44 protein-coding genes are annotated in these 40,758 nt (G+C 72.3%); 22 read left to right on the forward strand and 22 right to left on the reverse strand.

The genetic code is table 11. From position 1 onward, the window contains the following. Positions 1 to 118: 118 nt before the first annotated feature. The 6 genes from ACFVS8_RS19285 to xseA form a co-directional block, all read right to left on the reverse strand. Complete coding sequence (locus ACFVS8_RS19285; RefSeq protein ID WP_387066131.1) at positions 119 to 745, reverse strand: MSMEG_1061 family FMN-dependent PPOX-type flavoprotein; 627 nt, start codon at positions 743 to 745, stop codon at positions 119 to 121. Positions 746 to 909: 164 nt separating this feature from the next. After that, positions 910 to 2,325: a class II fumarate hydratase gene (locus ACFVS8_RS19290; protein WP_387066134.1), complete on the reverse strand. Its 1,416-nt coding sequence runs from the start codon at positions 2,323 to 2,325 to the stop codon at positions 910 to 912. 77 nt (positions 2,326 to 2,402) lie between these two features. Then, positions 2,403 to 3,056 carry a carbonic anhydrase gene (locus tag ACFVS8_RS19295; RefSeq protein ID WP_387066136.1) on the reverse strand — a complete coding sequence of 218 codons (654 nt, stop codon included), beginning with the start codon at positions 3,054 to 3,056 and terminating at the stop codon, positions 2,403 to 2,405. A gap of 90 nt (positions 3,057 to 3,146) precedes the next feature. Next, on the reverse strand, positions 3,147 to 3,788 hold the full coding sequence (locus tag ACFVS8_RS19300; protein WP_387066139.1) for a DUF4245 domain-containing protein: 642 nt from the start codon (positions 3,786 to 3,788) through the stop codon (positions 3,147 to 3,149). Then, entirely contained in the window at positions 3,788 to 4,051 is a 264-nt protein-coding gene (locus tag ACFVS8_RS19305) for an exodeoxyribonuclease VII small subunit (protein ID WP_387066141.1), read from the reverse strand. Before ACFVS8_RS19305 ends, ACFVS8_RS19300 begins: the two co-directional genes overlap by 1 nt. 1 nt (position 4,052) lies before the next feature. Then, the gene (gene xseA, locus ACFVS8_RS19310; protein ID WP_387066144.1) at positions 4,053 to 5,342 is read right to left on the reverse strand and encodes an exodeoxyribonuclease VII large subunit; all 1,290 of its coding nucleotides are present in this window, start codon (positions 5,340 to 5,342) and stop codon (positions 4,053 to 4,055) included. A 138-nt stretch (positions 5,343 to 5,480) separates the two neighbouring features. Between xseA and ACFVS8_RS19315 the strand changes: the two genes are divergently transcribed. Next, positions 5,481 to 6,515 carry a 4-hydroxy-3-methylbut-2-enyl diphosphate reductase gene (locus ACFVS8_RS19315; RefSeq protein ID WP_387066243.1) on the forward strand — a complete coding sequence of 345 codons (1,035 nt, stop codon included), beginning with the start codon at positions 5,481 to 5,483 and terminating at the stop codon, positions 6,513 to 6,515. Between the two features lie 142 nt (positions 6,516 to 6,657). On the opposite strand, the gene ACFVS8_RS19320 is transcribed toward ACFVS8_RS19315, so the two are convergent. Then, the gene (locus ACFVS8_RS19320) at positions 6,658 to 7,320 is read right to left on the reverse strand and encodes a DUF6264 family protein (RefSeq protein ID WP_387066146.1); all 663 of its coding nucleotides are present in this window, start codon (positions 7,318 to 7,320) and stop codon (positions 6,658 to 6,660) included. A 12-nt stretch (positions 7,321 to 7,332) separates the two neighbouring features. Next, entirely contained in the window at positions 7,333 to 8,364 is a 1,032-nt protein-coding gene (fbaA, locus tag ACFVS8_RS19325) for a class II fructose-bisphosphate aldolase (protein ID WP_387066148.1), read from the reverse strand. 126 nt (positions 8,365 to 8,490) lie between these two features. On the opposite strand from fbaA, the gene ACFVS8_RS19330 reads away from it, so the two are divergent. The 6 genes from ACFVS8_RS19330 (at position 8,491) to ACFVS8_RS19355 (ending at position 13,284) form a co-directional block, all read left to right on the forward strand. Beyond that, entirely contained in the window at positions 8,491 to 9,468 is a 978-nt protein-coding gene (locus ACFVS8_RS19330) for a fructose-bisphosphatase class II (protein WP_387066151.1), read from the forward strand. Positions 9,469 to 9,612: 144 nt separating this feature from the next. After that, complete coding sequence (glpX, locus tag ACFVS8_RS19335) at positions 9,613 to 10,614, forward strand: class II fructose-bisphosphatase (protein WP_387066154.1); 1,002 nt, start codon at positions 9,613 to 9,615, stop codon at positions 10,612 to 10,614. Positions 10,615 to 10,660: 46 nt separating this feature from the next. Continuing rightward, positions 10,661 to 12,040 (forward strand): MFS transporter, encoded by a 1,380-nt coding sequence (locus tag ACFVS8_RS19340; RefSeq protein ID WP_387066157.1) that lies wholly within the window; start codon positions 10,661 to 10,663, stop codon positions 12,038 to 12,040. A gap of 113 nt (positions 12,041 to 12,153) precedes the next feature. Beyond that, on the forward strand, positions 12,154 to 12,543 hold the full coding sequence (locus ACFVS8_RS19345) for a VOC family protein (protein ID WP_387066160.1): 390 nt from the start codon (positions 12,154 to 12,156) through the stop codon (positions 12,541 to 12,543). 83 nt (positions 12,544 to 12,626) lie between these two features. Further along, positions 12,627 to 12,938, forward strand: a complete 312-nt coding sequence (locus ACFVS8_RS19350; protein ID WP_387066162.1) for a hypothetical protein — start codon at positions 12,627 to 12,629, stop codon at positions 12,936 to 12,938. 10 nt (positions 12,939 to 12,948) lie between these two features. Next, a complete protein-coding gene (locus tag ACFVS8_RS19355) occupies positions 12,949 to 13,284 on the forward strand; it encodes a hypothetical protein (protein WP_387066165.1) in 336 nt (111 codons plus the stop codon). Here the strand turns inward: ACFVS8_RS19355 and rmuC are convergent, their stop codons facing one another. Next, positions 13,285 to 14,820 carry a DNA recombination protein RmuC gene (gene rmuC / locus ACFVS8_RS19360; RefSeq protein WP_387066168.1) on the reverse strand — a complete coding sequence of 512 codons (1,536 nt, stop codon included), beginning with the start codon at positions 14,818 to 14,820 and terminating at the stop codon, positions 13,285 to 13,287. 69 nt (positions 14,821 to 14,889) lie between these two features. Beyond that, positions 14,890 to 15,507 carry an exonuclease domain-containing protein gene (locus tag ACFVS8_RS19365; protein ID WP_387066170.1) on the reverse strand — a complete coding sequence of 206 codons (618 nt, stop codon included), beginning with the start codon at positions 15,505 to 15,507 and terminating at the stop codon, positions 14,890 to 14,892. A gap of 65 nt (positions 15,508 to 15,572) precedes the next feature. Here ACFVS8_RS19365 and ACFVS8_RS19370 point away from each other — a divergent pair, with 65 nt between their 5' ends. The 3 genes from ACFVS8_RS19370 (at position 15,573) to ychF (ending at position 18,099) form a co-directional block, all read left to right on the forward strand. Then, positions 15,573 to 16,304: a class I SAM-dependent methyltransferase gene (locus ACFVS8_RS19370; RefSeq protein WP_387066172.1), complete on the forward strand. Its 732-nt coding sequence runs from the start codon at positions 15,573 to 15,575 to the stop codon at positions 16,302 to 16,304. A gap of 31 nt (positions 16,305 to 16,335) precedes the next feature. Then, positions 16,336 to 16,947 (forward strand): dihydrofolate reductase family protein, encoded by a 612-nt coding sequence (locus tag ACFVS8_RS19375; RefSeq protein WP_387066174.1) that lies wholly within the window; start codon positions 16,336 to 16,338, stop codon positions 16,945 to 16,947. Between the two features lie 78 nt (positions 16,948 to 17,025). Beyond that, positions 17,026 to 18,099: a redox-regulated ATPase YchF gene (gene ychF / locus ACFVS8_RS19380; protein ID WP_387066177.1), complete on the forward strand. Its 1,074-nt coding sequence runs from the start codon at positions 17,026 to 17,028 to the stop codon at positions 18,097 to 18,099. Between the two features lie 294 nt (positions 18,100 to 18,393). Here the strand turns inward: ychF and ACFVS8_RS19385 are convergent, their stop codons facing one another. The 4 genes from ACFVS8_RS19385 to ACFVS8_RS19400 form a co-directional block, all read right to left on the reverse strand. After that, positions 18,394 to 19,008: a hypothetical protein gene (locus ACFVS8_RS19385; RefSeq protein ID WP_387066180.1), complete on the reverse strand. Its 615-nt coding sequence runs from the start codon at positions 19,006 to 19,008 to the stop codon at positions 18,394 to 18,396. Between the two features lie 155 nt (positions 19,009 to 19,163). Continuing rightward, entirely contained in the window at positions 19,164 to 19,562 is a 399-nt protein-coding gene (locus ACFVS8_RS19390) for a hypothetical protein (RefSeq protein WP_387066182.1), read from the reverse strand. Positions 19,563 to 19,801: 239 nt separating this feature from the next. Beyond that, positions 19,802 to 20,599, reverse strand: coding sequence for a patatin-like phospholipase family protein (locus tag ACFVS8_RS19395; RefSeq protein WP_387066184.1), 798 nt, complete (start codon positions 20,597 to 20,599; stop codon positions 19,802 to 19,804). Between the two features lie 110 nt (positions 20,600 to 20,709). Further along, entirely contained in the window at positions 20,710 to 21,060 is a 351-nt protein-coding gene (locus ACFVS8_RS19400; protein WP_387066186.1) for a LysR family transcriptional regulator, read from the reverse strand. Positions 21,061 to 21,180: 120 nt separating this feature from the next. Here ACFVS8_RS19400 and ACFVS8_RS19405 point away from each other — a divergent pair, with 120 nt between their 5' ends. Together ACFVS8_RS19405 and ACFVS8_RS19410 are read left to right on the forward strand one after the other, a co-directional pair. Then, complete coding sequence (locus ACFVS8_RS19405; RefSeq protein WP_387066188.1) at positions 21,181 to 21,780, forward strand: RNA polymerase sigma factor; 600 nt, start codon at positions 21,181 to 21,183, stop codon at positions 21,778 to 21,780. Between the two features lie 82 nt (positions 21,781 to 21,862). Then, positions 21,863 to 23,329 (forward strand): hypothetical protein, encoded by a 1,467-nt coding sequence (locus tag ACFVS8_RS19410; RefSeq protein ID WP_387066190.1) that lies wholly within the window; start codon positions 21,863 to 21,865, stop codon positions 23,327 to 23,329. A 7-nt stretch (positions 23,330 to 23,336) separates the two neighbouring features. Here the strand turns inward: ACFVS8_RS19410 and ACFVS8_RS19415 are convergent, their stop codons facing one another. Beyond that, the gene (locus ACFVS8_RS19415; protein ID WP_387066193.1) at positions 23,337 to 23,915 is read right to left on the reverse strand and encodes a 1-acyl-sn-glycerol-3-phosphate acyltransferase; all 579 of its coding nucleotides are present in this window, start codon (positions 23,913 to 23,915) and stop codon (positions 23,337 to 23,339) included. A gap of 56 nt (positions 23,916 to 23,971) precedes the next feature. Here ACFVS8_RS19415 and ACFVS8_RS19420 point away from each other — a divergent pair, with 56 nt between their 5' ends. The 4 genes from ACFVS8_RS19420 to ACFVS8_RS19435 all read left to right on the forward strand — a co-directional run bounded on the left by ACFVS8_RS19420 (position 23,972) and on the right by ACFVS8_RS19435 (position 27,483). Continuing rightward, positions 23,972 to 24,286 carry an NIPSNAP family protein gene (locus tag ACFVS8_RS19420; RefSeq protein WP_387066196.1) on the forward strand — a complete coding sequence of 105 codons (315 nt, stop codon included), beginning with the start codon at positions 23,972 to 23,974 and terminating at the stop codon, positions 24,284 to 24,286. Beyond that, positions 24,283 to 25,086 (forward strand): GNAT family N-acetyltransferase, encoded by an 804-nt coding sequence (locus ACFVS8_RS19425; RefSeq protein ID WP_387066199.1) that lies wholly within the window; start codon positions 24,283 to 24,285, stop codon positions 25,084 to 25,086. Before ACFVS8_RS19420 ends, ACFVS8_RS19425 begins: the two co-directional genes overlap by 4 nt. A 38-nt stretch (positions 25,087 to 25,124) precedes the next feature. Continuing rightward, a complete protein-coding gene (locus ACFVS8_RS19430; protein ID WP_387066202.1) occupies positions 25,125 to 26,831 on the forward strand; it encodes an ABC-F family ATP-binding cassette domain-containing protein in 1,707 nt (568 codons plus the stop codon). 109 nt (positions 26,832 to 26,940) lie between these two features. Then, entirely contained in the window at positions 26,941 to 27,483 is a 543-nt protein-coding gene (locus ACFVS8_RS19435; protein ID WP_387066205.1) for an RBBP9/YdeN family alpha/beta hydrolase, read from the forward strand. 27 nt (positions 27,484 to 27,510) lie between these two features. Here the strand turns inward: ACFVS8_RS19435 and ACFVS8_RS19440 are convergent, their stop codons facing one another. Further along, positions 27,511 to 27,963: a hypothetical protein gene (locus tag ACFVS8_RS19440; protein ID WP_387066208.1), complete on the reverse strand. Its 453-nt coding sequence runs from the start codon at positions 27,961 to 27,963 to the stop codon at positions 27,511 to 27,513. 550 nt (positions 27,964 to 28,513) lie between these two features. On the opposite strand from ACFVS8_RS19440, the gene ACFVS8_RS19445 reads away from it, so the two are divergent. Next, positions 28,514 to 28,927, forward strand: a complete 414-nt coding sequence (locus ACFVS8_RS19445; protein ID WP_387066211.1) for a PPOX class F420-dependent oxidoreductase — start codon at positions 28,514 to 28,516, stop codon at positions 28,925 to 28,927. 64 nt (positions 28,928 to 28,991) lie between these two features. Here ACFVS8_RS19445 and ACFVS8_RS19450 read toward each other — a convergent pair whose 3' ends face one another. Next, positions 28,992 to 29,744 (reverse strand): hypothetical protein, encoded by a 753-nt coding sequence (locus tag ACFVS8_RS19450; protein WP_387066213.1) that lies wholly within the window; start codon positions 29,742 to 29,744, stop codon positions 28,992 to 28,994. A gap of 111 nt (positions 29,745 to 29,855) precedes the next feature. Between ACFVS8_RS19450 and ACFVS8_RS19455 the strand changes: the two genes are divergently transcribed. Further along, positions 29,856 to 30,752, forward strand: a complete 897-nt coding sequence (locus ACFVS8_RS19455) for a DNA-formamidopyrimidine glycosylase family protein (RefSeq protein ID WP_387066216.1) — start codon at positions 29,856 to 29,858, stop codon at positions 30,750 to 30,752. Positions 30,753 to 30,864: 112 nt separating this feature from the next. On the opposite strand, the gene ACFVS8_RS19460 is transcribed toward ACFVS8_RS19455, so the two are convergent. Next, positions 30,865 to 31,086: a hypothetical protein gene (locus ACFVS8_RS19460; RefSeq protein ID WP_387066219.1), complete on the reverse strand. Its 222-nt coding sequence runs from the start codon at positions 31,084 to 31,086 to the stop codon at positions 30,865 to 30,867. A 152-nt stretch (positions 31,087 to 31,238) separates the two neighbouring features. After that, positions 31,239 to 31,604: a DUF4180 domain-containing protein gene (locus ACFVS8_RS19465; RefSeq protein WP_387066221.1), complete on the reverse strand. Its 366-nt coding sequence runs from the start codon at positions 31,602 to 31,604 to the stop codon at positions 31,239 to 31,241. A gap of 151 nt (positions 31,605 to 31,755) precedes the next feature. Between ACFVS8_RS19465 and ACFVS8_RS19470 the strand changes: the two genes are divergently transcribed. Together ACFVS8_RS19470 and ACFVS8_RS19475 are read left to right on the forward strand one after the other, a co-directional pair. Beyond that, a complete protein-coding gene (locus tag ACFVS8_RS19470; RefSeq protein ID WP_387066224.1) occupies positions 31,756 to 32,637 on the forward strand; it encodes an Fpg/Nei family DNA glycosylase in 882 nt (293 codons plus the stop codon). 109 nt (positions 32,638 to 32,746) lie between these two features. Then, positions 32,747 to 33,334, forward strand: a complete 588-nt coding sequence (locus ACFVS8_RS19475) for a GNAT family N-acetyltransferase (RefSeq protein WP_387066227.1) — start codon at positions 32,747 to 32,749, stop codon at positions 33,332 to 33,334. 113 nt (positions 33,335 to 33,447) lie between these two features. On the opposite strand, the gene ACFVS8_RS19480 is transcribed toward ACFVS8_RS19475, so the two are convergent. Beyond that, positions 33,448 to 34,659 (reverse strand): phosphotransferase, encoded by a 1,212-nt coding sequence (locus ACFVS8_RS19480; protein WP_387066230.1) that lies wholly within the window; start codon positions 34,657 to 34,659, stop codon positions 33,448 to 33,450. A 9-nt stretch (positions 34,660 to 34,668) separates the two neighbouring features. Then, entirely contained in the window at positions 34,669 to 36,750 is a 2,082-nt protein-coding gene (locus tag ACFVS8_RS19485) for an anthranilate synthase family protein (protein WP_387066232.1), read from the reverse strand. A 257-nt stretch (positions 36,751 to 37,007) separates the two neighbouring features. Here ACFVS8_RS19485 and ACFVS8_RS19490 point away from each other — a divergent pair, with 257 nt between their 5' ends. Continuing rightward, positions 37,008 to 37,856 carry a putative protein N(5)-glutamine methyltransferase gene (locus ACFVS8_RS19490; RefSeq protein WP_387066234.1) on the forward strand — a complete coding sequence of 283 codons (849 nt, stop codon included), beginning with the start codon at positions 37,008 to 37,010 and terminating at the stop codon, positions 37,854 to 37,856. 50 nt (positions 37,857 to 37,906) lie between these two features. Here the strand turns inward: ACFVS8_RS19490 and ACFVS8_RS19495 are convergent, their stop codons facing one another. Beyond that, positions 37,907 to 38,557, reverse strand: a complete 651-nt coding sequence (locus ACFVS8_RS19495; protein WP_387066237.1) for a phosphoribosyltransferase — start codon at positions 38,555 to 38,557, stop codon at positions 37,907 to 37,909. 216 nt (positions 38,558 to 38,773) lie between these two features. Here ACFVS8_RS19495 and ACFVS8_RS19500 point away from each other — a divergent pair, with 216 nt between their 5' ends. Further along, positions 38,774 to 40,609 carry a VWA domain-containing protein gene (locus ACFVS8_RS19500; protein ID WP_387066240.1) on the forward strand — a complete coding sequence of 612 codons (1,836 nt, stop codon included), beginning with the start codon at positions 38,774 to 38,776 and terminating at the stop codon, positions 40,607 to 40,609. Positions 40,610 to 40,758: the final 149 nt, after the last annotated feature.

A 40,758-nucleotide genomic window follows, 5' to 3' on the forward strand; every position in this document is an offset into this window, starting at 1 on the left:
CCCAACTTGCGGGGGGGGGTTGGTGGCTTTGTGGGTGGGTTTCTTCTCCCCATTGGGGAGGCTGCCTGCCGACGCAGGGTCCTCCCTTCGCGCGAATCTCCTCCGCTCGCGGTGGGTACTAGCCGTAGATCTTCTCGGCGTACGCCGGACCGTAGTACTCCTCGAGCGACTCGAGGCTCTCGGTCGGCCGTTCGAGCGCCTGCGCGATGACGGCGCGGCGCGGCGCGGCATCGGGCTGCCAGGTCTCGGGCACCCAGGCCTTCGAGCGCAGGAACGCCTTCGAGCAGTGGAAGAACACCTCCTCGACGGCGACCTCGACGACGATGCCCGGCACGTGCCCGCGCACCCGCATGCGCTCGGCGTAGGGAACGTCGCGCAGGAGTCGCGCGGTGCCGTTCACGCGGAGCGTGTCGCCCCGCCCCGGGATCACGAAGACGAGCCCGATGCGCGGGTTCTCGAGCAGGTTGTGGAATCCGTCGGCACGTCGGTTGCCCGGGCGTTCGGGGATCGCGATCGTGTGCTCGTCGAGGGCGAGCGCGAACCCGGCCGGATCGCCCTTGGGCGAGACGTCCTGGTGGCCTGCGGCATCCGCCGTCGCGACGAAGCAGAGCGGCGCGGCCTCGAGCCACCGCCGGTCGATGTCGTGCAGGGAGGTGCGGGACTTGTCGCGGACGGCCGGCAGGGGCAGGCCGACGAGCTCCTCGAGTTCGGCGACGGACGTGATGGGCGTGCCTCCGTGATCCATGCCTTCAACCTACGCTCGCGCCCGTGCGCCTGTCGCGGTCACCACCGCCCGAGTCCGGCCAGAATCCGCAAGGTTTCCGCCTGGCTCACCCGACGGGGGCTGCCGAGACGACGGATGCCCCGTGCCGACGTGCGGCACGGGGCATCCGGGGTGCGTGGTGAGGACTACTTCGCCTGAGGCGGGCGGGTCATCGAGAGCAGGTCGAGCGCCGTGTCGAGCTGCTCCTCGGTGAGGTCGCCGCGCTCGACGTAGCCGAGGTCGATGACGGCCTCGCGCACGGTGATGCCCTGCTTGACCGAGTGCTTCGCGATCTTCGCCGCGGCCTCGTAGCCGATGAGCTTGTTGAGCGGGGTGACGATCGACGGCGACATGCCGGCGAGGGCCGTGAGGCGCTCGAGGTTGGCCTCGAGGCCGTCGACGGTCTTGTCGGCGAGCACCCGCGAGGCGTTCGAGAGCAGGCGGATCGACTCGAGCAGCGCGGTGCCCATGACCGGGATCTGCACGTTCAGCTCGAACGAGCCCGAAGCTCCGGCCCAGGCGACGGTCGCGTCGTTGCCGATGACGCGCGCCGCGACCATGAGGACGGCCTCGGGGATGACGGGGTTGACCTTGCCGGGCATGATCGACGACCCGGGCTGCAGGTCGGGGATGTGCAGCTCGCCGAGACCCGTGTTGGGGCCGGAGCCCATCCAGCGGATGTCGTTGCAGATCTTCGTGAGGCTGACCGCGATGGTGCGGAGCGCCCCCGACGCGTCGACGAGGCCGTCGCGGTTGGCCTGGGCCTCGAAGTGGTCGGCTGCCTCCGTGATCGGCAGCTCGGTCTCGCGCTGCAGGATCTCGATGACCAGCTGCGGGAACCCGGCGGGCGTGTTGATGCCGGTGCCGACGGCGGTGCCGCCGAGCGGCACCTCGGCGACGCGGGGGAGCGCCGTGCGCACGCGCTCGATGCCGAGGCGGATCTGGCGGGCGTACCCGCCGAACTCCTGGCCCAGGGTGACCGGGGTGGCGTCCATGAGGTGGGTGCGGCCCGACTTCACGACCTCGGCCCAGGCCTCGGCCTTGGCCTCGAGCGCGACCGCGAGGTGGTCGAGCGCGGGGATGAGGTCGTCGATGAGGGCGGCCGTGACGGCGATGTGCACCGAGGTCGGGAACACATCGTTCGAGGACTGCGACGCGTTGACGTGGTCGTTCGGGTGCACCTCGGCGCCCAGCTTCGACGTCGCGACGGTCGCGAGGACCTCGTTCATGTTCATGTTCGACGAGGTGCCCGAGCCGGTCTGGTAGGTGTCGACCGGGAAGTGCTCGACGAATCCGTGGGTGCCGGCGATGACCTCGTCGGCGGCCGCGACGATCGCGTCGGCGATCGCACCGTCGAGCACGCCGAGCTGGGCGTTCGCCTGCGCGGCGGCCTTCTTGATGCGCGCGAGCGCGGCGACCTGCGCGGGCTCGAGCCCCTTGCCCGAGATCGGGAAGTTCTCGACGGCGCGCTGCGTCTGCGCGCGGTACAGGGCCGACGCGGGAACGCGCACCTCGCCCATGGTGTCGTGTTCGACGCGGTAGTCGGCGGTGTTGTCGACCAAGGTGGTTCCTTCCGGTTCGCGTGCCCGGTGGCCTTCGTGCATCGGGCTGTGACTGTGGGCGGATGCCGCGGCGAGCGTCAGATCTGACCGACGACGACGTCGGTGTCGACCTTTCCTTCGGCGAGGCGGTAGTTCGCGCCGACGATGGCCAGCGTACCCGCTGCGATCGCGTCGCTGATCATCTCGGACTCCTCGAGCAGGTGCGCGACGGTCGCGCGCAGGTGCTCGCGGCCGACGAACGCCGCGTCGACCGCCGCGGCGTCGATCGGCGCGTCGGGGTCGCCGCCCGCGACCTTGCGCACGGCGGGCACGATGCTCGAGATGAGCTCGGCGATGTGCGGCGGCAGGGGCTCGGCGTCGGCGGACTGCGACGTGATGGCCGCGCCGACGGCGCCGCAGGCGTCGTGCCCGAGCACGAGGATGAGCGGCACGTGCAGCACGCCGACCGCGTACTCGAGCGAGCCGACGACCGACGAGGAGATGACCTGGCCGGCATTGCGCACCACGAAGGCGTCGCCGAGCCCGACGTCGAAGATGATCTCGGCCGCGAGGCGGGAGTCGGCGCAGCCGAAGATCGCGACCAGCGGGCGCTGCCCTTCGGCGAGCGATGCGCGGCGCTCGACGTCTTGATGCGGGTGCTGCGGCTTGCCCGCGACGAAGCGCACGTTGCCGCGACGCAGCTCGCGCCACGTCTCGGCCGGCGTGGTGGGGCGGACGGGGGTTTCGGTCACTGCGGCTCCTCGGGGAATGGGGCGGTGCTCAACGGGTCGTGCGCGCGGCGGTGCGGGTGGGCGGAGCGCCTCCGGTGCGCGCGGAACGGGTCACTGCTGCGCCTGCACGGTGTCGGCGATCGCGGCGGCCATGGTCGCGAACTCGGCATCGGTGGCCGTGCCGACGAGCACGAAGACGGTGCTGCCCGACTCGGTCGTGAGGCCGTAGCGCGCATTGCCGACGTCGTCGCTGCTGTCGCGGTTGTCGTAGATCGTCCAGTCGACGCCGTCGAGCTGCACCGTGCCGGTCGCGAGCGTCTTCGCCAGCAGGTCGGCCGCCCAGGTCGCGTTCGCGTCGAGCCCCTGGTACAGGCCGATGTACTCGCCGCTCGGTGTGAGGTAGCCGGTGTACCAGGCCGTGATGCCGTCGGTGCTGCGGCGGAGCTCGGCCGCGTTCGCGCTCCACCCGTCGGGCAGGGCGGGAACGGCGAGCGGTTCGTCGCTGCCGGCCTGCGCCTGCGCGGCGATGCCGGCGACGTCGATGTCGGGGTGCATGGGGTCGTTGCTGCGGGGGACCGCGAGCACGATCACGATCACGAGGGCCACGCAGGCGACGAGCGCGTACACGAGGTTGCTCACGGTCTTGCGCTCGCGGTACTCGCGGGAGTTCTTCGCCTTGCGAGCGGCCGTCTCGTCGGGCGTCTCGGGGCGCCCGAGCTCGGCGACGATCGGACCGCGGCCGGGTTCGGCCATCAGAACGCGACCTCGTCGGATGCCGCGGCACGGCCGCTCGCGCCGGATGCGGCCGCGGTGCGCGCGGCGTCGAGCCTGGCCTTCGCGCCGACCAGCCATTCCTCGCAGCGGGCGGCGAGCGCCTCGCCCCGCTCCCACAGCGCGAGCGAGTGCTCGAGGGTCGCCGACCCCTGCTCGAGTTCGGAGACGACCTGCACGAGTTCGTCGCGCGCCTGCTCGTAGCTCAGCTCGGAGACATCCGTGGTGGGGGGCATGGCCGACATTCTATTCGGCGCCGCTGACAGCTTCGTCCGCCGGCACGGCGTCGACCGCCTCGTCGGGAGCGTGCGGGGTCGCCCCCGCGTCGAGCTGGCCGCGCGACTCCGCCGCGATGGTGCCCTCGGCGAGCGTGACGGTGAGCGCGGTCGCGGCGGGCGCACCGGCCGGGCCGCGCACGACGTGCCCGTCGGGCCCCTGCACGATGGCGTAGCCGCGGTCGAGCGTCGCCTGCGGCGAGAGCGCGCGCAGGTGCCCGCGAAGCTCGCCGATGCGCGAGGTCTGACGCTCGATGTGGCGATCGACGAGCTCCGACCCGCGGGCCACCCAGCGCGTGAGCTCCTCGGCGCGCCGGTCGACGATCCACGCGCCGTCGGCGAGCACCGGGCGCATGCGGAGGTGCTCGATGCGGTCGAGTTCGCGTGCGAGCAGCGACGAGAGCCGCATGCCGAGGCGGGCGCGCACCTGGTCGACCCTGGCGAGCTCTTCGCCCACGTCGGGGATGACGCGCTTCGCAGCATCCGTCGGGGTCGACGCCCTGAGGTCGGCGACCTCGTCGAGCAGCGGCCGGTCGGCCTCGTGCCCGATGGCGCTCACGATGGGGGTGGTCGCCGCCGCGGCCGCACGCACGACGCGCTCGTCGCTGAAGCCCAGCAGGTTCTGGAAGTCGCCGCCGCCGCGCGCCACGATGATGACCTCGACCTCGGGGTCCGCGTCGAGCTGCTCGATGGCCCGCACGACCTCGGCCGGGGTCCGGTCGCCCTGCACCGTCGCGTAGACGGTGCGGAACTCGACCGCCGGCCAGCGCAGCCTCGCGTTGCGGAGCACGTCTTTCTCGGCGTCGCTGTCGCGGCCCGTCACGAGGCCGACCACTCGGGGCAGGAACGGCAGCGGGCGCTTGCGGGAGGCCGCGAACAGGCCCTCGGCGGCGAGCGTGGCGCGCAGCCGCTCGAGGCGCTCGAGCAGATCGCCGAGGCCGACGTGCTTCATGTCGTACACCTGGAACGACAGCGAGCCGCCCTTGACCCACCACGTGGGCTTCACGAGGAGCACGGCGTGGTCGCCCTGCTTGAACTGCTCGGTGAGCTTGGCCTTCACCGACGACCACATCGTGAACGAGATCGTGGCGTCGGCCTCGAGGTCCTTCAGCTTGCCGTAGACGTTGCCGCCCGACCCGCCCCACTGCGTGATCTCGCCCTCGACCCAGACCATGCCGAGTCGCTCGATCCAGTCCTTGAGCTTGCCCGAGAGCGTGGAGACGGGCCACGGAGCCTCGCGGGTGGCCGTGGCATCCGTCATCGTGTGTCTCCTCGGGTCGGTGGTGCGGGGCGCCTGCAGGTCGTGCGGTCGCGTCGGTCGGTCGTGGTCGGCCGGTGCCCGGCCGGCCCCGCGTAGGATGGGACGGTGACGACCACCACCCCCAAGATCGGCCTCGGCATGCCCCGCGTGCCCGGCCTGCGCGGCCGGCTCAAGGATATCCCCGTCCCCGGACACAAGCGCGTGCTGCTCGCAGCCCCCCGCGGTTACTGCGCGGGCGTCGACCGGGCGGTGATCGCCGTCGAGAAGGCCCTCGAGCACTACGGGGCGCCCGTGTACGTGCGCAAGCAGATCGTGCACAACATCCACGTGGTCACCGAGCTCGAGGCCAAGGGCGCGATCTTCGTCGACGAGGTCGACGAGGTGCCCGAAGGCGCCCACATCGTCTTCAGCGCGCACGGCGTCTCGCCGGCCGTGGTGAACGCGGCGTCCGACCGCGGACTGCACGCGATCGACGCGACCTGCCCGCTGGTCACCAAGGTGCACCGCGAGGCCGTGCGGTTCGCGCGCGACGACTTCGAGATCCTGCTCATCGGCCACGAGGGCCACGAAGAGGTCGAGGGCACCGCGGGCGAGGCGCCCGACCACGTCACCATCGTGAACAGCCCCGACGACGTGCCGAACATCGACGTGCGCGACCCCGACAAGGTCGTGTGGCTCTCGCAGACCACGCTCTCGGTCGACGAGACCATGGAGACCGTGCGCCGCCTGCGCGAGCGGTTCCCGAACCTCGCCGACCCGCCTAGCGACGACATCTGCTACGCCACCCAGAACCGCCAGGTCGCGATCAAGAAGGTGGCGCAGGACGCCGATCTCGTGATCGTCGTCGGCTCGGCGAACTCCTCGAACAGCGTGCGCCTCGTCGAGGTCGCCCTCGAGTACGGCGCCAAGGCCGCCTACCGGGTCGACTACGCCAGCGAGGTGAAGCAGGAGTGGCTCGACGGCGTCGAGACGGTCGGCGTGACCAGCGGGGCATCCGTTCCCGAGGAGCTCGTGCACGAGCTGCTCGAGGCGCTGTCGGACGCCGGCTACGCCGATGTCGCCGAGGTCAAGACCGCCGAGGAAGACCTCATGTTCTCGCTCCCGAAGGAGCTGCGGCGCGACCTCGCGGGCAACCGCGACGAGCGGGCCCTCGGCGGGCGCACGCGCGCGTAGCGCCCGACGGGCGCGCGAGCGGCCGAACTCCGGATGCCGCGGCGACTCGCCGCGCGTCGGCGCGCCGGGCGCGGCATCCTGAATCTCCGGCACGGCACGGCACGGCCATCGCACGTGGCTCGCGCGCCTGCGCGGATCGCGCCTAGGCGCCCGCGGTGCTCAGCGACGTGAGGAAGTCGGGGTCGCTCGCGAACACGAGCATGCCGACGATGGTGACGACGATGAAGGCGACGACGCCCGCCACGAGCGGGATCCACCACGAGAGGCGGCCCGCGCGCAGGCGTGCGCGCGACCACAGGAGCGCGCCGATCCAGAGCGCGATCTGGAGCACGACGCCGGTCGCGAGGATCGTCGGCACGGCCGGGCCCGGCGTGAACGCGGTCGGCCCGTCGACGCCGAGCATCGCCGAGGAGAGCTTGGCCGACTCGAGCGCCGTCGCCGGCAGCTGCACGATGGCCATGATGTTGTAGATCGCGCCGAACACGCCGAAGACGAGCAGCGCGATGGTCCAGAGGCGGTCCTTCGGCACGGCACGAGGCGCAGCGCCGGGAGCCGCTGGGTCACCGGTACGTTCGGCCGCGGCATCCTGATGCCCGACCCATGCGCCCTGCCGGTCGGCGGCCGAAGCCTGGCCGCCGGCCGCGGCGTCGGGAGCCTCGACGGGCTCGACCGGGGGCTGCCAGGTCCACCCCTCGGGGGCGTACTCGCCGTACCGCGGACGAGGCCGCTCGTCGATCGGGGGAGTCGGCGCGGCTGAATCCTGCCCCGCGGCTCCGTTCGTGCGAGCGGCCTCGTCGTGCGTCATGCGGGTGCTGCCTTACGCCGAGATGGAGTTGCCGGCCGAGCCGAGCTGACGGGTCGACTCGACCACGCGAGCGGCCATGGCCGTCTCGGCGACCTTGCCCCAGGCGCGGGGGTCGTAGAGCTTCTTGTTGCCGACGCCGCCGTCGACCTTCAGCACGCCGTCGTAGTTCTTGAACATGTAGTCGGCGATGGCGCGCGTGTAGGCGTACTGCGTGTCGGTGTCGATGTTCATCTTCACGACGCCGTTCGCGACGGCCTCGGCGATCTCGGCGTCGGTCGAGCCGGAGCCGCCGTGGAAGACGAGGTCGAGCGGCTTCGGGCCGGTGCCGTACTTCGCGGCGAGGCCGTCCTGGATGTCCTTGAGGAGCGCCGGGCGGAGCTTGACGTTGCCGGGGGCGTACACGCCGTGCACGTTGCCGAAAGTGAGGGCGGCCATGTAGCGGCCCTGCTCGCCGAGGCCGAGCGCCTCGACCGTCGAGATCGCGTCGTCGAGGGTCGTGTAGAGCGCCTCGTTCGAGCCCTCGTGCTGGACGCCGTCTTCTTCGCCGCCGACGACGCCGATCTCGACCTCGAGGATCGCGTTGATCGCCTTCATGCGGGGGAGGATCTGCTGCGCGATCTCGAGGTTCTCGGCGAGCGGCACGGCCGAGCCGTCCCACATGTGCGACTGGAAGATCGGGTTGCCGCCGGCCTTGACGGCCTCTTCGGACGCGGCGAGCAGCGGGAAGACGAAGTCTTCCAGCGCGGGCTTCGGGCAGTGGTCGGTGTGCAGCGCGACGGTGACGGGGTAGCTCTTGGCGATCTCGTGCGCGGCCGCGGCGAAGGCGAGGGCGCCGGTGGCGCGGGCCTTGACGGTGTGGCCCGCGAAGTAGTCGGCGCCGCCGGTGGTGACCTGGATGATGCCGTCGGACCCGGCCTCGGTGAGGCCCTGCAGCACCGCGTTGAGGGTCTGCGTCGACGAGACGTTGAACGCCGGGAAGGCGAACGCCTTCGCCTTGGCGGTGTCGAGCATCTGTGCGTACTGCTCGGGGGTTGCGATGGGCATGGCGCTCCTTCGGAAGGCAACAGGATTCAGTGCGAGTCTACCGAGGTCGCGAGGAGTGCTCACGTGCGTCGGGTCGCGGCGCGATGTGCGACGAGCGGATGCCGCGTGCTGGGCCATGATGGGTCGGTGCCCCCGATCACCGAGCCCACGTTCGACGCCGCCCTGCGCGAGTCGCTGCGCTCGGCCGTGCGCGCCGCCGCCGACGCCGCCCGCCCGCTCGTCGGCTCGGGTGACGGAGTCGCCGTCGACGCCGCCGCGGTCGATGCGCTGCGCGTCTCGCTCGCCGCCGTGCCCGCCGACCTCCGCGTCGTGTCGGGTGAGGGCGAGAAGGACGACGCGCCGATGCTGCACCCGGGCGAGCGGTTCGGCACCGGGGAGGGGCCGGCCCTCGACCTCGTGGTCGACCCGGTCGACGGTACGCGCCTGGCGGCGTCCGGTCGGCCCGGAGCCATGGCGATCGTCGCCGTCACGCCGCGCGGCTCCTACGCCGACCTCGGACCGGCGTTCTACCTCGACAAGCTCGTGCACGCGCGGACCCCCGGCATGGCGGCCGGCCCGGGCCTCGGGCTCGACCTTCCGGTCGCCGAGAACCTGGCGCGCCTCGCCGCCGCGCTCGGCCGCCCCGTCTCGAGCCTTCGCGTGGCCGTGCAGGCCCGGCCGCGCAACGCGGCCGCGGCCGACGCCGTGCGCGCTGCCGGCGCGACCCTCCACGCGTTCGAGCACGGCGACATCGAGCGCGTCGCGCATGCGGCGGCTCCCGACGGCGAGCTCGACCTGCTGCTCGGCATCGGCGGCGCGCCCGAAGGCCTGCTCGAGGCCGCGATCGTGCGCGCGCACGGCGGCGTCATGCTGGCCCGCTTCGCACCGCAGTCGGCCGAGGAGGCCGAACGCCTCGCCGACTTCGCCGCAGGGCCCGACCCGGCGGCGGCCGAGCACGGCCTGTCGCTCGACGGCGGGCTCGCGCTCGAGCGCCTGTGCGCGGCATCCGCCCTGGTGGTCATCGCGCCCGTGACCGCGTGCGCGCTCGGCCCCGCCCGCGCCCCGCTCGTGCTCGTCGACGACGACATCGCCGACCTGGTGACTGCCTCCTTGCCTGTCGGTTAAGAACCGCGGTTCTTTCGGCGCACGTTCGTGCAGAAACCCTCGGAACCGGCGCTCTCGTGCCTAGGGTGGACGGTGAGCGCGCACAGAGCCACGGCCCGCGAGGGGTCGTTCGAGCCCGGTCGCACCGAACCCGGAGGACGCCCGATGATGACACCCGCCGACGACAGCCTCTACCTGCACCCCGACCGCAACATCGCGATCGAGCTCGTGCGGGCGACCGAGGCTGCGGCGATCCGCTCGTACCCCTGGATCGGCAAGGGCGACAAGCTCGGCGCCGACGGTGCGGCCGTCGATGCCATGCGCGCGTTCCTCAGCACCGTGAGCTTCGACGGCGTCGTCGTCATCGGCGAGGGCGAGAAGGACGCCGCGCCCATGCTCTTCAACGGCGAGCACGTCGGCACCGGTCACGGTCCGGCCTGCGACATCGCGGTCGACCCCATCGACGGCACCTCGCTCACGGCGGCGGGCCGGCACAACGCGCTCTCGGTCATCGCGGTCTCGGATCGCGGCACCATGCTCGACGCCTCCTCCGTGTTCTACATGGACAAGATCGTGACGGATGCCTCGGGCATCGGCGTCGTCGACATCCGCCGCCCCATCGGCGAGAACCTCCGAGCGCTCGCCGCCGCGAAGGGCAAGGACGTGAGCGAACTGCGCGTCGCCGTGCTGAACCGCGACCGCCACGAGCAGCTCATCGCCGACATCCGCGAGGCCGGCGCCGGCACTCGCCTCATGAGCGACGGCGACGTGGCCGGCGGCATCAACGCGGCCCGCTACGAGTCGCGCATCGACATGTGCGTCGGCATCGGCGGCAGCCCCGAGGGCATCACGACCGCGTGCGCGATCAAGGCGCTCGGCGGGTTCATGCAGGGCGTGCTCGCACCGAAGGACGACGCGGAGCGCGCACGCGGCGAGGCCGCCGGGCTCGACTGCGACCGGGTGTACGAGCTCGACGACCTCGTGCGGGGCGACAACACGTTCTTCGTCGCGACCGGCGTGACCGACGGCGAACTGCTCGAGGGCGTCCGCAAGAAGGGCCCGATCATCCGCACCGAGTCGATCGTGCTGCGCGGCCGTTCGGGCACGATCCGGCGCATCGTCGCCGACCACCTCGTGGAGAAGTGGCTGGACGACGTCGACCGGTGACCGTCTCGGCCTCGCCGATGACGGTGCGCCCCACGACAATGGGGGAGTGACCGCCGAGACGAACCTGCCCCGCGCCCTGCGCCCCTTCGGGGTCGCGCAGTACCGCCTGCTGGCGGTCGCCCTCGCGGCGTCGCTGCTCTCGGCGGGCGCCTGGCTCGTCGCGGCGGTCTGGCAGGTCGTCGAGCTCGGCGGCACGCCCGTCGACCTCTCGCTCGTCGCGGTCGGGTCGAGCCTCGGGCTGGTGCTGGCCGTGCTCATCGGGGGCGTCGCGGCCGACCGCATCCCGCAGCGCCGCATCCTCATCACGGTCGAGGTCGTGCGCGGCGCGGCGTTCGTCGTCGCGGCCGTGCTCGCGGCGACCGGGGTCATCGAGGTGTGGCACATCGCCCTCATCTCGTTCGTGCTCGGCGTCGCCGACGGGTTCTTCTATCCCGCGTACTCGGCATGGCTGCCCGCGCTGCTGCCCGCCGACCAGCTGCTGGCGGCGAACGGCATCGAGGGCGTGCTGCGCCCCGCGGTGATGCAGGCCGCCGGTCCGGCGCTCGCGAGCGCGTTCATCGCGATGCAGGGCCCGTGGCTCGCCTTCGCGACCGTCGCCGTCATGCAGGTCGTCGCGGCCGGCGTGCTCGGCGTCATGCGGTCGACCCCGGTGCGACGCGACGTCGACGAGGTCGTGCGGCATCCGCTGCGGCAGGTCTTCGTCGACCTGCGCGACGGGTTCGGGTACCTCGTGCGCACGAAGTGGCTGCTCGCCACGCTCGTGTTCTCGATCGTGCTGGTGTTCATCATCATGGGGCCCATCGAGGTGCTGCTGCCCTTCGCCGTGAAAGACCAGACCGGCGGCGGCGCGGGCGCCTTCGCACTCGCGCTGGCCGCCTTCGGCGTGGGCGGCGCGGTCGGCTCGTTGGCGGTCGCCTCGTTCCGGCTGCCCCGCCGCTACCTCACGCTGATGATCCTCGCGTGGGGTGTCGGATGCCTCCCGCTCGCGATCATCGGGTACACCTCGCAGCTCTGGGTGATGGTGATCGCCCTGTTCCTGGTCGGGCTCCTGTTCGACGGAGCGCAGGTGGTCTGGGGCACGCTCCTGCAGCGTCGCGTGCCGCCGTCGATGCTCGGCAGGGTCTCGAGCCTCGACTTCTTCGTGTCGCTCGCCCTCATGCCCGTGTCGATGGCCGTCGCGGGGCCGGTCGGCGAGGCCATCGGCATCGCGCCCGCCTTCCTCATCGCCGGCCTGGTGCCGCCGTTCATCGCCTTCGCGACCCTCGCGATCGCCCGGCTCGGCCGCGACGAGCTCGCCCATCCGCTCGATGCGGCGCCGCCGACGGACGCCGGCATCGTCACCGGCCACGAGGCCGCTGCCGGGTTCGCGGCGCCCGTCGACGAGCCCCACCCGCCGGCATCCGGTGGCGGGCCGTCGCGCGACTGACGACTCGGCCCCGCCGCACCCGCTGTCGGCGCGGTGCACTCGGGCTCGACCGCGCAAGCCCTCGACTGCGGGCGGCGCATGTGCGAGGGTGGGCGCGAACAGGGAGGGTTCTCATGGTGGAGATCAACGACGCGTTCCCCGGCTTCAGCGTCGACGACGTCGGTGCTGCGAAGGCGTTCTACGGCGACGTGCTCGGCTTCGACGTGCGCGAGGAGATGGGCGGCCTGCAGTTCTCGTTGCCGTCGGGCCAGGGCGTGTTCGTGTATCCGAAGGACGACCATCAGCCCGCCTCGTTCACCATCCTGAACTTCGAGGTGCCCGACATCGGTGCGGCTGTCGACATGCTGAACGCCCAGGGCGTCGTGACGAAGATCTACACCGACCCCCACTCGTACGGCACCGACGAGCGCGGCATCGCGTGGGGGTCCGCCTCGGGGCAGGGGCCGGACATCTGCTGGTTCCGCGATCCCGCGGGCAACGTGCTGAGCCTGATCCAGAGCTGAGCCGCAGGGGCCCGTACGCGGCCGGGCAGGATCTCAGGGCCAGCCCTCAACCGGACGGCGACGATCGGGCGTAGACCGGACCCATGTTGGGACAGAAGCTGAACTCGCCGTGGGCGTCGAGCGGAGGCGTGTACACCCACACGTGGACCTATCAGGTCACCCACCCGGGGCGCACGATCGTGGAGGTCGCGCTCACCTCGGTCAACAGCATCGATGACGACGACGGCACGTTCGCGCGGTTCGGCGTCTCGCAGATCGTGAGCGACTCGGGCGTCGAGGACTTCGGCGACGACGGGCCGCCCGTGGTCGCGCGGGACGGCGTCACGAGCGTCAGCGTGCGCATGTTCGTCGTCAACTCGTTCGCGCGCGGCCGGGTGTCGCGGAACTTCTGGTGAGGAGCCGGGGATGTTCGATGAGACCGCAAGCAGTGATGACACGGTCACACGTCAGCGCACGAGCGTGCTGTTCGACGCGGAGACCGGGCGGGCCGTGTACGGCCACACCTTCGTCGGCGAGGACGACGAGTGGTCGTCGCCAGACGGCGAGCGGGCACGTCGCCGAGTGCTGCTCGATGACGCGGGCGAGGAGGACGCTCGTCGGCTGCGGTTCGCGGATGCGGCGGACGACCTGCGTGCCGACGGCCCGGCGGAGCTGGAGGTCGTCGACGACGTCGTGCGCCTCCGACCGCTGCGCCTGAGGGTCCGCGGAGTCGATCCGGATCGGCTCCGCCGACGCGCGTGATCAGATCGAGCGGATCTCGGGGTCGATGTCTGCGCTGAACCCGGGACCGAGATCGAGCGCGCTGCCGCTCGATGCGGCCGAGTGCTGCGCCCGGTCGGCCTCGATCGCGGTCATGTCGAGCGCCACCGTGTCGACCTCGACCGGGTTCACCTCGACCGTGTCGGCCGGTTCGAGCGCCTGAGTGCGCGAGGCCGTCTCGTCTGAGACCGCGGCGGTGAACTCGTAGGCCGTGAGCTCGCGCGGGCTTTCTTCGATGCCCTCGAGCTGGGCGAGCACCTTCGTCTCGTCGAGCGCCTTGAGCTTTCGGGCGGTGGGCATGACGCGCGTCTCGAGCGAGCCGACGAACGCGTTGTAGTCCTTGACGGTGCGCTCGATCGTGCGGCCGAGCTTCTCGATCTGGCCGGCGGTGACCGACAGTCGGGAATAGAGCTCGCGGCTCAGGTCGAAGAGCGTCTTCGCCTCTTTGGTGAGCACGTCCTGCTGCCAGCTGAAGGCGACGGTCTTCAGCACCGACCAGAGGGTCACGGGCGACGCGAGGGCGACTCGCTTCGAGAACGCGTAGTCCATGAGCGCGGGGTCGGTCTCGAGCGCGCTCGAGACGAGCGACTCGCTCGGGATGAACGCGATGACCATCTCGGGGGAGGCGCCGAGGCCCGCCCAGTAGGTCTTGCCGCCGAGGGCGTTGATGTGCTCGCGCACGGCCTTGACGTGCTGCTTCATGAGCGCGTCGCGCCGTGCGGCCTCTGCTCCGGTCGCCGTCGCGGGGATCTGGCTCGCCTCGAGGTACGCGTTGAAGGGCACCTTCGCGTCGACGGCGATGTTCTTGCCGCCCGGGAGGTGGATGACCATGTCGGGCCGGCCGGCACCCGAGTCGGTGCTGATCGAGTGCTGCGTGTCGAAGTCGACGCGCTCGAGCAGTCCGGCCGCCTCGACGACGCTGCGCAGCTGGGTCTCGCCCCAGACTCCTCGCGTGCTGTTGGACCTGAGTGCGGACGCCAGGGTCTCCGCGGTCGAGCGGAGTCGCTCCTCGTTCTCGGCCGCGATGCGCAGCTGTTCGCTGAGCTCGCCGTGCTGGCGGTGGCGCTGGGTCTCGAGGTCGGACACCTTGGCCTGCATCTCGGAGATCGTCTGCTTGACGGGCGCGAGCGCCTGGAGCACCTTGCTGTCGGCCGCCTCGCGCGCCTCGCGCTGCTGCTGCTCGGCGCGCTGGCGCTCGACGATCTCGCGGTACTGCACGCGCGCCGACTCGATCTGCTCCCGCAGCCCGGCCGCGGTCGCCTCGACGGAGGCGAGCTCGGCGCGCAGGTTCGCCTGCACCTGCTGCTCCTCGGCGCGGATGCGCGCCTGCTCGGCCGAGCCGCCTGCCTGCAGCGCGGCGATCGCGGCCTGGTGACGCGCCTCGACCAGCGCGGGGTCTTCGACCGCCACGACGCCGGCCGCCGCATCGGTCGCACGCCTCGAGGTGAGGAACCACGTGGCGAGCGCGCCGAGCGCGATGCCGACGACGAGGCCGATGACGAGCAGCAGGATCTCCATGCCGCCCAGTTTGGCAGCGGCCGCCGACATCGTCCGCGATGCGGCCCGGCGAGGCCCGAGGAGGCGCCGCTACTGCAGCGCCATCGGCCCGTGCGACGCGGCCCGTGCGGCGGTCGCGGCCCGCCCGATCGCGCCGAACGGCACGCGCGTCACGTGCGCGAGCCGGTCGAGGTCGTCGACGTCGTGCCTCGCGGCGGCGTGCACCATGATCGCCGCGCACGCCTCGGCGTCGGCCAGCGCGTCGTGGTGGGAGAAGTCCTCGAAGCCCGCCGCCATCGCGGCGACCGGCAACCGGTAGGACTCGAGGTGGTAGGTCTTGCGCGCGACCTGCAGGCTGCAGAGCGAGCGGTGGTCGGGCACGTCGAGCCCGACGGCCTCGGTGGTCGCGGCGATGACGCGCATGTCGAATCCGGCGTTGTGCGCGACCAGCACGTCGGCGCCCGCGAAGTCGCGGAAGACCGGCAGCAGCTCGGCCCAGCCCGCGGCATCCGACACCATGTCGCGCGTGATGCCGTGCACGCGTACGTTCCACTCCGAGAACTCGTCGTGGGGGAACGGCGGGCGGATGTAGCGGTGCAGGCGGTCGACGACCGCGCCGCCGCGCACCTTCACCAATCCGATGGAGCAGGCCGAGGCGCTCGACGGGTTGGCGGTCTCGAAGTCGATCGCGGTGAAGTCCACTGGCACGAGGGCATCGTGCCATGGCCCGCCGACGGTTGACGGATGCCTCGCCGCGGGCGTGGAATGGGCGCATGACCGACGACCCTGCGCGCAGCTTCGGGCTCGCGGCAACCGTCTACCGGGCGTCCAGGCCCGGGTACCCTGCGGAGGCGGTCGCCTGGCTCGTGGGCGATGCCGTGCATGTGCTCGACCTCGGAGCCGGCACCGGCAAGCTCACCGAGGCGCTCGTCTCGCTCGACCGCGACGTGACCGCGGTCGATCCGGTCGAGGAGATGCTCGACGAACTGGAGCTCGCGGTGCCGGGCGTCCCGCGCATCCTCGGCACGGCCGAGGACATCCCGATCGACGACGACTCGGTCGACGCGGTCGTGGCCGGCCAGGCCTGGCACTGGTTCGAGCCGCACCGCGCGATCCCCGAGATCGCGCGCGTGCTCCGGCCGGGCGGCGTGCTCGGGCTCGTCTGGAACAGCCGCGACCTGAGCGCCGACTGGCTGCGCGAGGCCGGCGGGATCATGCACGATCGGCACGACGCGAGCGAGACGTTCGAGTCGTACGTGCGCGTCGGCCCGCCCTTCGGCCCGATCGAGGAGCACACGGTCGCGTGGGTCGAGCGCATGTCGCGCGAGCGGTTCCTCGACCTCGTGCGCTCGCGCTCGTACTACCTCATGGCCTCGCCCGACGAGCAGGCCGCGACGATCGCCGCACTCGAGCACCTGCTCGACACGCATCCGGATGTCGCCGGCGCCGCCGAGCTCGAGGTGCCGTACCTGACGCGCTGCTTCCGCGCGCGCCTGGCCGGCTGAGCACGTCGGCGGCCACCGCTACGGTGGCGCCATGGCCGCACTGACCGTCTGCAACTTCGCCACCGTCGACGGGCGCTACGAAGACGACGAGCACGACATCGCCTCGTTCTTCGAGCACCAGCACCCCGAATACCGCGGCGCCGACAGCTTCGACCACCACACGACCGGGCTGCTGCGCGAGGCCGGCACGCTCCTGCTGAGCGGTCGGCGGTCGGCGCTCGGCAACCTCGGCTACTGGGCGGGCGTGCGCCACGACCCCGATGCCACGGCGATCCGCCGGGATTTCGCCGAGCGATTCGAGTCGATCGACAAGGTGGTCGTCTCCGACACGATCGACGAGGCCGATCTCGCGCCGTACCCGAACTGCCGCATCGTGCGCGTGGCCGACTCCGTCGACGAGGTGCGCCGCCTCAAGTCGGGCGACGGCCCCGGCATCCTCGTGCTGCTCGGCCGGGTGCTCTGGAACCACCTCATGCGGGCCGGGCTCGTCGACGAGCTCCAGATCGTCACGTTCCCGCTCATCGGCGGCGGGGGAGTACCGCTGTTCGACTCGAGACCGCCGGTCGCGCTGAAGCTCGTCGGCACGCACGTGTGGGAGGAGTCGGGCAACGTGCTCATGCGGTGGCGCGTCGACCCCGACTGACGTGCAGCCGGCGCGGGGCGGCCGCCCGCGGCATCCGCCGTTCGTCCGTCGCGGAACCCCCAAGTACACTGGATGCCCGTGGCTCTCACTATCGGCATCGTCGGCCTGCCCAACGTCGGCAAGTCCACCCTCTTCAACGCCCTCACCAAGAACCAGGTGCTCGCGGCGAACTACCCGTTCGCGACGATCGAGCCCAACGTGGGCGTCGTGAACCTGCCCGACCAGCGCCTCGAGGTGCTCGCCGGCATCTTCGGCTCCGAGCGCATCCTCCCCGCCGCCGTGTCGTTCGTCGACATCGCGGGCATCGTGCGCGGCGCGAGCGAGGGCGAGGGCCTCGGCAACAAGTTCCTCGCGAACATCCGCGAGGCCGACGCCATCGCGCAGGTCGTGCGCGGGTTCGACGACGGCGACGTGGTGCACGTCGACGGCAAGGTCGACCCGAAGGCCGACATGGAGACCATCAACACCGAGCTGATCCTCGCCGACCTCGAGACGCTCGAGCGCGCCATCCCGCGCTACGAGAAGGAGATCAAGGGCAAGAAGCTCGACCCGTCGGTGCTCGAGGCCGCGAAGGCCGCGCAGGACGTGCTGCAGAAGGGCACGCCCCTGTCGGCGGCATCCGTCGACCTCACGCCCATCAAGGAGCTCGGCCTGCTCACGGCCAAGCCCTTCATCTACGTCTTCAACGTCGACGAGGCGGTGCTGACGGATGCCGCGGCCAAGGCGTCGCTCGCCGAGCTCGTCGCCCCGGCCGAGGCCGTGTTCCTCGACGCCAAGATCGAATCCGAGCTCATCGACCTCGACCCCGAAGACGCCGCCGAGCTGCTCGCGTCGACGGGCCAGGAGGAGTCGGGACTCGACCAGCTCGCCCGCATCGGCTTCGACACCCTCGGCCTGCAGACCTACCTCACCGCCGGCCCGAAGGAGTCGCGCGCGTGGACGATCCGCAAGGGCGACAAGGCCCCGCAGGCCGCCGGCGTGATCCACACCGACTTCGAGCGCGGCTTCATCAAGGCCGAGGTCATCTCGTTCGAGGACCTGGTCGAGACCGGCTCGGTCGCCGAGGCGCGCGCCAAGGGCAAGGCCCGCATGGAGGGCAAGGACTACGTCATGCAGGACGGCGACGTGGTGGAGTTCCGCTTCAATGTGTAGCCGACACGGACTCGTTGGGAGGGAGCGCCATGCGCGGTCAGCAGCGCGACGGCTGCGATCGTCGGCGTCGTGCGGCTCGTCGTCGGAATCGTCGACTGGTTCCTCATCGTCGGAGGTTCGGCCATGACCGTCGTCTCGGTGCCGCTGGCGCTGTACATCTGGGTCGATCGAGATCGTCCATGACGGGTGTACTCGCGCGTGCGCAACTCAGGACGAGCGGCCCACACGCCGAGCGCCGACGGAAGACACGCAGGGCGGGCTCCCGTTCGTCCTGAGTTGCCCACGCGGGCGCCGTCAGATTCCGGTGCCGTCCGTGCCCGTGCCCGTGCCCGTGCCGGCCGGGCCGGTGCGGTCGTCGCGACGGTGCTCGGCGCTGCGTGCTCCGGTGGCACCGGCGTGCGCTGCGGCATCCGGTGCCTCGACGTCGGATGCCTCGGTGCGGGCGGTGTCTGCATCGTGCTCGTCGAGCAAGGCCGTCGTGCGACGATCGGCCGCGACCGGAGCATCGCGACGGTCGGTCGGCGTCGAAACGTCGGGATCGAGGTCGGCCGCGTGCCGGGCGTGCTGGTCGGCCTGCTCACGCAGGTCCGCTGCGCGGTCTGCTCGCTCGGCGCCCTCGCGCTCGAGGCGATCGGCCTCGAGCCGTGCCCGCTCCGCGGTGGCCTCCGCCTGCGCGGCGCTCGACTGGGCGGCCAGGCGGTCGGCTTCGGCCTGCGAGGCGGCGGCCGCCTGCTCGCGCGCATCGCGTTCTGTCGACTCGGCCTTGGCTCGCAGCTCGGCCGAACGACGACGGTCGGCTTCGATCTTGTGCTGTGCCCGCCGTCGCGACGAGGCCATGACCGCGATGATCACGATGACGGCGACCACGACGACCGCGACGATGATCCAGATCCAGATGCTCGTGTCCATGATGAGACCAGCCTTTCTCGGGTTGGGCCAAGTCAACTGGCAGTGCTGGGCCCGGCCAAGGGGGTTGTGGCGCTCCCGGATCTCTGACATGCAGGGGTCTCGGGTGCGGCGCCCATGGGCCTCGCGGCACCGAGCACGTCGCTCGACCGGCCGCCTCAGGTCTGCAGGTCGCCGAGCTTCGCGAGCGGCACGATGCCGCTTGCGGCGGCTGCGAGGCGCTCGTCGAACGTGATGAGCGCGTCGGCCTGCAGCGAGGCGACGGCGAGGTACTCCGCGAGCGGGGTGTCGTGCCAGTCGAGGCGGGCGGCGAGCTTCCAGGCGACGGAGCGGGAGACGCGGTCGCCGAGCAGCCGGATCTTGAGCTCGGCGAGGCGTTCGAGCTGGTCGCGTCCGCTCCGTTCGTCGAGCCGACCCTCGCGCACGTCGCGGTAGAGCAGCGACAGCACGTGGGATCGCAGCACCGACGGCGCCACGAGCTGGTGGGCCGGGCTCACCTCGATGCCATCGCGGATGATCAGCAGCGCGGCATCCGCGTCGATCGCGTATCGCGTCATGCGCCCATGGTGGCACCCTGCGGCTGGCGGCGGGAGGCGCAACTCCGGAATCGACGCGGTGCATGCCGCGTGTCGTGGCGCGACACACCGGTGGAGGACGCCGCGATCCGGAGTTCCGCCGATGGCCGGGCGGGCAGGTGGGCCGGGGGCCAGGTGGGCCGGGCGCCAGGTGGGAAGGCGGTCAGGTGGGCCGGGCGCCAGGTGGGCCGGGGGTCAGGTGGGGAGGGGGCGGCCCGGCGTCAGCCGAGCGCGGCCGCGGGCGCGGCGGACGACAGTGCGTCGAGCGCGGCGGCGTCGAGCGCTTCGGCCGCGGCACGCCGCCCCTCGGCGATGAGGCGAGGGACGTCGACCATGCTCCACTGCGCCATGCGCTCCATCTCGGGCTGGATCAGCACGACCGAGGGGTCGTCGACGAGGTCGGCGGTGCGGTTGACGGTGCGCATCATGCGCACGTTCTCGAACTTCGCGTGCAGGCGCACCACGATGACGCGCGTCGCGCCGAGTTCGCGGGCCGCGTCGACCGGCACGTTGTCGATCATGCCGCCGTCGGCGAACCACGAGCCGTCGCGCTTGACGGGAGGGAGGATTCCGGGAACGGCGACGGTCGATCGCAGTGCAACGCTGAGCGGCCCGCGGTCGATGGTCACGGCGCGTCGGGCGCGCAGGTCGGTTGCGACGGCGCCGAAGCCGCGGGGGAGTTCCTCGATGAGGGGGTCGAAGCCGAGCACGCGGTGGATGCCGTCGCCGATGGCGTTCGTGTCGAGGAGGCCGAGGCGTGGGGCGAACGACCAGCGGGCGATGTCGCGCCAGCGGAACGCATGGGCGGCGCGCTCGATCTGCTCGGCGTCGAACCCGGCCGCGTAGGCCGCCGCGACGATCGCTCCGGAGCTCGTGCCCACGGCGAGACCCGGGCGGATGCCGCGTGCCTCGAGTTCGAGCAGCACGCCGACGTGCGCGGCTCCGAACGCGGCGCCGCCGCTCAGCGAGAGTCCGAGGCTGCGGTCGTCGTTCGAGGTGGCCGCGCCGGGGGTCTGCATGCCCGAACGGTATCGCGCGCGGATTCGGTCTCTCTGGGGGAGCGCGGAGAGAACGCTGGGAGCAGGCGGGCGGTCGTCGGTGCGGTCCGACCGGACGGCGGATGCCGCGGCTAGCGACCCTGGCGCTTCTTGTACGGCTTGGGCTGGCCCTTCACGATGGGCGCGCGGCCCTTGCCCTTCGATGCCTTGGCCTTGCCGCCCGCGGGTGCGGTCGCCTTCGGCGCCGCTGTCGGGGCCTCGGCGATGCGTCGCTGCGCCTCGTCGAGCAGCAGCGCGCCGGCCTCGGTCAGGCCCCACCCCGATTTCGCCCTGGTGAAGATCGGCTGGCCGACCTCCTCTTCGAGCGCGTCGATGCTCGAGTAGAGCGCGGCGAGCGGGATGCCCGTCGCGTCGGCCGCGCGCGGGACGTGCAGGTCGGCGTCGACGATGGCGACGAAGCGCTGCAGGTGCGCGAGCTTCACGTGGGGCCTTTCGATCGAAGGGGTGCCGCGTCACGCGCCCCCGCTCCCACCAGACTATGCGGAACCGCGGGTCATCGGCGTGCCGTGCAAGATCCGAGGGCCTCGCGACACAATCTGTTCGTGACGACCGCCAGCACCGATGCCGACGCCGCCGAGACGACCCGGGAGGCCGTGATGCCCGATGCCGCGCAGCCTGCGCCGCCGGTGCCGCCCGACCCTGCTGGGCGCGGCGAAGATCTCGACTGGTTCACCGGCGTCGCGCGCGAGCATTCCACGGCGCTCGTGAAGTACTTCGCCCGCCGCGGCCCCCGGCAGGACGCCGAAGACCTGGCTGCCGAGGTGTTCGCGACCGCCTGGCGTCGCCGTGACGACGTGCCGCGCGAGGCCGTGCTGCCGTGGCTCTACCGCACGGCGGGGTTCACGCTCGCGAACCACCGCCGCAAGCACGTCGACCTGCCCGTCGACGAGGTGCCGGAGGCCGGTTCCGTGCGCGTCGCCGACGACCCCGAGCTGAGCCTGCTCTTCGATGCCGAGCTGCGGGGCGCGCTCGAGAGCGTGGGTGAGCGCGATCGCCGCATCCTGCTCCTCCATGCGTGGGAGGGTCTCGACGGCGAAGAGCTCGCCACGGTGCTCGGCATCTCGCGATCCGGTGCGGATGCCGCGCTGTCGCGAGCCCGCAAGCGGCTGCGGGAGGCGTGGGGCGAGCGCCTGTCGTTCTGAGTGAAATGCAAGGTTCGGTCCGCGGCCGACACATGCATGAGTGAACCGGCGCACGCCGCCGCAACGCCCAGGAGTGATCCGCATGAACGACGACCGAGACCGCGAGTCCGAGCTCGACCCCGAGGCGCGGCTGCACGCCGCCGACCCGGCCGCAGGGGTCGAACCCCGAGCCGGCTTCGTCGACGAGGTGGTCGCAGCCGCGGCATCCGGTCTGCGAACGGAGACGACGGAGACGCCGGAGACGGCGGCGGCCATCGAGGCGGCGGATGCCGGTGCGCCCGCGCCCGTGGCCGACCTCGACGCCGTGCGCGCGAAGCGCCGCGGGCGCTGGGTGCTGCCCGCGGCGGTCGCGGCGTCGCTCGTCGTGTTCGGCGGTGCGGGGTATGCGCTCGGCGCGGCGGGGGACACGACGAACCTCGCGGGCAGCGCTGCTCCGCCGATCTCGCTGCAGGGAGCCCAGGGCGCCGCGGACGGCTCGTCCGCGGGCGGTGCGACCCCCGAGCTGAACGCGGCCGCGACGGACGCAATGGGTGCTGCCGGGTCGGCGAAGATGTCGGCCGATTCGATGATGTACCCCTACGGATCCGGTCGGAACGTGTTCAGCGCCTCGGGTCTTTCGACCGAGGCCGGCAGCGCCGCCGGGTACGGCTACGACCCGCGGTCGGCGTCGAACGTCGAGACGGTCTCGGCGCTCGCCGACGCGCTCGGCGTCGAGGGCAAGCCCGAGGTGAAGGACGGCTCGTGGGTCGTCGGCCCGCAAGACGGCAGCGCCGCGAGCCTCACGGTGGGACTCGACGGCATCCTGAGCTTCTCGTTCTACGACCCGAGCCTCGATCCGTGGTCGTGCCCGGCGGGCAAGGGCGACGGATCGAGCAGCGGCGGCGGTGCCGACTCCGTCGCCCCGCAGGACGAGCCGAGCATCGAACCGGGCATCGTCGAACCCTGCGAGCCGACCGGATCCGCCCCGGGCGAGCAGGCCGCGATCGACGCCATGCGCGCGGTCATCACGGGTGCCGGCCGCGACGCCGACGCGTTCGAGTACTCGACCGAGACCTGGGAGGGCTCGGTCACGCGCACGGCGCAGGCGTACCCCGTCGTCGACGGTCAGCGCCTCGACCAGTCGTGGACGGTCGAGGTCACCGAGGAGGGCCTGCTGAGCGCCTACGGCGCGCTCGCCGCGATCGTGCCGCTCGGTGACTACGGGATCGTGAGCGAGCAGGAGGCGTTCGAACGCCTCTCGGACCCGCGGTTCGGCGCGCAGATGACGGCGCTGCCGATCGCCTACCGCGAGGGCGACGTCGCCGCGACGGCGACCGAGTGGGTGCCGCCGACCGAGCCGCCGGCGGCGCCGACATCCGGCACCGTGGTCTCGTGGCCCGTGAACGACGTCGAGATCGTGAGCGCGCGCCTCGGGCTCGCGAGCCAGTGGCAGCCCGACGGCAGCGTGCTCGTCGTGCCGGCCTACGAGCTGACGGATGCCGGTGGCGGCACGTGGTCGGTCATCGCGGTCGCCGACTCGATGCTCGACTTCTCGAGCACGACCGAGTGACCGGAGGTCAGACGCCCTCCGAGCTCTCGTCGCGCAGGCGGGGCTCTGCCCGGAACTCCGGGCGGAGCCCCGCCTTGTCGGCGTAGAACGCGCGGATCGCGTCCATGTCGGCGGCGACGTCGCCCGTGAGCTCCATGGTCGGGCCGAGGCCGGTGGTCATGGTGGTGCGATCGACGTAACCGAGCGTGACCGGCATGCCGGCCTCGCGAGCGATCCGGTAGAACCCCGACTTCCAGTACCCGCGGTTGTTCCGCGTGCCGTCGGGCGTCACGACGAGGCCGAACACCTCGCCGTCGCGGATGCGGTCGACGACCTCGCCGACGACACGGCTGGGGTCGTCGCGGTCGACCGGGATGCCGCCGAGGCCGCGCATGATCGGTCCGCGCCAGCCCGCGAAGAGGCTCTTCTTGCCGAGCCAGCGGAAGTCGATGCCGAGTCGCCAGGCGATGCCCAGCATGAGCACGAAGTCCCAGTTCGAGGTGTGGGGCGCACCGATCAGGACGGTGGGGCGGTCGGGAGCCGGCTCGCTGGTGAACTGCCACCGGCTGCAGGCCCAGTACACGCGCGAGGCGAGTCGTCGGAGCATCCGGCAAACGTATGCGATGGCATATGACCTTCGCGGCATGTGGATAGGGTTCGACCATGAGCAACCCCGTCACCGTGCACCTGCGCTACGAGATCGATGCCGACCGGATCGCGGAGTTCCGCGACTACGGGCAGCGCTGGATCCGTCTCGTGAACCGCCTCGGCGGCACCCACCACGGCTACTTCCTGCCGAGCGAGGGCGACAGCGACGAGGCGTTCGCGCTCTTCACGTTCCCGTCGCTGGCGGAGTACGAGCAGTACCGCATCGCGGCCGCGACCGACCCCGAGTGCGTCGAGGCGTACCGGTTCGCCGTCGAGACGAAGTGCATCCGCCGGTACGAACGGCGCTTCCTGGCGCCGGTATTCGCATGACGGCCGATGTGGGCGAGCGCGCGCGTCTGCTCCGGGCCTACGACGAGCAGCTGCGCACGGATGCCGAGACGCCGAGTGCGATCGCGGTCGAACGCCTCGGACCGCTTCGGCTCGTGACCTTCGCCGGCGGCCGCGGGTTCGTCACCTACCGCGATCTCGGCGGCGCGGATGCCGCGAGCGTCGCGGACCTCGTCGCCGGTGCGGTGGCGCATTACCGGGCGATGCCCGAGATCTCGAGATTCGAGTGGAAGACGCGCGGTCACGATGCCGCGCCGGGCCTGCACGAGGCGCTCGTCGCCAACGGGCTGCAGGCCGACGAACCCGAGTCGATCATGATCGGCGAGGCCGCAGCGCTCATCGCCGAGGTGCGGCTGCCCGACGGCGTGAGGGTGCGACGAGTCGTCGACGAGCCCGACGTGCGCGCGATGAGCGCCATGCAGGACGCGGCGTTCGGCGACCCCGTCTCGGAGCACATGGCCGACGCCATCCTGCGCCGGCTCGCACTCGATGACGGCATGGAGCTGTGGGTCGCCGAGACCGCCGACGGCGAGATCGTGAGCGCCGGGCGGCTCGAGCCGGTCGCGGACACCGACTTCGCCGGAATCTGGGGCGGTGCCACGCTCGAACCCTGGCGGGGCAAGGGCATCTACCGCGCGCTGACCGCGGCCCGCGCCCGGTCGGCGCTCGAGCGCGGCAAGACGCTGATCCACAGCGACTCGACCGAGTTCTCGCGCCCCATCCTCGAGCGCTCGGGCCTCGTGAAGGTCTCCACGACGAGGCCGTACCTCTGGAAGCGGTGAGCATCGGCCTCCCAGCCCGCGCTGGCTAGGGTTGTCCGGTGACTGCAACCCTCGTGGCCCAGGGCCTCGCCGGCGGATACGCCCACCGCACGCTGTTCGACGACCTCGACCTCACGGTCGCGCCAGGCGACGTCATCGGCGTCGTCGGGGCCAACGGCGCCGGAAAGTCGACGCTGCTCGGCATCCTCGGCGGTGCGATCGCACCCATCGCGGGCGCCGTGTCGCTGGCACCGTCCGACGCCTTCGTCGGCTGGCTGCCGCAGGAGCACGAGCGCGTCGAGGGCGAGACGGTCGCGCAGTACGTCGCACGTCGCACGGGGTGCGCCGAGGCATCCGCTCGAATGGATGCCGCGGCCGAACTGCTCGCCCTGCCCGAACCGCCCGCGGGGGTCGACCCCGGCGAGGAGTACTCGGTGGCCCTCGAGCGCTGGCTCGCCTCCGGGGCTGCGGACCTCGACGAGCGGCTGCCCGCCGTGCTCGCCGAGCTGGGGCTCGCGACGCCGACTGCAGTCGACGGCACCGACAGCACCGACAGCACCGACGGGGCGCACGCGATCACGCCCGACTCGCCCATGACGGGGCTCTCGGGCGGGCAGGCCGCACGCGTCGGCCTCGCCGCGCTCATCTGCTCGCGCTTCGACATCGTGCTGCTCGACGAACCCACGAACGACCTCGACCTCGACGGCCTGGCCCGACTCGAGTCGTTCGTGGCCGGCCTGCGCGGCGGCGTGGTGCTCGTGAGCCACGATCGCGAGTTCCTCGCGCGCACCGTCACCAAGGTGCTGGAGCTCGACCTCGCGCAGCACTCCAACCGGCTCTACGGCGGCGGGTACGACGCCTACCTCGACGAGCGCGAGACCGTGCGCCGGCACGCGCGCGAGGACTACGAGGAGTTCGCGTCGAAGAAGGCCGATCTCGTGGCCCGAGCGCGCGTGCAGCGCGAGTGGTCGAGCCAGGGCGTTCGCAACGCCATGAAGAAGTCGCCCGACAACGACAAGATCCGCCGCAAGGCCGCGACCGAGTCCAGCGAGAAGCAGGCGCAGAAGGTGCGGCAGATGGAGAGCCGCATCGCGCGCCTCGACGAGGTCGAGGAGCCGCGCAAGGAGTGGAAGCTCGAGTTCACGATCGGCCAGGCACCCAGGTCGTCGGCCGTGGTCGCGACGCTCGACGCGGCATCCGTCACCCGGGGCGGCTTCACGCTCGGACCGGTGTCGCTGCAGGTGTCGGGCGGCGACCGCATCGGCATCACGGGCCCGAACGGCGCGGGCAAGTCGACGCTGCTCGGACTGCTGCTCGGCCGCATCGCACCCGACGAGGGCCGTGCGAGCCTCGGCTCCTCGGTCGCGATCGGCGAGATCGACCAGGCACGCTCGCTCTTCGTCGGCGACCGGCCGCTCGCCGACGCATTCGAGGCGTTGGTGCCCGAGCTGGCCTCCGGCGAGGTGCGCACGCTGCTCGCGAAGTTCGGGCTCAAGGCCGACCACGTGCTGCGACCCGTCGACGAGCTCTCGCCGGGCGAGCGCACGCGAGCGGGCATGGCCCTGCTCCAGGCGCGCGGCGTCAACGTGCTCGTGCTCGACGAGCCCACGAACCACCTCGACCTGCCCGCGATCGAGCAGCTCGAGCAGGCGCTCGACGGGTACGAGGGCACCCTCCTGCTCGTCACCCACGACCGCCGCATGCTCGAGCACGTGAACCTCGACCGCCGCTGGCATGTCGAGGGCGGACGCGTCAGCGAGAGCTGAGCGCCCGACGGGCCTGTAGGGGAGCCCTCGGCCCGCAACGGCAGGAAATCTGCGGACACCGGCAGTCACACGAGGTGCCGCCGCGCGCGCGATCGGGCAGCATACCGGCATGACCCACCTCATCGTGCCCGGCATCGGCGGCTCCGGACCCGCGCACTGGCAGACGCTCTGGCAGCAGGATCTCGGAGATGCCGTGCGGATCGCACCCTCCTCGTGGGACGAGCCGCGGCTCGACGACTGGCTCGCCGCACTCGACCGGGCGAGCGGCGAGGCCGGACCCGATGCGGTCGTCGTCGCACACAGCATGGGATGCCTCGTGGCCGCGGAGTGGCTCTCGCGCACTCCCGACCGGGCGACGGCCGTGCTGCTCGTCGCCCCGCCCGACCCCGACGGTGCCGCCTACCCAGCCGAGGCCCTCGAGTTCGCCCGGATCGGGCGGCATCCGCTCGGCCTGCCCGCGCTCGTGGTGGCCAGCGACGACGACCCGTACGGCAGCCGCGCCTACGCCGCCGGGTTCGCCGAGGCGGTCAGTGCCGGGTTCGTCTCGGTCGGCCCGCTCGGCCACATCAACGCCGCGAGCGGCCTCGGCGAGTGGGCCGAGGGGCGCGAACTGCTCGACGATCTCGTGGCCGTCGCCCGGCGAGCCGCCTGAGGTCGTGTCCTTTCGCGCTGCTCGCGTTCACGGGATCCGATACTGCAAGCAGGTGACTTCCTCCACCCAGGCGTGGGCGTACGCGTGGTCGTCGTTCCCGAACACCACCGGCGTCGGTTCGTTGCCCACAACGTGTTCGATCTGCTGGGTCGATCCGGCTGTGCTCGACTGCCGGTTCGGTTCGTCGCTGAACGCGATGAGCACGTGCAGTCGCTCGCAATCTGATTCCGTGAACAGTGCTGCTTGCCAGCAGCGCTGCCAAGCAGCTTCGCAGAGGTCGTCGTATCGACCGTCGGAGTAGTACTCGAGGGCGGCCGGGAAGCCGTACCGGGTGGAGTCGGACTCGTACCGCGTGACCGTCGGGCGCTCGTACGTCTGCCGCGTCTCGTCGACCGCCGCGATGACGAGCCGCCCTGCGCCGACGGCAGCGAGCGAGATCAGGGCGAGCACGGCGAGCGATCCGGCGATGATCGTCGTCACGACCGGCCAGCGCAACCTGCGGCGTCGACCGGATGGTTCGGCCGTCTCCTCCGGAGAAGGCGCCGCAACGGGTACGTTCGTCGGAGACTGCCCGGTCGGCCGGGACGGGATGGATTCGATCGGATCGGACGAAGGCACCACCGGTGCGCCCGGCCAGGCCGACACCGCACCCGGGGCACGTTCCGCCGCATCGATCGCAGTGAGCAGCGCGGCTCGAGCCGCCTGCAGCGTCTCGGTCCAGGCCACGGCCCGTCGGCGCTGCTCGGGATCCGCATACCGCGACGGATCGTGAGTCGCGGACTCGCCTGTGAAGGCACGCTCGATCAGGTCGGCGGTGAGCGGGGCGTCAGGGAAGATGCGCAGCACCTGCCGCGCCGTGTTCGGGTGCACAGCGCGAGCGTAGCGGTTGGGCCACGCACGCGATGCGGCCGGGCACGCAGACTGCGAGATCTCGAGATCGAGCGACGACGGCCGGGCCGGCGCGCCACGCCGGACCGGCGTTCAACTCGCTCGCGTGGGTCGGCACGAGAATCTGGGGGAAGATCTTCGGATGACCTCCAACACCGGCACCGAGCTCGACGCGTTCCTCGAGCTCGGTGACTCGCCCTACATCCGCCTCACGACCTTCCGCCGCACCGGCGAGGCCGTGCACACCCCCGTCTGGGTCGTGCGCGACGGCGAACGCCTGCTCGTCACGACCGTCGCGGCGTCGGGCAAGGTCAAGCGCATCGCCCATACCGCACGGGTGCAGCTCGTCGCATCCGACGTCCGGGGCGGGCTCGATGCCGGCGCGACCTTCTTCGACGCCGACGCGTCGATCGACGACAGCACCGAGGTGCGCACGGTGCTCGACGACGCACTCACCGCGAAGTACGGCGACCGGTATCGCGAGATCCGCACGGCACGGGAGGCGCGCGACCCCGAGTCGCGCTCGACCGCGCTCGTGATCTCGTTCGGGAGCTGATCGGGTCGGGCCCTGCGACTGCTGAGATCCTGCTCCGCGCGACCTGATCGCGCGTACGGCGTGATCAGGCCGTCGCGCTCTGCTCGCAGGTCACGTCGGTGATCCACCCGTACGTGTACTCGTCTTCGCCGTACACCAGCGGCACGCGTTCGAACGCTTCTGCGGCGCCGACGAAGCTGACCCTGGTCTCGTCCGGGTAGTCGCTCAGCTCGTCGTTGCTGAGCCCGATCTCGACCTTCAGGTCGGCGCACGCCCGCTCGGGGATCACGTCGAGCTCCCAGCATCCGCGCTCGTAGATGTCGGAGCAGAGGTCGTCGTAGCGGCCGTCGGCGTAGACCTCGAGCGCGGACGGGAAGGTGAACCCCGTTTCGCGCGCGGTCATCCGGTCGGACCAGGACGTGTCCTCGAAGGCATCCGACCTGGGATCGACATCGGATGCCGCGAGCTCCGAGCCGGCACGATCGAGCACCATGACGAGGGCGACGGCTCCACCCGCCCACGTCGCGACCGTCAGCATGCACGCCAGCACGATCCCGATGATCGCACCCGCGCCGAGCCGGGTGCGGATCCGCGGGGCGGGCGCAGCGGCGGCGGCGAAGAACCCGTCAAGAGACGGGGGCGCCTGCTCGGCGGCGATCTCGGCGAGCAGCGCGGCTCGCGCCGCCTGCAGGTCGTCGCCGTGGTTCGCGGACTCCGGCTCGGCGGGCGTGGCATGCGTTCGCCCCGACTCGCCTGCGAAGGCGCGTTCGACGAGGTCGGCGGTGAGCGGGGCGTCGGGGAAGATGCGCAGCACCTGGCGTGCGGTGTTCGGGTCCACAGCGAGAGCGTAGCGGTCACGGGCGACCTTGGACCGATGCTTCTCGGGAGACGCGTGCCGCGCTGCGCCCGACCCCTGTCGGACGTCGGCGGCCTGTGCGAGGCTGGCCGCATGCCCGAGTCGCCTGAGGTGCAGGTCCTGGCCGAAGAACTCGACGCCCGCTTGGACGGGCGCACGCTCGTCGATGTCGACGTGGTCGAGTTCCGCATCACGAAGACGCGCGGCAGGCCGCCCGAGTCGCTCATCGGCTCGGTCGTCCGCAGCGTCGCACGGCACGGCAAGCTGCTCGACCTCGCCTTCGGTGAAGCGGGCCACCTGGTGGTCTCGCTCGGTCGTCACGGGTGGGCCCGGTGGGCTGGGCCGCAGCAGACGGCTGACTCCTCGGAGGCCGCAGCCGACCCGTCGGCGACGGTGCAGGCGCCAGACGACCCGACGGCGACGCCCGTCACGCTCGCGACGCTCGTGTTCGACGACGGTGCGGCGCTCGACCTCACCGACGCCGGATCGTGGGTCTCGCTCGGCTGCTGGGTCGTCGACGATCCGTTCGAAGTGCCGGCGGTCGCCAAGCTCGGGCCCGACCCCGCGGTCGAGGGATTCAGCCGGGCCGACTTCGACGCCGCCCTCGTCGGGCGTCGCAAGCAGGTCAAGGCCGTGCTGCAGGAGCAGGAGTCGCTCGCGGGCATCGGCAACGCCTACTCCGACGAGATCCTGCATCGCGCACGCGTCTCGCCGGTCGGGCATGCCGCGGCGCTCGGCGGAGACGCGCTCGATCGGTTGTTCGATGCGACAGTCGGCGTGATCGGCGCCGCCGTCTCAGAACGGCGGGGCGTGCCGATCGCCGGGCTGAAGGCGGCGAAGGTCGCGGCGATGCGGGCGCACGGCCGGGCGGGGGAGGCGTGCCCGGTCTGCGGCGACACGATCGCCGACTTCTCGTTCGCAAGCACGACCGCGCAGTACTGCCCGACCTGTCAGACCGACGGCGAGCACCTGCCGCTCAAGGAGGCGTGAGGCCGCGGTGCCGCGGTCGTGTGCATCGCACGCGGCGGCCGGCGCCCGACCGTACGGTGCCCACGACCGTGAGGCATCTTGCGACGTGCGGCGCCTGCGACGTGCGGTGCCCTCAGGCCGACATCGGCGCGGGCCGCGACGAGGCGTAGACCCGGCTGAGCGACTCGGGGGCCGCGGTGAACCGGCCGGCGTGACCCTCGGAGGTGAGGTACTGCACGCGGATGCCCCGGCCGACACGGGTCACCTTCGTGACCTCGTAGACATGGCCGGCGACGTTCACGAGGGTGTCGCCCACCTCGAGGTGGCGGGCCTGCCGCAGCTCGATCGTCTTCATAGTGAGAGGTTCTCACTACCCACCGACATTTGAACAGTTGTTCGGGCTCGAGCCCTGCGGCATCCGCTCGAACGGTCGCGGATGGCGACGTTCACGTCGATGGAATCGCCATTCGAGACCGTTCGTCGGTGGGAGGACCCGCGCCGCTGCGATCAGCTGGCGGCGTCGAGGCGCTGCGAGAGCTCGGCCGCATCGCGCACGAACCACACCTGGTCGCCGCGGTTCGACTCCCAGACGTAGTCGCGGAGGGCCCGGCTCGCCTCGGTGTGCTCGCTCACGTCGCCGACGATCGCGAGGCGCAGGCGATAGTTCACGAGCTTCTGCGTGAACGCCCCGGCGAGACCCGTGCTGAGGTCGAAGAACGCCGGGTCGAGGCGCTCGACGGGCACGGCGGCGGTCTTCGCCTCGTGCGACCACGTGCTGCCGATGAGGTCGATCGCGTCGTCTTCGGTCGAGATCGGCTCGCCTTCGACGGGAAGGGTGAAGACGCGGATGTCGCTGCGCTGCTCGTTCGGCATGACTCGACCCTAATCGCGGCGGCGCCCCGAGGGAACGGCGCCGAACGACGAACCCGCCACGCGGCATGCGTCCCGAGCCGGCTCGGGCGCGGCGATCCCGTCGCCGCCGGATCGCTGGCCCGCGTCGCACGTCGGTGGCAGCATGGGGACCGTGCCCGAACTGCCAGAGGTCGAAGCGCTCACCGTGTTCCTCCGCGAGCGCGCGGTCGGCCATGCGGTCGCCTCGGCCGCGATCACGGCCATCTCGGCGCTCAAGACCTACGATCCGCCGCTCTCGGCGCTTGCGGGCGGCACCATCACGGCGGTCGACCGCCACGGCAAGTTCATCGACCTGACCGTCGGAGGTTCCGGCGATCGCACCGAGCCGGTGCACCTCGTCTTCCATCTCGCGAGGGCCGGATGGCTGCGGTGGTTCGACGAGGTGCCGAAGACCGTGCTGAAACCCGGCAAGGGGCCCATCGCGCTGCGCGTGCGGCTCGACGACGGTGCAGGGTTCGACCTCACCGAGGCGGGCACCAAGAAGTCCCTCGCCGTCTCGGTCGTGCGCGATCCGGCCGAGGTTCCGGGTGTCGCGCGGTTGGGTCCCGACCCGACCGCTCCCGACTTCACGCTCGACGACTTCCGGGCCGTGCTCGACGGCCGTCGCACCCAGATCAAGGGGGTGCTGCGCGATCAGTCGGTGTTCGCGGGCATCGGCAACGCCTACTCCGACGAGATCCTGCACGCGGCCCGGATGTCGCCGTACGCGCTCGCGGCGAAGCTCACGCCCGAGCAGGTCGAGACCCTCTTCGCCGCGCTCCGCGACACGCTCGCCGAGGCGGTGGCCGTGGCATCCGGTCGTCCGCCGGCCGACCTCAAAGACGCGAAGCGACGCGGCATGCAGGTGCACGGCCGCACCGGCCAGGCCTGCCCCGTGTGCGGCGACACCGTGCGCGAGGTGCGCTTCGCCGACTCGACGTTCCAGTACTGCCCGACCTGCCAGACCGGCGGCAAACCACTGGCCGACCGGGTGCTCTCGCGTCTGCTGAAGTGACCTCGCTGGGGCCGTCAGGGGGCAGCCCGGCGCGATCGGCACAGGCGGCACGCGGCCCCGACGCGCGGGCGATCGCCGATGTCGGATGCTGCTGCCACACTGAACGGCGATGACCGACGAACTGCACACCGACCGCCTGCTGCTCACCCCGCTGACCCTCGACCACGTCGACGACTACTTCCGCGTCTACGGCGACCTCCGCACCTGGGAGCACCTGCCCGGTGGCGTGCACACGAGCCGCGGCGAGTCGGCCCGGGCGATCGAACGATCCATGGCGAGTCGTCGCGAGTTCGGCTTCGGGCACTGCGCTGTGGTGCTCCGGGAGCCCGTCGGCGACCTCCCGCCGGGCTCGTTCATCGGGTCGGCCGGGGCGGCGATGCTCGCGTTCGGTGCGTGGAACCTGGGCTACCGGTTCGCGCCGGAGGCCTGGGGCCACGGGCTCGCCGGCGAAGCGGCGCGCGTGTGCCTCGACGCGGCGCGCGACACCAGGCCCGAGGCACCGGTGACGGCTCGCGTGCTCGCGAACAACCCGGCCTCGATCCGGGTGCTCGAGCGTCTCGACCTCGACCTCGTGTGGCAGGGAGCCTCGAGCGTCGCGCCGGCCTCGCCAGACGACACGACGCACCTCGAGCGCCTCGTCTTCGCCGATCGCCCGCTCGACGACGCGACGCGCGACGCCGTGATCGCGCTCGGCTGAGCCCGACCCGGCCGAGCCCGGTCCGACTGAATCCGGCCGTCTGAACCCGCCTCGACGGATCGGGCCCGGCCGCGCCGGGTGCACCGCGCGACGCGTCCGATCGCCGCAGTGCGTCAGCCCGCGAGCGAGGCCGCCTGCGTGAGCCACGGCACGGGGTCGTCACGGTGGTAGACGCGTTCGTCGGGCTCGATCCGCTCCAGGAACCCCTGGTAGATGATCGACTGCCGAAGTGCGGCGACCGGCTCGAGCAGTCGGAGCGCCTCGGCGGCATCGGCTCCGGTCTCCGACCAGCGGCGCATCCAATGCGCTCGCGCGGCGGTCGCGTCGGCTGCGGGCAGGCGCTGGGTGAACGCCGCCACGTCGAGCAGCGGGTGTCCGACGCCCGAGTCGCCCCAGTCGAGCACGGTCAGGTCGAGTCCGGCGCCCCGCACGTTTCCCGAGTGGAAGTCGCCGTGCACGAGCGTGTCGGGCAGGCCGCACGCGTCGAGACGCCCGGCCCGGTCGTCGAGTCCCGCGATCAGCGACTCCACCGTCGCTCGGGTCTCGTGCGGGAGGCGATCCGCCCAGATCTCGAGGGCGTGCGCGCCGAGCCCGGCGAGTGCCGGCAGGCGCCAGTCCGGCAGGCCCATGGCGAGCAGGCGGTCGAGGTCATCGGCGCAGTCGCGCTGCATCGCGACGAGCAGGTCGATCATCGTGGTGCGCTGCTCGGGGGTCGCGTCGTAGAGGTCCTCGCCGGGAATCTCGGCGAGCAGCACCGTGTCGTCGCGACGCGCGAGCACCCGCGGGACGGCGTGCCGCGACATCCGCTCGACGAGGGCTCCCTCATGCGCGAAGAACGGCGGCACCTGCTTCAGCCAGACCGATCCTGCGTCGGTGGGCAGCATCCACAGGCTCGAGAGGTTCCACGAGCGCACCTGCTCGGCCGGTGCGATGCGCGAGACGCCCTGTTCGGCGAGGGTCGCGTCGGCCCAGCGCAGGGTCGCCGCCGGCCCGCCCGGCTCGGCCCACGGCATGCGAAGCGCATGGGGCGCCGTCGCCGTCGCCGCATCGGCGTCGACGGGGGCGAGCGGCGCCGTCGCGCCCGGGTGCGCCGCGACCTCCGCGAGGTACCTGACGTGCACGGCATCCGATGCGGGCCGCGCCTCGACGTCGCGCAGGCGCAGCACCGTGACGTCGAGGCCGAGCTGGTCTCGTGCGGCCGTCACGACCGGGTGCACGAACTGCGTCCAGGGCTCGTCGGCCCGGAACGACGGCGTCGTGCCCAGCAGTTCGCCCGTGGGCAGGCACAGTTCGAGCTCCACGTCGCGTGCCTGCCCGTCGCCCATGCCCGAAGGCTAGGGCACGAGCGCCGCCGGGGCGAGCACGCCGTCGACGAGCCGCTCGAGCAGCGCGAGGCCGTCGGGCGAGGTCACCGACTCGAGGTGGCCCTGCACGGAGGCCACGCCGCGGCCGCGCAGCGCATGCACGACGTTCGTCGAGGCATCCGAGGCGACCTCGAGGCCGAGCTCGGGCGTCGTCGAACCGTCGGGGGCGAGGGCCGAGAACGTGTTGTAGAACCCGATCGCGGCGCGCTCGCCGAAGACGTCGACCGGCAGCTGCACGCCCTGGCGGGGCTCGGCGAGCGGCGCGAGCGGCAGCCCGGCGAGGTCGGCGAGCACCTGATGGCTGAGGCACACCGCGAGCAGCGGCCGCTCGGCCTCGAGCCGGGCTGCGATGAGCTCGCGCATGCGCGCGATGCGCGGGTCGCTCGCGTCGCGCGGGTCGCCTGGGCCGGGGCCGAACACGACGAGGTCCTCGGATGCCGCGTCGGGCGCCTCGTGCCACGGCACGAGCCGCACGTCGAGCCCCAGGTGGCGCAGCTGGTGCGCGAGCATCGTCGTGAAGTCGTCGTTCGCATCGATGACGAGCGCGGAGAGGCCGCGCGGCTCGTGCGCCTGCTGCGGTGCCCGCCAGAACGCCGCGAGGTGGTCGTTGCGCGACGCGAGCAGGTCGGCGTGCGGGTCGGCGACGGCAGCGCCCGGCCCGGGAGTGCCGCTCACGGCCGCCCCGCTCACGGCCGCCCCGCTCATCGCGACCCCCGTCGTCGCAGCCCCGGTCGTGGCAGCGTCGGCCGTCGTCGCGCCGGTCGTCGAGGGGCGCGCCGCGACCTCCGCCCGGGGGATGGCGCCGAGCGCGGTCAGCATGCCGGCCGCCTTCGCCCGGGTCTCGGCGACCTCGCCGACCGGGTCGGAGTGGCGCACGAGCGTCGCGCCCACGGGGATGCTCACGCGCCCGTCGCGCACGTAGGCCGTGCGGATGAGGATCGGGGCGTCGACGTCGTACCCGGTGGCCGTCGGGGTGAAGCGCGCGAAGACACCGGCGTAGTAGCCCCGCGCGGTCGGTTCGTGGCGCGCGATGACCGAGCAGGCGTTGCCCATGGGCGACCCCGTGACGGTCGGGGCGAACATCGTGCGGCGCAGCACCTCGCGGGGGTCGAGGTCGGAGTGCCCCTCGAGCAGGTACTCGGTGTGGGTGAGGCGCGACATCCGCTTCAGGAAGGGGCCGCGGATGCGCCCGCCCTCGGGGCACACCGCGCTCATCATCTTGAGCTCCTCGTCGACCACCATGACGAGTTCCTCGCGCTCCTTGACGTCGTGCAGGAACGCGAGCAGCCGCTCGTCGAGCGAGTCGACGGCGGCGTCGGCCTCGGTCAGCACGTCGTGCCGGAACGTGCCGCTGATCGGGTTCATCGACACCAGGCCGTCGATCGACGACACGTGCCGCTCGGGGGTCGCCCCCACGGCCGCGAGCCCCGGCGTGTGCACCGCGAAGGTCCAGTACGCACCCCGCTCGTGCTCGAGCAGCGCGCGGAGCCAGCCGAGCACGGCGACGGCCGGTGCCTCGTCGGTGTCGCCGACGAACTCGCGCCGGATCACGAAGTTCGCGCCCTCGCCGCGCCCGATCTCCTCGTCGATCACGCGGCGCACGATGGCGGCGTAGGCCTCGTCGCTCACGTCGACGTCGAGGTCGACGGCGATCGGATGCCGCGGCAGCGCCTCGATCGCCTCCGCCACGGGCAGCGAGACGCGTTCGCGAACCACGAGGCAGCGGATCGGCGCCCCGTCGTCGTGCGCCGCGAACCCGCGCTCGCGCACCTGGCGGAACGGCACGAGCGCCAGCACCTCCGGGCGATCGGGCGAACCGTGGAGCGGTGTCTCGGCGGGCGGGATCTCGCCGAGCGGGATCTCGCCCAGCAGGTCGACGTCGACGACGTCGCCCACGAGCACGTCGAGCACCGGCTCGTGCTCGTGACGGATCACGGCGAACGACGGGGCGTCGGCGCCCGCGGCGAGGAGGGAGGCGAGCAGGTCGGTCGGGCGCGTCGCGTCGGTCGGGAGCGGGGCGCCGTGCGGGGCGTTCGCGTGCGGTGCGTTCATGAGGTCTCCGGAGGTCTTCAGGCCCTCGGGCCGGAACCTTCCGCAGAAACACGAAACGACCGCCCTCGGGCGGTCGTCGTACGTCGAAACGTGTGATCCGCCTAGGAGGCGGGCCACCAGCTGCGGGTCGACGTGGTCATGCCGATGATCGTAGGGCATCCTCGGCCGGCTCGCATCCCCGGCCGTCACACGGGAGTGCACCCGACCGGCCAGGGGAGTGCGTCCCGCCCCGGTCGTGCCGGGCTAGCATGCGGGTGATGGACGCCGAACCCGATGCCGACCTCGTCGCGCGCCTGCGCGCCGCGGGCTGCGTGTTCGCCGAAGACGAGGCGGCGCTGCTCGAGGGCGCGGTGCTCGAACGGTTCGGCGACGGCGCCCTCGCCCGATCGCCGGAGGCCGCGGTCGAGCTCGAGCGGCTCGTCGCGCGGCGGGTGGCCGGCGACCCGCTCGAGCAGCTGCTCGGCTGGGCGGAGTTCGGCGGCATCCGCGTGCTGCTCGAGCCCGGCGTGTTCGTGCCGCGACGGCGAACCGAACTGCTCGCCGAGACGGCCGCGGGGTTCGCGTCGGCCGTCGCGAGTGCCGGTCAGCCGGCGGTCGTCGTCGACCTCTGCTGCGGCGCCGGTGCGATCGGTGCCGTGATCGCGGATGCCGCGGGGCCGGTCGACCTCGTCGCGGCCGACCTCGACCCGGCGGCTGTCCGAGCCGCTCGACGCAACCTCGAACCCCGCGGCGCGCGCGTCGTCGAGGGCGACCTCTACGCGCCGCTGCCCCGGGACCTCCGCGGCCGGGTCGACGTGCTCGCGGTGAACGCGCCCTACGTTCCGACCGACGAGATCGCGATGATGCCGCCCGAGGCGCGCGACCACGAGGCGCTCATCGCGCTCGACGGCGGAGGCGACGGCCTCGACGTGCATCGACGCGTCGCGGCGTCCGCCCTCGACTGGCTCGCGCCCGGCGGCCGGCTCCTCATCGAGACCAGCCGCCGTCAGGCCGCCGCCACCCGCGCCCTCGTCGAGTCCGCGGGCCTCACGGCCGAGGTGCGGCACGACGACGAGCGCGGGGGCACCGTGGTCGTCGGCCTCCGCGGGCCGTCGCCGGCAGCCTGAGTCGCCGGCGCCCTGAGTCACCGGCAGCCCGATCGGTCGGCGGACCGCCGTCACCGGTGCGCGGCGAGCAGCGCCTGCACCTCGGCATCCGTCGTCTGTGTGAAGTCGAGGTAGGACTGCCCGACCGCCATGAAGCCGGCCGGCGTCGCGAGGCACACGAGTTCGTCGATCGCGGGCCACCCGACCAGGTCGACCGCCGCGTCGGGCGCGGCCACTGGCACCGCGAGCACGACGGATGCCGCGCCGAGCGCCCGTGCCACGAGGCTCGCCGCCTTCGCGGTCGCCCCGGTCGCCACCCCGTCGTCGACGAGCAGCGCGGTGCGGTCGGTCAGGTCGACCGCGGGCGCCCCGCCGCGGAAGCGTCGGACCCGCGCCTCGAGCTCGGAGCGCTCGCGCCGCTCGACCCCCGCGAGGCTCCGATCGTCGACGAGTTCGAAGCGCAGCACCTGCTCGTTCACGACGCGGACGCCCTGCTCGCCGATCGCCCCCATCGCGACCTCCTCGTGGCGCGGCAGCCCGAGCTTGCGCACCACGAGCACGTCGAGCGGCAGGCTGAGCACCTCGGCGATCGGGGCCGCGACGGGAACGCCGCCGCGGGGCAGCCCGAGCACCACCGTGTCGGGCCAGCTGCCGCGCTCGGCGAGCAGGTGCGCGAGCCGACGCCCCGCGTCACGCCGATCGTCGAACACCCGCTGCGTCATCACCGCCCCTCCGCCCTGCCTACCGTCGGCGGCGCGGGGCGTCAAGGTCCGTCGCCTCCTCGCGACGATCACTGTCGTCGTCGCACAGGGAACCCGAGTTTTTTTCGCCTCGGAGCGTGCGTAACCTACACTGTACGAAATCCTTCCCCCTACCCGGGGGGAACCCGAACCGAAGGATGCGACGGCGCCCGTGCCGCCGTCGAGCTTGGAGTGTCCGTGGGGCGTCACAGCGTCACTGCGCCGACGAAGAAGTCGAGACGCGGTCTCTACCTGTCCGTGATCGCCGCAGTCGCCGTCGTCGGTGTCGTCGCGTCGGGGGTCTACCTCTGGATCGGCGGGCACTTCGACCCCGATCAGGCGGCAGCCGGTTCCGAGTGCGAGAGCGCCGAACAGCTGCACATCGTCGCCGACACGACGATCGCGTCGGTGCTGACCGCGATCGCCTCCGACTTCGACGCCGCCAACGAAGGGTGCGTCACGACGGAGATCACCGCGCAGGAGTCCGCAGACACCTCGGCCGTGCTCGCCTCGGGCGGGCTCGACGCCGACGCCTGGGTGCCGCAGTCGGCGGTCTGGGTCGATCGCGCCGCCGCGACCGCTGCCTCGCTCGGCCGTGCGACGCCCAACTCCTACGTCGGCGACACCCTCGCCGCGTCGCCCGTCGTGTTCGCGACGACCGCGTCCGACGCCGCCGAGGTCGCGGCCGAGCCGCTCACCTGGACCAGGGTGCTCGACGGAACGCTGCCGGCGATCCTGCCCGACCCCGAGGCGTCGGCCGCGAGCCTCTCGAGCCTCGTCGGCCTCGGCGCCCACGCACCGGCCGAAGACCCGAGACCGCTCGCGGGGGCCATGATCGCGCTCAGCAAGTCGATTCCCGCGTCGACGAGCGCCGCGTTCGGCGCCCTCTCGTCGGCCGCGACGCCGAGCGTCGTGCTCACGAGCGAAGCCCAGGTCGCCGAGTACAACTCCGACGGTCCGACCGAGACGCTCACCGCCGGGTACCCGACCGACGGCACGCTCATGCTCGACTACCCGCTCGTGTTCGTGGGCGACGCCGCCGACGAGGCTGCCGCGCTGGCCGACGGGGCCGACGAGGGCGACCCGGCGGAGACCCCCACGACCGAGACGCCGGCGCCCGACGCGGCCGGTGACGCATCCGTCGGTGCCGTGCAGACCGTGTCGTACACGGCCGAGGGCTCCGAGGAGACCCCGGCGACCGAGGCGCCCTCCGATCGCGCGCGCATGCTCGCCGCGTTCGAGAAGGCGGCGGCCTCCGCGACCGAGCGGCTGAGCGCCGCCGGGTTCCGTACGGCCGACGGCACCGGCGAGATCGACACGCTCGGCATCGCACCCGAGGGTCCAGCAGCCCAGGTCGTGCCCGTCGACTCGGCGACGGCGCTCACGCTGCTGCGCACGTGGGGCGTGCTCTCGCTCCGTGCCCGCTACCTCTCGGTGATCGATGTTTCGGGCTCCATGGAGGAGCCTGCCGAGAACGGCCTGCGGCGCATCGACATCTTCCAGCAGGCCGCGATGAACGCCGTCTCGAAGTTCTCGGGCGAGGTCGACCTCGGCGTGTGGGCGTTCTCGACCCTGCGCAACGGCGACCTCGACTACGAGGAGCTCGCCCCGATCGCTCCGCTCGGCGACGCCGCGCACACCCAGCAGATCGCGGGCATCATCCAGTCGCTGCCCGATCGGCTTGGCGGCGCGACCGGACTCTACGACACCGTGCTCGCCGCGGTGAACCGCGTGCGCGAGGGCTACGACCCCGAGAAGGTCAACGCGGTGCTGCTCATCACCGACGGCAAGAACGAAGACGAGAACGGCATCGATCTCGACACCCTCCTCGCCGAACTGCAGAAGGCCGACGACGGCACGAAGCCGGTGCCGGTCATCATGATCGGGTTCGGCCCCGACACCGATCTCGCCGCCATGCAGAAGATCGCCGAGGTCACGAAGGGCGGCGCCTACTCGGCGTCGAAGCCCGAAGATCTGGGCACCGTGCTCGTCGACGCGATCTCGCAGCGCAGCTGCCGGCCGAACTGCGAGTGACCCAGGACTGAGCGACCGGCACCTGGCCGGACGAACGGATCGGGCCCGCCCGGCGCACGTGCGGCGGGGGGGGCCCCGGCCGGGTGGGGGGGGCGCGCGCAGGGGGCGGCCGACACCCCCCCAGTGGGGGGGCGGGGGGGGCCCCAACG

The sequence above is a fragment of the Agromyces sp. NPDC058110 genome, from assembly GCF_042884735.1.
GTDB lineage: Bacteria > Actinomycetota > Actinomycetes > Actinomycetales > Microbacteriaceae > Agromyces.

Excerpts from the sequence above, each read along its gene's own strand:
- ACFVS8_RS19285 (WP_387066131.1), bottom strand. The coding sequence starts at position 745 with ATGGATCACGGAGGCACGCCCATCACGTCCGTCGCCGAACTCGAGGAG.
- ACFVS8_RS19300 (WP_387066139.1), bottom strand. The coding sequence starts at position 3,788 with ATGGCCGAACCCGGCCGCGGTCCGATCGTCGCCGAGCTCGGGCGCCCC.
- ACFVS8_RS19305 (WP_387066141.1), bottom strand. The coding sequence starts at position 4,051 with ATGTCGGCCATGCCCCCCACCACGGATGTCTCCGAGCTGAGCTACGAG.
- xseA (WP_387066144.1), bottom strand. The coding sequence starts at position 5,342 with ATGACGGATGCCACGGCCACCCGCGAGGCTCCGTGGCCCGTCTCCACG.
- ACFVS8_RS19315 (WP_387066243.1), top strand. The coding sequence starts at position 5,481 with ATGCCCCGCGTGCCCGGCCTGCGCGGCCGGCTCAAGGATATCCCCGTC.
- ACFVS8_RS19320 (WP_387066146.1), bottom strand. The coding sequence starts at position 7,320 with ATGACGCACGACGAGGCCGCTCGCACGAACGGAGCCGCGGGGCAGGAT.
- fbaA (WP_387066148.1), bottom strand. The coding sequence starts at position 8,364 with ATGCCCATCGCAACCCCCGAGCAGTACGCACAGATGCTCGACACCGCC.
- glpX (WP_387066154.1), top strand. The coding sequence starts at position 9,613 with ATGATGACACCCGCCGACGACAGCCTCTACCTGCACCCCGACCGCAAC.
- ACFVS8_RS19345 (WP_387066160.1), top strand. The coding sequence starts at position 12,154 with ATGGTGGAGATCAACGACGCGTTCCCCGGCTTCAGCGTCGACGACGTC.
- ACFVS8_RS19350 (WP_387066162.1), top strand. The coding sequence starts at position 12,627 with ATGTTGGGACAGAAGCTGAACTCGCCGTGGGCGTCGAGCGGAGGCGTG.
- ACFVS8_RS19355 (WP_387066165.1), top strand. The coding sequence starts at position 12,949 with ATGTTCGATGAGACCGCAAGCAGTGATGACACGGTCACACGTCAGCGC.
- rmuC (WP_387066168.1), bottom strand. The coding sequence starts at position 14,820 with ATGGAGATCCTGCTGCTCGTCATCGGCCTCGTCGTCGGCATCGCGCTC.
- ACFVS8_RS19370 (WP_387066172.1), top strand. The coding sequence starts at position 15,573 with ATGACCGACGACCCTGCGCGCAGCTTCGGGCTCGCGGCAACCGTCTAC.
- ACFVS8_RS19375 (WP_387066174.1), top strand. The coding sequence starts at position 16,336 with ATGGCCGCACTGACCGTCTGCAACTTCGCCACCGTCGACGGGCGCTAC.
- ACFVS8_RS19385 (WP_387066180.1), bottom strand. The coding sequence starts at position 19,008 with ATGGACACGAGCATCTGGATCTGGATCATCGTCGCGGTCGTCGTGGTC.
- ACFVS8_RS19390 (WP_387066182.1), bottom strand. The coding sequence starts at position 19,562 with ATGACGCGATACGCGATCGACGCGGATGCCGCGCTGCTGATCATCCGC.
- ACFVS8_RS19395 (WP_387066184.1), bottom strand. The coding sequence starts at position 20,599 with ATGCAGACCCCCGGCGCGGCCACCTCGAACGACGACCGCAGCCTCGGA.
- ACFVS8_RS19410 (WP_387066190.1), top strand. The coding sequence starts at position 21,863 with ATGAACGACGACCGAGACCGCGAGTCCGAGCTCGACCCCGAGGCGCGG.
- ACFVS8_RS19415 (WP_387066193.1), bottom strand. The coding sequence starts at position 23,915 with ATGCTCCGACGACTCGCCTCGCGCGTGTACTGGGCCTGCAGCCGGTGG.
- ACFVS8_RS19420 (WP_387066196.1), top strand. The coding sequence starts at position 23,972 with ATGAGCAACCCCGTCACCGTGCACCTGCGCTACGAGATCGATGCCGAC.
- ACFVS8_RS19425 (WP_387066199.1), top strand. The coding sequence starts at position 24,283 with ATGACGGCCGATGTGGGCGAGCGCGCGCGTCTGCTCCGGGCCTACGAC.
- ACFVS8_RS19435 (WP_387066205.1), top strand. The coding sequence starts at position 26,941 with ATGACCCACCTCATCGTGCCCGGCATCGGCGGCTCCGGACCCGCGCAC.
- ACFVS8_RS19445 (WP_387066211.1), top strand. The coding sequence starts at position 28,514 with ATGACCTCCAACACCGGCACCGAGCTCGACGCGTTCCTCGAGCTCGGT.
- ACFVS8_RS19455 (WP_387066216.1), top strand. The coding sequence starts at position 29,856 with ATGCCCGAGTCGCCTGAGGTGCAGGTCCTGGCCGAAGAACTCGACGCC.
- ACFVS8_RS19460 (WP_387066219.1), bottom strand. The coding sequence starts at position 31,086 with ATGAAGACGATCGAGCTGCGGCAGGCCCGCCACCTCGAGGTGGGCGAC.
- ACFVS8_RS19465 (WP_387066221.1), bottom strand. The coding sequence starts at position 31,604 with ATGCCGAACGAGCAGCGCAGCGACATCCGCGTCTTCACCCTTCCCGTC.
- ACFVS8_RS19475 (WP_387066227.1), top strand. The coding sequence starts at position 32,747 with ATGACCGACGAACTGCACACCGACCGCCTGCTGCTCACCCCGCTGACC.
- ACFVS8_RS19480 (WP_387066230.1), bottom strand. The coding sequence starts at position 34,659 with ATGGGCGACGGGCAGGCACGCGACGTGGAGCTCGAACTGTGCCTGCCC.
- ACFVS8_RS19485 (WP_387066232.1), bottom strand. The coding sequence starts at position 36,750 with ATGAACGCACCGCACGCGAACGCCCCGCACGGCGCCCCGCTCCCGACC.
- ACFVS8_RS19490 (WP_387066234.1), top strand. The coding sequence starts at position 37,008 with ATGGACGCCGAACCCGATGCCGACCTCGTCGCGCGCCTGCGCGCCGCG.
- ACFVS8_RS19495 (WP_387066237.1), bottom strand. The coding sequence starts at position 38,557 with ATGACGCAGCGGGTGTTCGACGATCGGCGTGACGCGGGGCGTCGGCTC.